Origin of the sequence: Microbacterium salitolerans (genome assembly GCF_019720895.1) — a bacterium.
GTDB lineage: Bacteria > Actinomycetota > Actinomycetes > Actinomycetales > Microbacteriaceae > Microbacterium.
This window is the reverse complement of sequence record NZ_JAHKSH010000003.1, coordinates 169,935-226,245: the sequence shown is the minus strand read 5'-3', so window position 1 is coordinate 226,245 and position 56,311 is coordinate 169,935. Positions and strand designations below refer to the sequence as shown.

Annotated in this window: 52 protein-coding genes (2 of these 52 only partly in view); 30 read left to right on the top strand and 22 right to left on the bottom strand. The window is 70.1% G+C overall.

Annotated features, from left to right (window positions below; translation table 11 throughout):
• The 8 genes from purL to KOL93_RS07575 form a co-directional block, all read left to right on the top strand.
• Window positions 1-1,778: the 3' portion of a phosphoribosylformylglycinamidine synthase subunit PurL gene (gene purL / locus KOL93_RS07610; RefSeq protein ID WP_221584742.1), read on the top strand. 532 nt of this gene lie to the left of the window's left edge; the window shows 1,778 of its 2,310 coding nt (coding positions 533-2,310); its start codon lies off the left edge, out of view; its stop codon occupies window positions 1,776-1,778.
• Between the two features lie 7 nt (window positions 1,779-1,785).
• Window positions 1,786-1,944, top strand: a complete 159-nt coding sequence (locus KOL93_RS07605; protein ID WP_221584741.1) for a hypothetical protein — start codon at window positions 1,786-1,788, stop codon at window positions 1,942-1,944.
• An 87-nt stretch (window positions 1,945-2,031) separates the two neighbouring features.
• Complete coding sequence (locus tag KOL93_RS07600; RefSeq protein WP_221584740.1) at window positions 2,032-2,751, top strand: hypothetical protein; 720 nt, start codon at window positions 2,032-2,034, stop codon at window positions 2,749-2,751.
• Window positions 2,752-2,777: 26 nt separating this feature from the next.
• On the top strand, window positions 2,778-3,281 hold the full coding sequence (locus KOL93_RS07595; RefSeq protein ID WP_221584739.1) for a hypothetical protein: 504 nt from the start codon (window positions 2,778-2,780) through the stop codon (window positions 3,279-3,281).
• 187 nt (window positions 3,282-3,468) lie between these two features.
• On the top strand, window positions 3,469-3,939 hold the full coding sequence (locus tag KOL93_RS07590; protein ID WP_221584738.1) for an ASCH domain-containing protein: 471 nt from the start codon (window positions 3,469-3,471) through the stop codon (window positions 3,937-3,939).
• Between the two features lie 228 nt (window positions 3,940-4,167).
• Entirely contained in the window at window positions 4,168-4,548 is a 381-nt protein-coding gene (locus tag KOL93_RS07585) for a GntR family transcriptional regulator (protein WP_221584737.1), read from the top strand.
• A gap of 23 nt (window positions 4,549-4,571) precedes the next feature.
• Entirely contained in the window at window positions 4,572-5,510 is a 939-nt protein-coding gene (locus KOL93_RS07580) for an ABC transporter ATP-binding protein (RefSeq protein WP_221584736.1), read from the top strand.
• Complete coding sequence (locus tag KOL93_RS07575) at window positions 5,507-6,241, top strand: hypothetical protein (RefSeq protein WP_221584735.1); 735 nt, start codon at window positions 5,507-5,509, stop codon at window positions 6,239-6,241. Before KOL93_RS07580 ends, KOL93_RS07575 begins: the two co-directional genes overlap by 4 nt.
• Window positions 6,242-6,468: 227 nt before the next feature.
• Here the strand turns inward: KOL93_RS07575 and KOL93_RS07570 are convergent, their stop codons facing one another.
• The gene (locus KOL93_RS07570; RefSeq protein WP_221584734.1) at window positions 6,469-6,771 is read right to left on the bottom strand and encodes a chorismate mutase; all 303 of its coding nucleotides are present in this window, start codon (window positions 6,769-6,771) and stop codon (window positions 6,469-6,471) included.
• Window positions 6,772-6,851: 80 nt separating this feature from the next.
• On the opposite strand from KOL93_RS07570, the gene KOL93_RS07565 reads away from it, so the two are divergent.
• The 8 genes from KOL93_RS07565 to KOL93_RS07530 all read left to right on the top strand — a co-directional run bounded on the left by KOL93_RS07565 (window position 6,852) and on the right by KOL93_RS07530 (window position 15,142).
• Complete coding sequence (locus KOL93_RS07565; RefSeq protein WP_221584733.1) at window positions 6,852-7,856, top strand: AAA family ATPase; 1,005 nt, start codon at window positions 6,852-6,854, stop codon at window positions 7,854-7,856.
• A 10-nt stretch (window positions 7,857-7,866) separates the two neighbouring features.
• On the top strand, window positions 7,867-8,754 hold the full coding sequence (locus KOL93_RS07560) for a DUF58 domain-containing protein (protein WP_221584732.1): 888 nt from the start codon (window positions 7,867-7,869) through the stop codon (window positions 8,752-8,754).
• Window positions 8,741-9,226: a hypothetical protein gene (locus KOL93_RS07555; RefSeq protein ID WP_221584731.1), complete on the top strand. Its 486-nt coding sequence runs from the start codon at window positions 8,741-8,743 to the stop codon at window positions 9,224-9,226. The genes KOL93_RS07560 and KOL93_RS07555 overlap by 14 nt, the downstream gene beginning before the upstream one ends.
• Window positions 9,217-10,206 (top strand): vWA domain-containing protein, encoded by a 990-nt coding sequence (locus KOL93_RS07550; protein ID WP_308291577.1) that lies wholly within the window; start codon window positions 9,217-9,219, stop codon window positions 10,204-10,206. Before KOL93_RS07555 ends, KOL93_RS07550 begins: the two co-directional genes overlap by 10 nt.
• Window positions 10,203-11,201 carry a VWA domain-containing protein gene (locus KOL93_RS07545; RefSeq protein ID WP_221584730.1) on the top strand — a complete coding sequence of 333 codons (999 nt, stop codon included), beginning with the start codon at window positions 10,203-10,205 and terminating at the stop codon, window positions 11,199-11,201. The genes KOL93_RS07550 and KOL93_RS07545 overlap by 4 nt, the downstream gene beginning before the upstream one ends.
• Window positions 11,198-11,965, top strand: a complete 768-nt coding sequence (locus KOL93_RS07540; RefSeq protein ID WP_221584729.1) for a hypothetical protein — start codon at window positions 11,198-11,200, stop codon at window positions 11,963-11,965. Before KOL93_RS07545 ends, KOL93_RS07540 begins: the two co-directional genes overlap by 4 nt.
• Complete coding sequence (locus tag KOL93_RS07535; RefSeq protein ID WP_221584728.1) at window positions 11,959-13,119, top strand: hypothetical protein; 1,161 nt, start codon at window positions 11,959-11,961, stop codon at window positions 13,117-13,119. The genes KOL93_RS07540 and KOL93_RS07535 overlap by 7 nt, the downstream gene beginning before the upstream one ends.
• A 115-nt stretch (window positions 13,120-13,234) precedes the next feature.
• Window positions 13,235-15,142 (top strand): CocE/NonD family hydrolase, encoded by a 1,908-nt coding sequence (locus KOL93_RS07530; protein ID WP_221584727.1) that lies wholly within the window; start codon window positions 13,235-13,237, stop codon window positions 15,140-15,142.
• A 51-nt stretch (window positions 15,143-15,193) separates the two neighbouring features.
• Here the strand turns inward: KOL93_RS07530 and KOL93_RS07525 are convergent, their stop codons facing one another.
• The 3 genes from KOL93_RS07525 to KOL93_RS07515 form a co-directional block, all read right to left on the bottom strand.
• Complete coding sequence (locus KOL93_RS07525) at window positions 15,194-18,400, bottom strand: S41 family peptidase (protein WP_221584726.1); 3,207 nt, start codon at window positions 18,398-18,400, stop codon at window positions 15,194-15,196.
• A gap of 87 nt (window positions 18,401-18,487) precedes the next feature.
• Window positions 18,488-19,141 (bottom strand): response regulator, encoded by a 654-nt coding sequence (locus KOL93_RS07520; protein ID WP_221584725.1) that lies wholly within the window; start codon window positions 19,139-19,141, stop codon window positions 18,488-18,490.
• Window positions 19,134-20,354 (bottom strand): sensor histidine kinase, encoded by a 1,221-nt coding sequence (locus KOL93_RS07515; RefSeq protein WP_221584724.1) that lies wholly within the window; start codon window positions 20,352-20,354, stop codon window positions 19,134-19,136. The genes KOL93_RS07520 and KOL93_RS07515 overlap by 8 nt, the downstream gene beginning before the upstream one ends.
• A gap of 130 nt (window positions 20,355-20,484) precedes the next feature.
• Between KOL93_RS07515 and KOL93_RS07510 the strand changes: the two genes are divergently transcribed.
• Together KOL93_RS07510 and KOL93_RS07505 are read left to right on the top strand one after the other, a co-directional pair.
• On the top strand, window positions 20,485-21,204 hold the full coding sequence (locus KOL93_RS07510; protein ID WP_221584723.1) for an ABC transporter ATP-binding protein: 720 nt from the start codon (window positions 20,485-20,487) through the stop codon (window positions 21,202-21,204).
• Window positions 21,201-21,977, top strand: coding sequence for an ABC transporter permease (locus KOL93_RS07505; protein ID WP_221584722.1), 777 nt, complete (start codon window positions 21,201-21,203; stop codon window positions 21,975-21,977). The genes KOL93_RS07510 and KOL93_RS07505 overlap by 4 nt, the downstream gene beginning before the upstream one ends.
• 50 nt (window positions 21,978-22,027) lie before the next feature.
• Here the strand turns inward: KOL93_RS07505 and KOL93_RS07500 are convergent, their stop codons facing one another.
• The 5 genes from KOL93_RS07500 to KOL93_RS07480 form a co-directional block, all read right to left on the bottom strand.
• On the bottom strand, window positions 22,028-22,474 hold the full coding sequence (locus tag KOL93_RS07500) for a nitroreductase family deazaflavin-dependent oxidoreductase (RefSeq protein ID WP_221584721.1): 447 nt from the start codon (window positions 22,472-22,474) through the stop codon (window positions 22,028-22,030).
• A 31-nt stretch (window positions 22,475-22,505) separates the two neighbouring features.
• Entirely contained in the window at window positions 22,506-23,792 is a 1,287-nt protein-coding gene (locus KOL93_RS07495) for an adenylosuccinate synthase (protein ID WP_221584720.1), read from the bottom strand.
• Between the two features lie 84 nt (window positions 23,793-23,876).
• Window positions 23,877-25,073 (bottom strand): ABC transporter permease, encoded by a 1,197-nt coding sequence (locus KOL93_RS07490; protein ID WP_221584719.1) that lies wholly within the window; start codon window positions 25,071-25,073, stop codon window positions 23,877-23,879.
• Entirely contained in the window at window positions 25,070-26,020 is a 951-nt protein-coding gene (locus KOL93_RS07485; protein ID WP_221584718.1) for an ABC transporter ATP-binding protein, read from the bottom strand. Before KOL93_RS07485 ends, KOL93_RS07490 begins: the two co-directional genes overlap by 4 nt.
• 222 nt (window positions 26,021-26,242) lie before the next feature.
• The gene (locus KOL93_RS07480; RefSeq protein ID WP_221584717.1) at window positions 26,243-30,505 is read right to left on the bottom strand and encodes a DUF7927 domain-containing protein; all 4,263 of its coding nucleotides are present in this window, start codon (window positions 30,503-30,505) and stop codon (window positions 26,243-26,245) included.
• Window positions 30,506-30,680: 175 nt separating this feature from the next.
• Here KOL93_RS07480 and KOL93_RS07475 point away from each other — a divergent pair, with 175 nt between their 5' ends.
• The gene (locus KOL93_RS07475; protein WP_221584716.1) at window positions 30,681-33,230 is read left to right on the top strand and encodes a response regulator transcription factor; all 2,550 of its coding nucleotides are present in this window, start codon (window positions 30,681-30,683) and stop codon (window positions 33,228-33,230) included.
• Between the two features lie 53 nt (window positions 33,231-33,283).
• Window positions 33,284-34,717: an argininosuccinate synthase gene (argG, locus tag KOL93_RS07470; protein WP_221584715.1), complete on the top strand. Its 1,434-nt coding sequence runs from the start codon at window positions 33,284-33,286 to the stop codon at window positions 34,715-34,717.
• Window positions 34,718-34,783: 66 nt separating this feature from the next.
• Here the strand turns inward: argG and KOL93_RS07465 are convergent, their stop codons facing one another.
• Entirely contained in the window at window positions 34,784-35,332 is a 549-nt protein-coding gene (locus KOL93_RS07465; protein WP_221584714.1) for an LURP-one-related/scramblase family protein, read from the bottom strand.
• Between the two features lie 156 nt (window positions 35,333-35,488).
• Between KOL93_RS07465 and KOL93_RS07460 the strand changes: the two genes are divergently transcribed.
• Window positions 35,489-35,902 (top strand): VOC family protein, encoded by a 414-nt coding sequence (locus tag KOL93_RS07460; protein ID WP_221584713.1) that lies wholly within the window; start codon window positions 35,489-35,491, stop codon window positions 35,900-35,902.
• Between the two features lie 89 nt (window positions 35,903-35,991).
• Here the strand turns inward: KOL93_RS07460 and KOL93_RS07455 are convergent, their stop codons facing one another.
• Window positions 35,992-37,530 (bottom strand): bifunctional NAD(P)/FAD-dependent oxidoreductase/class I SAM-dependent methyltransferase, encoded by a 1,539-nt coding sequence (locus KOL93_RS07455; protein WP_221584712.1) that lies wholly within the window; start codon window positions 37,528-37,530, stop codon window positions 35,992-35,994.
• A 65-nt stretch (window positions 37,531-37,595) separates the two neighbouring features.
• Here KOL93_RS07455 and KOL93_RS07450 point away from each other — a divergent pair, with 65 nt between their 5' ends.
• A complete protein-coding gene (locus KOL93_RS07450; protein ID WP_221584711.1) occupies window positions 37,596-38,147 on the top strand; it encodes a helix-turn-helix domain-containing protein in 552 nt (183 codons plus the stop codon).
• A 12-nt stretch (window positions 38,148-38,159) separates the two neighbouring features.
• On the opposite strand, the gene KOL93_RS07445 is transcribed toward KOL93_RS07450, so the two are convergent.
• Window positions 38,160-38,351 carry a hypothetical protein gene (locus tag KOL93_RS07445; protein ID WP_221584710.1) on the bottom strand — a complete coding sequence of 64 codons (192 nt, stop codon included), beginning with the start codon at window positions 38,349-38,351 and terminating at the stop codon, window positions 38,160-38,162.
• Window positions 38,352-38,391: 40 nt separating this feature from the next.
• On the opposite strand from KOL93_RS07445, the gene KOL93_RS07440 reads away from it, so the two are divergent.
• Window positions 38,392-39,003: a hypothetical protein gene (locus tag KOL93_RS07440; protein WP_221584709.1), complete on the top strand. Its 612-nt coding sequence runs from the start codon at window positions 38,392-38,394 to the stop codon at window positions 39,001-39,003.
• Between the two features lie 7 nt (window positions 39,004-39,010).
• On the opposite strand, the gene KOL93_RS07435 is transcribed toward KOL93_RS07440, so the two are convergent.
• Complete coding sequence (locus KOL93_RS07435; protein ID WP_221584708.1) at window positions 39,011-39,520, bottom strand: Lrp/AsnC family transcriptional regulator; 510 nt, start codon at window positions 39,518-39,520, stop codon at window positions 39,011-39,013.
• A gap of 115 nt (window positions 39,521-39,635) precedes the next feature.
• Here KOL93_RS07435 and ald point away from each other — a divergent pair, with 115 nt between their 5' ends.
• Window positions 39,636-40,733, top strand: a complete 1,098-nt coding sequence (gene ald, locus KOL93_RS07430) for an alanine dehydrogenase (RefSeq protein ID WP_221584707.1) — start codon at window positions 39,636-39,638, stop codon at window positions 40,731-40,733.
• A gap of 125 nt (window positions 40,734-40,858) precedes the next feature.
• Window positions 40,859-41,977, top strand: coding sequence for a polysaccharide deacetylase family protein (locus KOL93_RS07425; RefSeq protein ID WP_260406058.1), 1,119 nt, complete (start codon window positions 40,859-40,861; stop codon window positions 41,975-41,977).
• Between the two features lie 30 nt (window positions 41,978-42,007).
• On the opposite strand, the gene KOL93_RS07420 is transcribed toward KOL93_RS07425, so the two are convergent.
• From KOL93_RS07420 to KOL93_RS07405, 4 genes are read right to left on the bottom strand one after another with little or no spacing between them, the layout of a single operon-like run.
• The gene (locus KOL93_RS07420) at window positions 42,008-43,768 is read right to left on the bottom strand and encodes a DUF2207 domain-containing protein (RefSeq protein WP_221584706.1); all 1,761 of its coding nucleotides are present in this window, start codon (window positions 43,766-43,768) and stop codon (window positions 42,008-42,010) included.
• Between the two features lie 30 nt (window positions 43,769-43,798).
• On the bottom strand, window positions 43,799-44,524 hold the full coding sequence (locus KOL93_RS07415; RefSeq protein ID WP_221584705.1) for a cupin domain-containing protein: 726 nt from the start codon (window positions 44,522-44,524) through the stop codon (window positions 43,799-43,801).
• A gap of 11 nt (window positions 44,525-44,535) precedes the next feature.
• On the bottom strand, window positions 44,536-45,630 hold the full coding sequence (locus KOL93_RS07410) for a Gfo/Idh/MocA family protein (protein WP_221584704.1): 1,095 nt from the start codon (window positions 45,628-45,630) through the stop codon (window positions 44,536-44,538).
• Window positions 45,627-46,532 (bottom strand): DUF6807 domain-containing protein, encoded by a 906-nt coding sequence (locus KOL93_RS07405; protein ID WP_221584703.1) that lies wholly within the window; start codon window positions 46,530-46,532, stop codon window positions 45,627-45,629. The genes KOL93_RS07410 and KOL93_RS07405 overlap by 4 nt, the downstream gene beginning before the upstream one ends.
• 72 nt (window positions 46,533-46,604) lie before the next feature.
• On the opposite strand from KOL93_RS07405, the gene KOL93_RS07400 reads away from it, so the two are divergent.
• Window positions 46,605-47,618, top strand: a complete 1,014-nt coding sequence (locus KOL93_RS07400) for a LacI family DNA-binding transcriptional regulator (RefSeq protein ID WP_221584702.1) — start codon at window positions 46,605-46,607, stop codon at window positions 47,616-47,618.
• On the opposite strand, the gene KOL93_RS07395 is transcribed toward KOL93_RS07400, so the two are convergent.
• A complete protein-coding gene (locus KOL93_RS07395; protein WP_221584701.1) occupies window positions 47,609-49,165 on the bottom strand; it encodes a DUF5597 domain-containing protein in 1,557 nt (518 codons plus the stop codon). The genes KOL93_RS07400 and KOL93_RS07395 overlap by 10 nt on opposite strands.
• A 210-nt stretch (window positions 49,166-49,375) precedes the next feature.
• Between KOL93_RS07395 and KOL93_RS07390 the strand changes: the two genes are divergently transcribed.
• From KOL93_RS07390 to KOL93_RS07375, 4 genes are all read left to right on the top strand, one after another.
• The gene (locus KOL93_RS07390; protein WP_221584700.1) at window positions 49,376-50,353 is read left to right on the top strand and encodes an ABC transporter permease; all 978 of its coding nucleotides are present in this window, start codon (window positions 49,376-49,378) and stop codon (window positions 50,351-50,353) included.
• A gap of 32 nt (window positions 50,354-50,385) precedes the next feature.
• A complete protein-coding gene (locus KOL93_RS07385) occupies window positions 50,386-51,279 on the top strand; it encodes a carbohydrate ABC transporter permease (protein WP_374107116.1) in 894 nt (297 codons plus the stop codon).
• Between the two features lie 78 nt (window positions 51,280-51,357).
• Window positions 51,358-53,022, top strand: coding sequence for a type 2 periplasmic-binding domain-containing protein (locus KOL93_RS07380; RefSeq protein WP_221584698.1), 1,665 nt, complete (start codon window positions 51,358-51,360; stop codon window positions 53,020-53,022).
• Window positions 53,023-53,036: 14 nt separating this feature from the next.
• Window positions 53,037-53,741: a glycosyltransferase gene (locus KOL93_RS07375; RefSeq protein WP_221584697.1), complete on the top strand. Its 705-nt coding sequence runs from the start codon at window positions 53,037-53,039 to the stop codon at window positions 53,739-53,741.
• A 29-nt stretch (window positions 53,742-53,770) separates the two neighbouring features.
• Here KOL93_RS07375 and mnhG read toward each other — a convergent pair whose 3' ends face one another.
• The 4 genes in view from mnhG to KOL93_RS07355 are tightly spaced (each overlapping or abutting the next) and all read right to left on the bottom strand, a layout consistent with a single transcriptional unit that may run on beyond the window.
• Window positions 53,771-54,118: a monovalent cation/H(+) antiporter subunit G gene (gene mnhG, locus KOL93_RS07370; protein ID WP_221584696.1), complete on the bottom strand. Its 348-nt coding sequence runs from the start codon at window positions 54,116-54,118 to the stop codon at window positions 53,771-53,773.
• Window positions 54,118-54,405: a monovalent cation/H+ antiporter complex subunit F gene (locus KOL93_RS07365; protein WP_221584695.1), complete on the bottom strand. Its 288-nt coding sequence runs from the start codon at window positions 54,403-54,405 to the stop codon at window positions 54,118-54,120. The genes mnhG and KOL93_RS07365 overlap by 1 nt, the downstream gene beginning before the upstream one ends.
• Window positions 54,402-54,971: a Na+/H+ antiporter subunit E gene (locus tag KOL93_RS07360; RefSeq protein ID WP_221584694.1), complete on the bottom strand. Its 570-nt coding sequence runs from the start codon at window positions 54,969-54,971 to the stop codon at window positions 54,402-54,404. Before KOL93_RS07360 ends, KOL93_RS07365 begins: the two co-directional genes overlap by 4 nt.
• Window positions 54,968-56,311: the 3' portion of a Na+/H+ antiporter subunit D gene (locus tag KOL93_RS07355; protein WP_221584693.1), read on the bottom strand. Its footprint extends 213 nt past the window's final position; 1,344 of the gene's 1,557 nt are visible here — the last part of the coding sequence; the start codon falls outside the window, past its right edge — the gene reads right to left on this strand; the stop codon is at window positions 54,968-54,970. The genes KOL93_RS07360 and KOL93_RS07355 overlap by 4 nt, the downstream gene beginning before the upstream one ends.

Below are 56,311 nucleotides of genomic sequence, written 5' to 3'. Positions count from 1 at the left end.
CCAACATCGGCGGCGAGACGGTGTTCGACTCCTGCTACCAGGCCAACCCCCTCGTCAACGCGCTCGCGGTCGGCGTGATGCGCCACGAGGACATCCGCCTCGCCAATGCCACGGGCGCCGGCAACAAGGTCGTCCTCTTCGGCGCGCGCACGGGCGGCGACGGCATCGGCGGCGCATCGATCCTCGCGTCCGACTCGTTCAGCGACGGCGGCCCCACGAAGCGCCCCGCCGTGCAGGTCGGCGACCCGTTCGCCGAGAAGGTGCTCATCGAGTGCTGCCTCGAGCTCTACTCGGGCGAGCTCGTCGAGGCGATCCAGGACCTCGGCGCGGCCGGCATCTCCTGCGCCACGAGCGAGCTCGCGGCCAACGGCGGATCCGGCATGAACGTCGAGCTCACGAGCGTGCTGCTCCGCGACCCCTCGCTCACCGCCGAGGAGATCCTCATGAGCGAGTCGCAGGAGCGCATGATGGCGATCGTCGCTCCCGAGAAGCTCGATGCCTTCCTCGCCGTCACCGGCAAGTGGGACGTCGAGACCAGCGTCCTCGGCGAGGTCACCGGAGACGGCCGCCTCATCATCACCTGGGATGGCGAGACGATCGTCGACGTCGACCCGTCGACCGTCGCCGTCGACGGCCCCGTCTACGACCGCCCCGTGGCCCGCCCGACGTGGATCGATGCGCTGCAGGACGACTCGGCCGGCGCGCTTCCCCGATCGAACGACCCCGAGGTGCTGAAGAAGCAGCTCGCGCAACTCGTCGCGAGCCCCAACCTCGCCGACACGAGCTGGATCACGAACCAGTACGACTACTACGTGCTCGGAAACACCGCCCTCTCGTTCCCCGACGACGCCGGCATGATCCGCGTCGACGAGCAGTCCGGTCTCGGCGTCTCGCTCGCGACCGACTGCAACGGCCGCTTCTGCCAGCTCGACCCCTATCAGGGCGCGCAGATCGCCCTCGCCGAGGCGTACCGCAACGTGGCCGTCACGGGCGCCGTGCCGACCGCGGTCACCGACTGCCTCAACTTCGGATCCCCCGAGAACCCCGAGGTCATGTGGCAGTTCTCGCAGACAGTGGACGGCCTGTCCGACGCCTGCCAGGAGCTCGCGGTCCCGGTCACGGGCGGCAACGTCTCGTTCTACAACCAGACGGGCGACACCCCCATCCACCCGACGCCCGTCGTCGGCGTGATGGGCATCATCGACGACGTCTCCCGCCGCATCCCCAGCGGCTGGCAGGACGCGGGCGAGAACATCTACCTGCTCGGCATCACCGCGGGCGAGCTCAGCGGCTCCGCCTGGGCCGACGTGATCCACGGTCACCTCGGCGGCACGCCCCCCGTCGTCGACCTCCCGGCGCACAAGCGCCTCGGCGGCCTTCTCCAGGCGGCGCGCGACGAGTGGCTCATCTCGAGCGCGCACGACCTCTCCGAGGGCGGCCTCGCCCTCGCCCTTGCCGAGGGCGTCATGCGCTTCGGCGTCGGCGCCCGGGTCTGGCTGAGCGAGCTCATGACGCGCGACGGCGTCGACCTCTCGAACGCCCTCTTCTCCGAGTCGACGGGCCGCGTTCTCGTCACGGTCCCGCGCGAAGAGGACGTCAAGTTCCGCGGCTTGTGCGAGGGGCGCGGCTACCCCGTCATGCGCATCGGCGTCACCGACACCGAGAGCGACCTCGAGATCCAGGACGTGTGCACGTTCTCCGCCGCCGAGCTCCGCGAGCTGTCCGCCTCGACGCTACCGAAGCACTTCGGCCCGACCATCGCCGAGCAGAAGGGCTGATCGCACGATGAGCAACGTCCCTCCCGAGCTCGAAGAGAGCGACGACGACAAGCCGTCGTACCTCTACGAGCGCAACCAGCGCATCCGCACGGTCGCGTGGATCGTGATCGGCTCGCTGATCCTCACGGGCGGCGGAGCGACCGTCCTTCTGCTCCTGTTCGGGTAGGGCGCGGCGCTCCGACCGGCATGACAGACGTCACGGATCCACTCGGATCCCGTGTCGGAGTGCGGCCCGCCTCGTACGATGACGACCATGGATGCCCTGCTGAACTTCATTGGCAGCTACTGGTGGCTGGGGTTCGTCGTCGCCGGGCCGATCGTCGGCATCGTCGGATCCGCGAAGGGCTGGTGGCGCGAGCAGGAGGAGCTCTCGCACAAGCGCAAGCTCGAAATCATCGAGGCGAAGGCCCGCGCGCAGGCGATCTCGTCGGGGGCGCAGCTGACGCCGGAGGCCGTCGAAGAGGCGGACGTGCAGAGCCGATCCGACCGCATCCAGCGCCTCATGGACACCCACGACGAGGTGTCGCGTCGCTGGCTCGAGTACGAGCTCGACGCGGCGAAGCTCATCGCCTTTCCGACGATGAGCGACGGCAGGGATCCGCACACTGCCGCGTTCCTCCGCGCGAAGAAGGTCGCCGACGCCCTGCGGCCCCACGCCGCCGAGGCGCGCATCGACGCCGAGGCGTACGGAGAGTACCGCGACGCCGTGCACGACTACGAGGTCGCGTTCGACGTCGCCGAGCAGGAGGCCCGGCGCGTCCGCGACACCGGCTTCACCGAATCGGAGCGGCAGCGCCTCGCCCGTGCGCAGCAGGTGCTCAACGTCGCCGTCGACCAGTCGGCGACGGCCGCCGAGCGGCAGACCGCCTACCGCCGCGTGCGCGACGAACTCGACGGGCTCATCGTGCTGTCGGACAAGAGCGTTCAGAACCTCGAGCAGAAGGTCGCCGGCCAGCTCGAGCGCGGGTCCTGACGCCGGCGGAGAGTACCCTGGGAGGAATGAACGAGACTCCCGAGACGGCCGACCGCGCGCGCACGCAGAAGAGCCGGGAGCGCCCGACGTCGCTCGCCTCGCTGGAGGAGGCGTTCCAGCGATACCGCACCCCCTCGGCCAATCAGGCGCTCATCCGCCGCATCGTCGAGAGCACCGACGTGGCCGAGCTCATCGGCTTCGGCTCCTGGTTCCGGGTGACGCGCCGCGGCGGCGGCCCGGGTCTCGAGGTGCACGCGGGATACACGACCGGCTTCCGGTCCGAGAGCGACGCCGTGCGGCGCGCAGGCGACGTCGAGCGCTGGCCGAGCCGCCGCTTCCAGGGCGCATGGGGCGTCACCCATCCCGATTCGGGTCCGATCGTCGAGCAGAAGCCGGCCCGGCGCGGCACGCGCCAGGGCACGACGCGACCGCCCGCGCGCCCGTCCGTGCCCGAGAAGCCCGAGGCGATCTGCCCCACCTGCTTCATGGTGCTGCCGTCGACGGGCATCTGCGACACCTGCGACGCCTGAGGCGCTGTTCTCCGGGCTCGCCACGCGGCGCCCGACGCCTGATGCCGAGCCCGCGACACGAGCTCCCGACCCGCGCCCAACACAATGCAGTCATTCTGCGCCGAAACACCCCCAGAAGCGCCCCCACGGCGCTCCAGCGGGCGAATCGACTGCGTTGTGCTGGTGGCCACCGTGCGAGGATGACGAGGTGACCGCCTCCCCCGACATCGCCGAGTTCTGGCGCGCCGCCCGCGCCGCCGTCCCGGCGCTTCCCGCGGACCCGCCTCCCGCCGACCGTGTGTGGGGCTTCGGCGCGACGCCCGAGCACGCCGACGAGCTGCTCGCCCTCGTGCTCGCCGGGACGAAGACGGGCACGGCCGGATCGCTCTGGGACTACGAGGCGGACGGCGAGCCGGTCACACGAGTAGGCGAGCACGACGTGATCCTCGACGGGGCTGGCGCCCCCCGCGCCGTCCTCGAGAACACGTCGGTCGAGGTCGCGCCGTTCCGCGACGTCACCGAGGAGCACGCCTTCTCCGAGGGCGAGGACGACCGCACGCTCGCGTCGTGGCGGCGGATCCATCAGGACTTCTTCACGCGCTACGCGAGCCACGATCGCGGCTTCCGCGACGACATGCCGATCGTGTGCGAACGCTTCCGCGTGGTCTATTCGATCTGACCGCCGGCTCCCGGCCCCCAACACAACGCAGTCGATCCACCACCAAGCGCCCCCGACACGCCGGCCGTCGCAGCGTCGGCGCTGAGAACGACTGCGTTGTGTTGCCGCCGCTCCACGCCCTGGCCTGCCGTGCGCCCGCACTGCGGGAATCGGCGCGGGGCTTGACGCCGCTCACGTTCCATGGTTCATTAGTCCAGTAAGTAACCAACACAGCAACCGGAGGCGTGCATGTTCGACGAGGGCAAGCCGCTGTTCGTGCAGATCGCCGAACAGGTGGAAGACCAGATCGTCGACGGCACCCTGCCGGAGGAGACGAAGGCGCCCTCGACCAACGAACTCGCCGCCTTCTACCGCATCAATCCGGCCACCGCAGCGAAGGGAGTGAATATGCTCGTCGACAAGGACGTGCTGTACAAGCGCCGAGGCATCGGCATGTTCGTCTCCGACGGCGCGCGCGAGCGAGTTCTCGCCGAGCGCCGCACCGCCTTCGCCGAGCGGTACATCGCCCCACTCATCGACGAGGCTCGCAAGCTCGACCTCGGTCCCGATGACGTCGCGACCCTCATCGCGCAGTACGCGACCCCCTCCACGTCCTCACCGCGGCCGTAGCGCCGCACACCGAAAGGGATCACATGGACCCCGTCATCCAGGTCCGCGACCTCACGAAGAGATACAAGGACACCCTCGCACTCGACGGCGTCAGCTTCGACATCGAGCGCAATGCCATCTACGGGTTCCTCGGCCGCAACGGCGCCGGCAAGACGACCGCCATGTCGATCCTGACCGCGCAGAACTTCGCGACCAGCGGATCCGTGAAGGTGTTCGGCGAGGATCCGTACGAGAACAGCAGGGTGCTGCGGCGCATCTGCTTCGTGCGCGAGAGCCAGAAGTACCCCGACGACGCGAAGGCGAAGCACGCATTCCGTGCGGCGCGGCTGTTCTTCCCGAACTGGGATCAGGCGATCTGCGACGAGCTGATCGACGAGTTCCAGCTGCCGATGAAGCAGACCATCAAGAAGCTCTCGCGCGGCCAGCTGTCGGCGGTGGGCGTCATCATCGGACTCGCCTCCCGCGCCGAGATCACGTTCTTCGACGAGCCGTACCTCGGCCTCGACGCGGTCGCGCGCCAGATCTTCTACGACCGGCTGCTCGCCGACTATGCGGAGCACCCGCGCACGATCCTGCTGTCGAGCCACCTGATCGACGAGATCTCGAACCTCATCGAGCGCGTCCTCGTGATCGACAAGGGGCAGATCATCATGGATCAGTCGACCGAGGAAGCGCGCGAGCGCGCCACGAACCTCGTCGGAGACGCGCAGGTCGTCGAGCGCTTCATCGGCCGACGCGAGGTGATCCACCGCGAGTCGCTCGGCCGGGTCGCCTCCGTCACCTTCCTCGGCCAGCTGTCGCCGTCCGAGTTCGACGAGGCACGCGCCGCGGGCCTCGACCTCGCTCCCGTCTCGCTGCAGGAGCTCATCGTGCGCTCGACGCGCCACGCGGCGAGCGCGAGCACCGACGCGAACGATCTCAACGCGATCGACACGTCCGAGCAGGAAGGAGCCCTGCGATGACCACCGCACACCCCCTCACCGATCTGCCGACGCGCACGTCCTCCGGCAACCGGATCCTCAACGTGATCCGCATGCAGTTCATCAACACGCAGACCTTCGTCTGGGTGCCGCTGAGCGTGCTGGGCGGCACGATCGTCATCTCGCTCGCGATCTTCGCGATGATCCCCACCGACGAGCCGATGTGGGGCGGCGGGGCGCAGGCGCCCATGTGGTATTTCGCCGTCATCGGCGTGCAAGCGCTGACGCTCACCTTCCCGTTCTCGCAGGCGATGAGCGTGACCAGGCGCGAGTTCTACCTCGGCACGCTCGCGGCGGCGGCGGTCAGCGCGGCCGGACTCGCGACGGCGTTCGTGCTCATCGGGCTGTTCGAGCTCGCGACCGACGGCTACGGCATCAACGGGTACGTCGCGCATCTGCCGTGGCTGTGGGAGCCGGGCATCTGGGCCGCGTGGCTCACCTACTTCACCGTCATGATGTTCGTGTTCGTCGTCGGGTTCTGGGCCGCCACGATCTACAAGCGCTGGGGCACGATGGTGCTGACGATCGTGCTGATGGCGATCGGGCTCGCGCTCGTCGGCCTGGGATTCCTCATCACGCGCATGGAATGGTGGGGCTCCGTGTTCCAGTGGTTCGGCGAGTCCGGTCCCGTCCTGCTCACGCTCTATGGGCTCGCGCTGACCGTGATCCTCGCGGGCGGATCCTCGCTCACGCTGCGGAGGGCGGTCGCGTAGCGCACGGAGAGACGGCCGGGGAGCGCGCATCGCGTTCCCCGGCGTTCTTCTGTGCGGCGCGCCTGAGAAGCTGATGCGCACTGCCCGAGGAGCGGAGCGGCCGCGTCCCCGGCGCCGCTGGCATCGGGCTTGGCGGGAGATCCGCGCGGAGCGCCGATCGGGGGACTGCGGTGCCGGGGACGCGACCGCGCAGCGGCCCCACAGCGAACCACGGCGGACCCGCGGGACTAGTTCCCGCCCGCGGCCTGCTGGTGGTGCTGGATGACCTCGGCGACGACGAAGCGGAACCACTTCTGCGCGAACTCGGGATCGAGCTCCGCCTGCTCGGCGAGCTCGCGCAGGCGTGCGATCTGGAGCTCCTCGCGGGCCGGGTCGCTCGGCGGCAGGTCGTTGGCGGCCTTCAGCTCGCCGACCTGCTTCGTGCACCGGAAGCGCTCGGCGAGCATGTAGACGAGGGCGGCGTCGATGTTGTCGATGCTGGCGCGCAGGCGCAGCAGTGTTGCCAGGGGATCCTCGTGCGTCTCGCTCATGCTCCGAGCGTATCGGGGCACTCCTGCCCGCTCCGCATGTCGGAGGTCCGCGCTACCGTGGATCCGTCGATGGGGGACACATGACGGATCAGCAGAAGACCGCGCCGAACGAGGCCGAGCTGGCGCGCGCACGCGAGGTGCTCGACCACATCTCGACCTCGTACGCCGCGAAGATGGTGGGGCAGGCGGAGCTCCGCACGAGTCTGCTCGTCGCCCTGATCGCCGGTGGGCACATCCTGCTCGAGAGCGTGCCCGGCCTCGCGAAGACGACCGCGGCGATGACGCTGGCCGACACCGTGCAGGCGTCGTTCAAGCGCATCCAGTGCACACCCGACCTCATGCCGAGCGACATCACGGGCAACCAGATCTACGACGCGTCGACGGGATCCTTCCGCACGGTGCTCGGCCCCGTCCACGCCAACTTCGTGCTGCTCGACGAGATCAACCGGTCGAGCGCCAAGACCCAGTCGGCGATGCTCGAGGCGATGCAGGAGCGCCAGACGACGATCGGCGGCGAGGTGCACCGCCTGCCGCGCCCCTTCCTCGTCATCGCGACGCAGAACCCGATCGAGCAGGAGGGCACGTACGAGCTCCCCGAGGCGCAGCTCGACCGCTTCCTGCTCAAGGAGATCGTCAGCTACCCGAGTCCGCAGGACGAGTTCGAGATCCTCACGCGGATCGACTCGGGCGCGCTCGACCCCGACAATCACGTCGCCTCGAGCGCCTCGCTCGACGATGTCGCGCTGCTCCACGACGTCGCCGCACGCATCCACGTGAGCGAGGCGATCCGGAACTACATCGTCGGCCTCACGTACGTCACCCGCAATCCCGGGCCATACATCGGCGAGGAGCGCGCCCGCTACATCAAGTACGGCGCGAGCCCCCGCGGATCCATCGCGTTCCTGCAGGCGGCGCGGGCGCTCGCGCTCATCCAGGGACGCACGCATGTGATCCCCGAAGACGTCCGCGAGCTGCGATACCTCGTCCTGCGCCACCGTGTGCTGCTCACCTTCGAGGCCGAGGCCGACGGCGTGCGCAGCGAAGAGCTGATCGACGCCATCTTCGCCGCCGTCCCGACACCGTAGGAGCCGGCAGATGACGGCCCTGCTCACCGCGGTGAAGAGCAGACTCTTCATCCAGACGCGACTCGCCTCGTCGCATCCGCTCGACGGCGCGTACGCGTCGCTGCAGCGCGGCCGCAGCCTCGACTTCGAGGATCTGCGGGAGTACGAGCACGGCGACGACGTGCGCGATGTCGACTGGCGGGCGACGGCGCGGGCGGGCGAGCTGCTCATCAAGCGGTCGCGCGCGACGCGCATGCACACGGTCGTCTTCGCGGTCGACACGGGACACGGCATGGCGGCGCTGTCTCCGGACGAGCGTCCCAAGAGCGAGCTCGCGGTGCTCGCCGTCGGATCCCTCGGACTGCTGGCGACGCGCCACGGCGACGACGTGTCGGTCATCCACGGCGACGCGAGCGGCGTGACGCGAACGCCGCCGCGGCGCTCCGAGGCCGGTCTCGAGCACGCCCTTCGGGCGATCTCGGCGGCGACGTCGCTCGATTCGCCCGCGAGCTCGCGGGACACGCTGCTCGGCTCGGTCGCGCGCACGGTCCAGAAGCGCACGATCCTCGTCGTCGTCACCGACGAGCAGCCGATCTCGCCCGCGCACGAGAGCCTGCTGCGGCGCCTCCAGGTGCAGCACGACGTGCTCTGGGTCACGGTGCGCGACGCGGATCCCGTCCTCGATCATCGCGTCGAGATCGCCCGCCGCGACGTCGACAGCGGGTGGCTCGTCCCCGAGTTCCTCCACGGCGACGCGCAGGTCGTGGCCGACCTCGCCGCCGAGCGCGCCGAGGCCGGCCGCCGGCGCGCGGCGACCCTCGACCGACTCGAGGTGAGCCACGCCGAGCTGTCGCATGCCGAGACGGCCGTGCCGCGCATCCTCGCCATGCTCGCGAGGAGGTCGCATGTCCGGTCCTGAGGACCTCTACCCTCCCGTGCAGTACGGCGCGCTCTGGCTGCTGATCGCGCTCGCGGTGCTCGTCGCGATCGCGGCGGGCGCATGGATCGTGTGGGCGCTGACGCGTCCGCCGAGGATCGACGCGTTCCTCTCGCCCGAGCCCGCCCCGCCGACCGGCACCGATCTCGACCGGCTGCGCTCGCACTATCTCGACCGCATCGGCCAGATCGAGGCGGCCTATCAGGCGCAGGCCATCACGGCGCAGCACGCGAACGCCGAGCTCAGCGCGCTCACGCGCGCGTTCGTCAACGAGTACACCGGTCTCGAGACCCCCGTGCTCGCACTCGACGACCTCGCCGAGCGCGGCGTGCACCCGGCGCTCATCGACGCGCTGCGACGCCATTACTACCCGAGCCTGTTCCGCCGCGGCATGGTCGTCGATCCTGTCGCCGGCGCCGAGGCCGCCCGCAGGGTGGTGACCGCGTGGCACTGACCGTCTGGTGGATCCCGCTGGCGGCGCTCGCCGCCGTGATCGTCGTCCTCGCGATCGGCCTCGTGTGGGGCGGACGAAGGCAGCGGCCCCGCACGCAGACCGGCGCGCTCGTCTCGCGCGCCGAACGCATCCGGCGGCTGCCGGCGGTGCGCAGAGCCACGCGCCTGCGCCTCATCGCGCTGAGCGCGATCGTGGTGCTCGCCGGTGGCGCGGCCGTCGTGGGCGGCGTCGTGACGGCGCGCCCGGTGCAGTTGCAGACGATCATCCCCGAGAACCACAGCCGCGACATCATGCTCTGCCTCGACGTCTCGGGATCCATGAGCGATGTCGACGTCGAGATCCTCGACGTCTTCACCGAACTGCTCGACGGGTTCGAAGGAGAGCGGATCGGGCTGACGATCTTCAACGCCTCGCCCGTGCAGGTCTTCCCCCTCACCGACGACTACGCCTTCATCGAGCAGCGCGTCACGTCGCTGCGCGACAGCATCGAGAACCGCACGAGCGAGGAGCTCCCCGAGCAGTGGACGGGCACGCTCGACGGCCCGGGATCCTCCCTCATCGGCGACGGGCTCGCCGCGTGCGCGCTGCGCTTCGACCACGCCGGCGAGGAGCGCTCACGGTCGATCATCCTCGCGACCGACAACGAGCTCGTCGGCCAGAGCATCGTCTCGCTCGAGGAGGCCGCCGCCTACTCGGCGTCCCACGAGATCCGCGTGTTCGCCCTCAACCCCATCCAGGACGATCGGTCGGAGGTCAGCCGGCAGCTCGTTCAGGCCGCCGAGGCGACCGACGGCGAGGCGTACGGCCTGCGGGGTGCGACGACGGTCGGCGACATCATCGCCGACGTGCAGGAGCAGGAGGCGCGCGCCCTCATGGGCACCGCCGAGACGGTCGAGACCGATGCCCCGGCGCCGTGGATCATCGTGCTGATCGTCACGGTGTTCGCCGGCATCGTCGTCGCCTGGAGGGCCCGCGTATGAGCCTCCTCCCCGTCCTCCACCCCGCGCTGCTCGCACTCATCGTGCTGCCGGTGCTCGCTCTCGCGATCTGGGCGCTCGTACGCGCGCGATCCGTCGCCGCCCGCACCACGTGGGCGCTGCGCGTGCTCCTGGTCCTCGCCTGCGGGGTGCTCGCTCTGCGCCCCGGCATCCCCGACGGATCCGCCGCGACCGTCACGACCAACGTCGACGTCTTCCTCGTCGTCGACAGCACGACGAGCATGACCGCGGAGGACTGGGCCGGCGACGCGGCGCGACTCGAGGGCGTCCGTCAGGACGCACGCGCGATCGTCGACGCGTACCCCGGCGCGCGGTTCTCCCTGATCACGTTCGACAACTCGGCCCAGCAGAGGCTGCCGCTGACGACCGACCAGAACGCGGTCCTGTCGGCTCTCGAGGTCCTGACCCCGCCCGCGACCGCGTACGCGGCCGGATCCTCGATCGCGCTCGCCGCTCCCCTGCTCGCCGAGACGGTGCAGGCCGCCGCCGAGGGGCCCGACGCCGACGGTCGTGCGCGCATGGCGTTCTACCTCGGCGACGGCGAGCAGACGACGGCCCGCGAGCCCGAGTCGTTCGCACCGGCCGCCGAGTGGATCGACGGGGGCGCCGTGCTCGGATACGGCACGGCGGAGGGCGGCCCGATGCCCGAGTTCGGCGACGGCACGGAGGATCCGCCGTACATCCAGCACGAGGGTGAGACCGCACTGTCGACGATCGACGAGGCGTCGCTCGAGACCATCGCGGATCAGCTCGGTGTCCCCTACGCGCACCGCACGGCGGACTCGGACATCGCGCTCCCCGCCGCCCCCGAGGAGACGACCGCCGTGACGGGCGATGAGACGCTCGGTGCGCGCACCGAGCTGTCGTGGGCCGTCGCGATCGTCGTCTCAGCGCTGCTGCTGTCGGAGGTCGCGCTCGGCGCCGCCCGCCTGCGCGCGACCCTCCGCAGCACGCGCCCCGCGAAGGAGACCCGATGACGACTCCCGACCCGATGGCAGCCCTCCGCGACGCCACGAGGAAGCGGCAGCGGGCACGCCTGTGGATCGCTCTCGTGAGCGCTCCCGTCGTGCTGCTCGCCCTCGCGCTCGTCGTGAAGATCCTCGCCATGTACGCCTTCGCGCACCAGTCGATCGAGGCGTATGTGCGCGGCGACGCTCCGCAGACGGTCGCCGCCGCGCAGCACCTGCAGCCCCTCAACTGGTTCGAGCCGTGGAAGGCGCCCTACGACCTCGGTGTCGGATACGGCCTCGACGAGCAGCTGCCCGAGGCGCGCGCCGAGTTCGAGCGCGCGCTGCCGCTCGCGTCAGGTCTCGACGTCTGCCCGGTCCGCACGAACCTGGCGATCACGATCGAGCGCATGGGCGACGCGGCCCGCGCCGCCGACCCCGCGGGTGCCGCCGCGCTCTACGGCGAGGCGCTGCAGATCACGCTCGACACTCCGAAGGAGTGCCGCAGCGAGGAGGCGCGGGAGCAGTCGCCGGATCCGCAGCGCGACCCCGAGGAGACGCTCGACCAGCTCGAGGAGCGTCTGACGCAGAAGCAGCAGGGGCAGCCGGAAGAGGAGCAGCAGGACGAGGGCGAGGAGCAGCCGTCTCCCGAGGAGCAGGACGAGCAGAAGGGCCCGAGCGAGGGCGACCTCGAGGACATCGAGGAGAAGCTGCAGAATGGCCAGCGCGAGCGGGACGAGCGCGACGAGAGCCAGGAGGGCGGCGCAGAGCCCGGGGTGGACAGGCCATGGTGACCGAACCGCAGCCCCCGGCGCACGATCCGCGCGCCCATGCGAACCGCCGGATGTCTCGCGACTACATCGCCGCCGACGCCGGCGCCCCTCCCCTGCCTCCGCCGGGCGGGTACCGCGGCGAGCGCCGCTTCCCCGACGATCCGACGCGGATCCCGCTCGCGCCGTCGGCGCCGCAGCCCTCCCGCCCGCGTCGATCCGCGCCGTCCCATCCGCTCGGCTGGGGTGCCCTCGGGGCGGTCATCGTGTTCGCGCTGGTCATGACGGGCTTGCTCGTCAGCGGCGAGGGGCATCAGCTCGTCAGCGCGACGATGCTCGTCGTGCAGCTGATCATCCTGGCGCTCGTGATCGGATCCCTCTTCGTCCCACGCGCGCGGCTGCTCGCCGGGGCAGCCCTGACCATCGCCCTCGTCTGCAACATCGGCACGATGGGGGCGACGAGCGCCCTCGTCTCGACGGTGACGGGCGACTACGACGGGACGATGACGCCGGAGGAGCGCGAGCGCGTCGCCTACCCCGGCATCAAGGACATGAACCCCGACGCGATCCTGTCGCACGGCTCCCTCGAGCAGACGCAGCAGAGCATCGACGAGCTGTCGCAGGAGATCCGCGACCGCCTGTCGGCCGAGTACGGCGTGACGTGGGTGCAGATCTCCGAGGCGCAAGCGCGCCCCGAGCGCAACGGCTACGGCGGCGAATCGATGCTGCAGCGGTACATCGCGCCGACGTGGCGCACGGAGCAGGCCGTGCAGGATCCGACAGAGAAGGCCGCGATGATGCGCACGATCGACGAGGTGCTCTACGCGGACGGCGCCTACTACTCGCTGTATCCGCTCAACGAGGGCGGCAACATGGACGAGGCGTCGCTCGAGGCGCTCTACGGCAGCGCGGACCCCGCGACGCAGGCCGTCTGGGAGTACGGCACCTCCGAGATCGACGGCGACGGCGCGTACGGCCCGTCGCCGACCCTGATGTGGGCGATCATCACCGACCTCTCGAACGACCCGACAGGCGACTTCCGCGCCGCCGAGGAGGCCACGGTCGACCCCGGCGAGCCGATCGAAGGACTGGATCTGGTGTTCCAGGCGCCCGAACGACTCAGCGAGAACGACGTCGACGAGTTCGAGCGCCGCATCGCCGACAGCCCGGTGAACTGACGCGGCTGCTGTCGGCCCGACGGAAGATCGAAACCACCCGGCAACGCCGAACCGATATGTTCCGAATCGGGGGCAGTGCGCCGTCCGGCGTCCTGAAGCTCGACAAGGAGACACTGTGACAACGCTGTTCACGAAGAGATCGGCGCGCGTCGGCGCGCTGTCGATCGTCGCCGCAGGAGCACTCGTCGCGACGACCGTCGTTCCGGCCATCGCGGCGGAGGAGCCGGATCCGTACGTCCTCGGCGACGACGGCACGACCGCCGTCGCATACGACTACGACTCGGCGGTCAAGGAGTCGGTGTGGGTCGACGCGCCCGATCTCGACGGAGACGGGGACGGCGAGAAGATCGCCCTCGACATCGTGCGTCCTGCCGAGCTCGACGGCGCGGCCGACGTGCCCGTCATCATGGATGCGAGCCCGTACTACTCGACGAGCGGCCGCGGCAACGAGGCCGAGCGCAAGACGTACGACGAGAACGGCGTCATCGAGAAGTCCCCGCTGTACTACGACAACTACTTCGTGCCGCGCGGCTACGCGTACGTCTCCGTCGACATGGCGGGCACGTCGCGCTCGACGGGGTGCGTCGACCAGGGAGGCCCAAGTGACATCCTCTCGGCGAAGGCGGCCGTCGACTGGCTCAACGGGAACGCGACGGCGACCTACGCCGACGGATCCGCGGCCGTCGCCGACTGGTCGAACGGGAAGACGGGCATGATCGGCAAGTCGTACGACGGCACGATCGCCAACGGGGTCGCCGCGATGGCGCCCGACGGCCTCGAGACCATCGTGCCGATCAGCGCGATCTCGTCGTGGTACGACTACGACCGCGCGCAGAACATCCCGTACTCGTACGGATACCCGCGGTGGCTCTCGTCGTATGTCGGCGGGAACCGCACGATGCCGCAGGACTGCACCGCGATCTGGGACCAGATGGACATCGACGCGGCAGACGACACCGGCCTGTACACCGACTGGTGGGCCGAGCGCGACTATCGCGAGGGCACCCTCGGCGACGCCTCGCAGATCGAGGCGTCGGTCTTCATCATGCACGGCCTGCAGGACACCAACGTCGACATGCACCACGTCAGCCGCTTCTGGGAGCTCCTCGTCGAGAACGACGTCGACCGCAAGATGCTGCTGACGAGGCTGGGCCACGTCGACGCCTTCGACAGCGACCGCGACATGTGGGTCGACACGCTGCACCGCTGGTTCGACCAGGAGCTCATGGGGATCGAGAACGGCATGTCCGACGAGCCCGCGGTGGACGTCGAGGTCGCGCCGAACGAGTGGGCCGAGTCCGATTCCTGGCCGATCGTCGACCGCGTCGCGAAGCTGCGGCCGAAGGCGAACGGATCCCTCTCGCTCGGAGCGGGCGGGCGGCAGGGATCCGCCGCCTGGGTGAACGACCGGCAGCAGCGGTTCGGGACGGCCCTCGCCGACGGCGAGAACCCGCACCGCCTGCTGTTCACGACCGGGGTGCTGCGAGATGACCTGCGCCTGTCCGGCACGGCATCGGTCTCGACGACCGTCACGACCTCCGCCGACGTGGGGCAGATCACGGTGGGGCTCGTCGACTACGGCCCGGCCGATCGCGTCCTGACGCAGAACGACGGCGCGGTGACGCTCGACACCGAGAGCTGCTGGGGCGAGTCGAGCGACGTCGACGACGCCTGCTACTTCGACGTCGAGCGGAGCATCGGAGAGACCGACTATCAAGTGCTCGGACGCGGCTGGGCGCGACTCGACGGCGGCACGCAGCGCGTCACCGTCGAGATGCTGCCGAACGACCTCGTCGTGCCGGCCGGACACCAGCTCGGACTCGTCGTCATGGGCGTCGACCGCGGAGCGACCGTCACGCTCGACGGCGCCGCCTCCGAGTACGAGATCGACCTGAAGCAGACGTCGCTCGACCTCCCGGTGGTCGGCCCGATGTCGAGCTTCGCGCCCGGTCAGTCGCTGGTCCCGTCGCCGGACGAGATCGACGACTCGATCGTGACGAACGACATCCAGCTCCTGCCCTGACGCGGAGCGGAGGGCGGGGGATTCCGTGCGGAATCTCCCGCCCTCCGGGCGTCAGCGCACCTTCGGCGCGGGGACCGGCGGGGCCGTCGCCGCCGGGGCGGACTCGAGCCGCGACAGGGCCTCGTCGATCGCGCGGTCGAGCTGCGGATCCGCCGCGCTGAACAGCGCGGACGGGTCGTGGATCACCTCGATGTCGGGGTCGACGCCGTGGTTCTCGACCCCCCATTCCTTGTCGCCGAGCCAGTACGCGTAGCGCGGCTGCGTGACCTTCGTCCCGTCGACGAGATCGAAGCGGCCGTCGATGCCGACGACGCCTCCCCACGTGCGGGCGCCGACCACCGGGCCGAGGCCCAGCTCCTGCGCGCGGGCGTTGACGATGTCGCCGTCGGATCCCGAGAACTCGTTCGCGACGAACACGACGGGGCCGCGGCGCGCGCGATCCGGGTCGGCCGTCATGTCGTCGTAGTGGCGCGCCAGGTTCCAGGCGATGACGCGTGAGGACAGGCGCTCGATGACGAGCTGGCTCGTGTGGCCGCCGCGGTTGTAGCGCACGTCGGCGATGACCCCTTCGGCCTGCGACGCCGTGCGCAGGTCGCGGTGCAGCTGCGCCCACCCGAGGCTCTGCATGTCGGGCACGTGCAGGTAGCCGAGGCGCCCGCCGGAGTGCTGAGCGACGTACTCGCGCCGCGAGCGCACCCAGTCCTGGTAGCGCAGGTCGGACTCGTCCGGCAGCGGGACGACGACGACGCGGCGGTCGTCGCCCCCGCGCCGCAGCGTGATCTCGACGGGCTTGCCGGCGGCGCCGGCCAGGGAGGCGCCGGGGCCGAAGGCCGGGTCGACGGGACCGCCGTCGACCTCGACGATGACGTCGCCCTCGATCGCCCCGACGCCCGCCTGGCGCAGCGGCGAGCGCGCGCCGGGATCGCTCGACTCGCCGGGGAGGATCCGGTCGATGCGCCAGCCGTCTTCCGCCGGCGACAGGTCGGCTCCGAGGAAGCCGAGCATGCGCGACGCATCACCGAGCGGCGCGGCCGGCATAACGTAGGCGTGCGACGTGTTGAGCTCGCCCACGTGCTCCCACATGATGTCGACGAGGTCGTCGTGTGTGCGCGCCTGACCGACGACTTCGCGCCAGCGGGCCGTCGCCGCGTCCCAGTCGACGCCGTCCATGTCGGCTCGCCAGAAGTGGTCGCGCATGAGGCGCGCGTTCTCGTCGAACATCTGTCGCCACTCCGCGGCAGGGTCCAGCTCGAAGCGCAGGCGCGACAGGTCGACCTTCACGGGCTCGTCCTCGCCGGAGGCCTTGCGGGTGACCCGCGTGACCGTGACGTCCGCCCCGTCGCGCGCGACGACACGGTCGCCGTCTCCGGACACCTCGTACTCGTCGAGCCCGTCGATGACGGTCCACGCCTCGCGCTCCTCGAAGGACCAGCGCTCGAGGCGGTTGGCCTGCTTCTCGCCGGGGACGCCGGCGCGCCGCGACCCGAGCACGCCCACGTCGCTGCCTTCGGCGATCCAGGCGACGCCGCCCGTCGTCGCCTGCAGATCGCGGTAGTCGGCCGACGGCACGGGGAAGGCGACGACGCGCTGCTCGGCGCCCTCGACGTCGAGGTCGGGGCACTCCACGGGCTTCTTCCGCGACGTCCCGTTCTTCTTCTCCTGCGACAGGCGCCAGCCGCCGGAGGACGGCCCGAAGGGCGCCGGATCGGTCGCCGACAGCGGCAGCAGCCACGGACGCGTCGACCCGGCGAACGACAGGTCGAACGCCTGCGCGTTGTACTGCGGGTCGAACGTGCGGTTGGAGAGGAAGACGAGGTGCCTGCCGTCGCGCGTGAAGTCGGGCGAGTGGTCGTGGAACTGCCCGGTCGTGACGCGCACGGGCTCGTCGTCGTGCGCGATGTCGAGGATCCACAGCGCGTGCAGCTCGCCCTCGCCGTCGGTCGGCTGCGACCACACGAGATATCGGCCGTCGGGCGAGAAGCGCGGCGCGAGCGCCTCGCCCTGCATCGAACGTGCGATGTCGCGCGCGGAGCCGGCCTCGACGTCGATGAGACGCACCCAGCCGTCGTGCGAGATCGCCGCAAGCGTCTGGCCCTTCGGATCGGACGCAAGGTGCAGGACCCGGCCGAGCTGGCCCGTGAGGATCGGCAGCGCGTCGTCGGACCCGTCGAGCGCGACGATCTCGATCGCGTCCTCGCCCTCGACGTCGGTGACGTAGGCGGCTCTGCCCGTGGTGCCGAGCACGACGGGCTCGCGCACGCGGACGCCGGAGTCGGCGGAGAGCGCGCGGGCGGGGCCGTCGCGGTGCGTGAGCCAGAACGCCTTGCCGCGCCAGGCGACGACGCTGCCGTCGGCGCCGTGGTCTGGCGCGATGTCGGTGAGGTTCTCGGACGGATCCATCGCGATCGGCTCGGGCCGCACGCCCGGCAGCACGACGTCGAGCGTGCGCGGCTCGGCGTCGAGAGCGTCGAGCACGCGGATGCGCCCACGGCTGTGCCAGGAGATGCGCGTGCCGTCGGTCGTCGCGTCGCGGACGTATCCGTCGGCCTCGGTCTGGAAGGTCAGCTGGCGCGGCTCGCCCTCGCCCGGTGTCTCCCAGAGCCACAGGTTGGCCTGCTCGCCGGCGGAATCGGGGAACCGCGCGGCGCGATCGGAAACGAAGACCAACGCGTCGCCGACCCACATCGGGTCGACGAGCGACGCCTCGTCGTGGCCGAGGAGGCGGGACCACGCGGCGTCGCCGTCGCGCAGCCACAGGCGCGAGGCGGTGCCGCCGCGATAGCGCTTCCACCACGCCGGCGGGCGGCTGTACGGCGTCGAGAGGGCCGTGCGTCCATCGGAGCGGACCGCGAGTCCGGACGCCATGCCGTGGTCGAGGCGCTCGGATCGCCCGTCGAGGGCGACGGACTTCACGACCGTGTGGCGGCCGTTCTCCTCGCCGGCGTTCGATGCGACGAGCACGTCGCCCGACGACGTCCACCCGAGCAGCAGCATCGCCTGCCCGCCCCAGTAGGTGAGCCGGCGCACGTCGCCCGACGCGACGCCCGCGACCATGAGCTCGGGGTGGCCGTCCCGGTGCGAGACGAACGCGATCTGGGATCCATCGGGAGAGAAGCGGGGCTGACGCACGGGAGCGCGGTCGCTGGTGAGGCGCCAGGCACGGCCCCCCTCGAGCGGCGCGATCCAGATGTCGTCTGCTGCGGTGAAGGTGACGAGATCGTCGTGGATGTGCGGGTATCGAAGATACGCGGATGCCATGCGCTCAACGTATCCCGGACCCCCGACACGGGAACAGACCACCCGCGTGCGAGACCGGATCCGCGCCTCAGCCGGCCGGCGCGGACATCACCGCAGGCCGGCGTCGTGGACCCGGCGGGCGAGCTGCACCCGGTTGGCGGCGTCCAGCTTCATGAAGAGGTGCCCGACGTGGGTCTTCACCGTCGCGACGCCCATGAACAGCTCGCTCGCGATCTCGGCGTTGCTCATCCCCCGTGCCACCGCGACCGCCACCTCGCGCTCCCGCTCCGTCAAAGATGCCTCAAGCTCCCGCGCGTCCGAATCGGCGCCGTGGCCGCGCACCGCGGCATGGATGAGCTGCGTCGTCACGCTCGGCGACAGCATCGGCTCGCCCCGCGCGACACGGTGCACGGCATCGACGAGGTCGGCGGGCGGGGTGTCCTTGAGCAGGAAGCCGGCTGCCCCATCGCGCAGCGCCGCGAGCACCATGTCGTCGGTGTCGAACGTCGTCAGCACGATCACGCGCGTCGCGGATCCGCTCGCCGCCACCTCGCGCACTGCCTCCAGACCGTCCATGACCGGCATGCGGATGTCCATGAGCGCGACGTCGGGACGCTCGCGCCGGATCAGGTCGACGCCCTCGCGCCCGTTCGCCGCCTCGCCCACCAGGTGCGTACCCGCGTCGCCGCCGAGGATCATGGTGAGCCCCGCGCGCACGAGCGCGTCGTCGTCGACGAGGACGACCCGTGTCGCCTCAGTCATCTGCGTCCTCCTCCGCATCCCACGGCAGCCAGGCCCGCACGGCGAACCCTCCCCTGCCGTCCGGTCCGTGCTCCAGTGTGCCGCCCGCGAGCTCGACCCGCTCGGCGAGGCCCGTCAGTCCGAACCCCGCGCCGGGTGCGTCCGCCCCGCGAACGGCCGGCACCGGGGATCCGTTCGTCACCTCCACGGCGAGCAGACCGCCGGGTCGTCCCTCGAGGCGCACACGGATCGCAGCACCGGGCGCGTGCTTCCGCGCATTCGTCAGCGCCTCCTGCACGATGCGGAAGGCGGTGCGCGACACGAGCGGAGGCGGCGGGGACGCCAGCTCGCCGCCCTCCAGATCCACGATCGCCCCCGCCGCACGCGCATCGTCGAGCAGCGCCGGAATCGCGTCGAGCGTCGGCTGCGGCGGCTCGACGTTCGGCGTATCGGTCCGGAGCACCCCCAGCACCTGACGGAGCTCCGTGAGCGCGCGGCGCGCGTTGTCCTGCACGAGGGTCGCCGCGCGCCTCGTCTCCGCGCGATCGAGATCCTCGCGATACGCGAGCGCACCCGCGTGCATCGCGACGAGCGAGATGCGGTGCGCGAGCACGTCGTGCATCTCGCGCGCGATGCGCGTGCGCTCCCCTGCCTGGGCCGCAGACACCTGGAGCTCGCGCTCGCGCTCCGCCTCGAGCGCGCGTTCATGCAGCGACGCCACGAGCGCGCGGCGCGCGCCGATGTACAGGCCGAAGGCGACGGGGATCAGGAAGGCGATCCCCGTGGTCGCGAGCGTCCCCCACCACGGCAGCGGTGCGAACGTGCCGACGGGGATCATCCGCTCATACGTCCACAGCGCGGCCACGTACACGATGCCGTTCGCGATGATCGGCACCGCGCGTCGATGCGTCGCATTCGAGGCCGCGGCGAGCATCGCGGGGCCGCCGGCGGTCGTGGTCGACACCGAGGACAGCACCGCCGTGACGATGGCGATCGTCGCCGGGGCCCGCCGCCTCAGAGTCAGCAGGCCGAGCGCGACGAGACCCACGATCGGGTCGATGAGAGCGAGGACGGCGAACAGCGTCGAGCCGGGCGCCTCGCCGTCGAACGCGCCGTAGATCAGCAGGTACGACAGCGCCCCGAGCGACGCCACGAGGAGGTATCGCCATCCACTCGACCACCAGCTCAGACGCGCACCCGTCGCGTACTCGATCCTCGCATCCGCGGCTGTCATCCCCTCGAGCCTAGTGAGCGCGGGCTCCGGCGACCTCCGCCTTCGGGCTCGCCCGGGTCCCCCGGAAGGCGGATCCGACCGAGCCGTCCGCGCGATGCGGCCGCACGCCCCGCGCGGCGACGCTGGGTTCATGATCGAAGCACGAGAACTCACCAAGCGATACGGATCCACGACCGCCGTCGACGACGTCTCCTTCACCGCGAAGCCCTACCGCGTGACGGGCTTCCTCGGGCCGAACGGCGCCGGGAAGTCGACCACGATGCGCATGCTCGTCGGCCTCGCGCGGCCCGACTCCGGCACCGCCCGGATCCTCGGCGCCCCGTTTGCGGACGTCCCCAACCCGGGCCGTCACGTCGGCGTGCTGCTCGACGCGTCGGCCACTCACAAGGGCCGGACGGGTCGCGAGACGCTGACCCTCGCGGCGATGACGATGGGGCTCGGAGAGGGCGCCGTCAACCGCGCGCTGGACCGCGTCGCCCTGTCGCAGCGCGAGGCGAACCGCCGCACGGGCGGCTACTCGCTGGGCATGCAGCAGCGGCTCGGCATCGCGCACGCGCTGCTCGCGGATCCCGCCGTCCTCATCCTCGACGAGCCGGTCAACGGCCTCGACCCGTCCGGGATCCGATGGATGCGCACGCTCGTGCGCGAGTTCGCGGACAGCGGCGGCACCGTGCTGCTGTCCTCGCACCTGCTGCCGGAGATCGACGCCGTCGCCGACGACATCATCATCATGGGCGGCGGGCGCGTGCACGCGCACGGATCGCGCGACGAGCTCGTCGGCGAGGGATCCCTCGAGGATCTGTTCTTCGCGACCACGGCAGACGTCTCGCGTGAGGAGGTCGGCGCATGACCTCTCTCGCAACAGCGCCCGCGCCTGTCCTCGTCGGCGTCCGCACGCCGTTCCTGCGCCTCGTGCGCGTCGAGATCCGCAAGCAGCTCGACACCCGCGCGAGCCTCTGGCTGCTGATCGCGATCGCCCTGATCACGCTCGGCGCCGCCGCCCTCGCGATGTGGGTGCTCCCGGCATCGGAGCTCACGTGGCGCTCGCTCACCGACTTCGCCTCGGCCGGCTGGTCGATGCTGCTGCCCATCATCGGCGTCCTCGCCGCGACGAGCGAGGGGACGCAGCGGACGGGCCTGCAGACCTTCGTCCTGGAGCCCCGGCGATCGCTCGTGAACCTCGCGAAGCTCACCGCGTCGCTGCTCGTCGGCGTCGTCATGGTCGTCACGACGTTCGCCGCGTCGGCCGCCGCGAACCTCATCGCCGCGTCCGCCCTCGACGGCGACGGCTCGTGGGCGCTCGAGCCCGACTACCTCGTCGGATCCCTCGCGAGCATGGTGATCTACGTCGCGATGGGCGTCGGTCTCGGTCTGACGCTCCTGAACACGCCGCTCGCCATCGTGACGTTCGTCGTGCTGCCGACCGTCTTCGGCGCGATCGCCCTCGTTCCGTGGCTCGCCGATCTGATCCCCTGGATCGACATCGTCGGCGCGATGACGACGCTGGTCGGCGGGGCTCCGTCCGGCGAGGAATGGGCGCAGCTCGCCACCGCGTCTGCGGTGTGGTGCGTCGTGCCGCTCGCGATCGGGTTCTGGCGCACGGCCCGCCGCGACGTGAACTGACGACAGAGATCGGGCCCGGGGCCGCGGATGACGCGACCCGGGCCCGCGCCTCAGTCGACCGGCGTGAACTCGACGATCGGGATCCGCGCGTCGCCGTGCTGCGCGACGTCCATCGCGCCCTTCAGCCGGCGCCACGCGTCGGGATGGGCGCTCGCGTAGCGGCCGAGGACCGCGCGCGAGGCCCCCTCGTCGAGGAGGCGCACACCGACCCGCTCGCGCCGCACGCGCCCTGTGCTGAGGAAGGCGACGCCGTTCGCGCGCAGGTTGCGGTACCACTGCGCGCGCGTGCCGAAGCCGGACGCGACGCGGAGGGCGCGCACCTCGCGCTCGACGACCTCGACGACGACGAACCGGGGCTCGCCGGACGTCCGACCGAGATGCTCGATCATCACGAGCCGCGGCCCGAGCATCCATCCGAGCCCCGCGCGGAACATCGGGATCGGCAGGCGCATCAGCCAGGGCGTACCGAGGAGCCGTGCGATCAGACGTTCGAGCATGTGCGCCTCCCGTGCGGCTGTTCGCGCGGCGTCAGTCGATGAGGTCGTGGCGCACGATGACCTCGTCGCGGCCGGGGCCGACGCCGATGACCGAGATGCGCGTGCCGCTCATCTTCTCGAGGGCGAGCACGTAGTCCTGCGCGTTCTTCGGCAGGTCGTCGAACGTGCGGGCTCCCGTGATGTCCTCGGCCCAGCCGGGGAAGTCCTCGAGCACGGGCCTCGCGTGGTGGAAGTCGGTCTGATTGACCGGCACCTCGTCGAAGCGCTCGCCGTTCACCTCGTAGGCGACGCACACGGGGATCGTCTCGCGGCCCGTCAGGACGTCGAGCTTCGTGAGCACGAGGTCGGTGATGCCGTTGATGCGGGTCGCGTAGCGCGTCATCGGGGCGTCGTACCAGCCGACGCGGCGCGGTCGCCCGGTGGTGGTGCCGAACTCGTGGCCCCGCTGGGCCAGCCATTCGCCGTCCTCGTCGAAGAGTTCCGTCGGGAACGGGCCCGCGCCGACGCGCGTCGTGTACGCCTTGACGATGCCGACGATGCGGTCGAGGCGGTTCGGCCCGACACCGGATCCGGTGGCCGCACCGCCCGCCGTCGCCGACGACGACGTCACGAACGGGTAGGTGCCGTGGTCGACGTCGAGCATCGTCGCCTGGCCCCCCTCGAAGACGACGACCTCGCCGCGATCGAGCGCCTCGTTGAGGAGCAGCCCCGTGTCGCAGACCATCGGACGCACGCGCTCGGCGTACGACAGCAGGTCCTCGACGATCTCGTCGACCGTGATATCGCGGCGGTTGAACACCTTCACGAGCAGGTGGTTCTTCTGGTCGAGGGCGCCCTCGACCTTCTGCCGCAGGATCGACTCGTCGAAGAGGTCCTGCACGCGGATGCCGACGCGGTTGATCTTGTCGGCGTAGGCCGGGCCGATGCCGCGGCCGGTCGTGCCGATCTGGCGCTTGCCCAGGAAGCGCTCCTGCACCTTGTCGAGCGTGCGGTGGTAGTGCGTGATGATGTGCGCGTTCGAGCTGAGCTTGAGCTTCGACGTGTCGATGCCGCGCGCCTCGAGGCCCTCGAGCTCCTCGAACAGCACGCCGAGGTCGACGACCACGCCGTTGCCGATGACGGGCGTCACGCCCGACGACAGGATCCCGGATGGCAGCAGATGCAGCGCGTACTTCTCGTCGCCGATCACGACCGTGTGACCGGCGTTGTTGCCGCCGTTGAACTTGACGACCCACTCGGTGCGCTCACCGAGCAGATCCGTCGCCTTGCCCTTGCCCTCGTCGCCCCACTGGACGCCGACGATCACGATTCCCGGCATGGGTCATCCCCTTGAATGTTCGGGTGGTGTACACCTCATCCTATCGAGGCCCGTGGTCATCGCCGCGAGCGGCGCCTCGCCGCGCTACGCGATGCGGCTGCCCGGGGGCGTGCGGCGCGACGGGGTGCGGGTGCGCGCCGCGCCCCACAGCATGAGGCCGACGGCGAGGACGATCTGCAGCGCGAGGCCCGCGAACCAGCTCGGCACAGTGCTCTGCTCGACCTCGGCGGCCGTCGGCGGATCGCCCACGACGCGCCCGCCGCACGGGCTGTCCCAGGCGTCCTGCTCCGTCTCGGGCGCGATCTGGGCCGAGCGCACGGCCGACTTGATGCCGCCGAACGCGTCGACGGGCGATCCGTACGAGTCGTACACCGTCGGCGTCGCGTCGGCGACGATGACGAACGGGTTGGCCGCGAGGACCCACCACACGCGATCGGTGCGGAATCCCTCGCTCCAGCCGCGGATCTCGACGCACGTCGGCGACAGGTCGTCGCGGTCGACGACGCAGTAGTCGCCGGTGGGTGGCGTCTCGCCCTCGTCGCACGCGCGGATCGGCTGCGGCTCGTCGTCGATCCACTCGGCCGAGTACGTCTCGGGCTCCTCGGTCAGGAGCGACGTGTCGACACGCGTGGCGAGCGTGCTGAGGCCGAACGCGATGAGGGTGCCCACCGTGAGGAGCATGACGAGGAGATACGTCGCGGCGACCGAGAAGAGCGGCCGGGCGATGACCGCGCTCAGCCCCACGCCGATCGCCGCGATGATGCCGATCTCGACGGCGAGAACGAGGACCGAGACGAGCAGCGTGAGCGCGACGGGCGACGACTCGGGCTCGGAGGCGAGCGCGACGTCGGCGAACGAGCCGAACAGGGACGTGGGCGGAGCAAGCGAGCCCTGCACCGCCGCGTAGATGAGCGCCGGAAGAGCGACCGCCAGGTAGGCGAGGCCTGTGATCCACCCCGCGAGGAGCTTGGCGACGAGGATCTCGGCGGTGGTCGACAGGGTGACCTGCACGGGCGCGAGCGTCGCCTGATCGCGTTCGCCGTTGATCGCGTTTCCCGTGAAGGTCGGCGTCACGAGCACGACCATGAGGAGCACGCCGTAGATCGCGATCGAGAACATGCCGAGGCCCGCACCCCGCATCGAGGCGAAGATCAGCGATCCGAGCCACGTGATGGCGCACACGATGACGAAGAAGATGCCGGCGAGCACGTAGAAGCCGGGGCGGCGCACGCGCTGCCGCAGGTCGAGTCCTATGAGGACGCCGAGGCGGGAGAGGTTCATTCCGTGCCCTCCTTCATGTCGAGGAAGGCCCGCTCGAGGTCGCCCGAGGCGGGAGCGAATGCCGCGACCGGAACGCCTGCGGCGACGAGCGCCTGCAGGGCACGGGCGGCGTCGGCGTCGTCAGCGAACGCCGCGACGAGGTCGCGCCGCTCGACGCGCACGTCGCGACCCTCGAGGGCGCCCGCCACCGCATCGCGCACCGCCCAGGGATCCGGTGCGCCCGCCACGCGGATGCGCCACTCGCGCTGGCGCGCGGCGCCGTCGCCCGAGGTGCCGGCGACCGTGGCCCCCTGCGACATGAAGACCGCGTCGTCGACCATCTCTTCGAGCTCGGCGAGGACGTGGCTCGAGACGAGGATCGCGGCGCCGTCGTCGGCGATCCGGCGGAGGTGGTGCCGCAGCGCGATGCGCGCCGACGGGTCGAGACCCGACGCGGGCTCGTCGAGCAGGAGCACGCGCGGCTCGTGGACGAGGGCGCGCGCGAGGCCGAGGAGCTGCTTCTGCCCGCGCGACAGGACGCGCGCCGGCGCCGTCGCGAGCTCGGCGAGCCCCACCTCGGCGATGAGGTGCTCGGCCCGCTCGCCGGCCTCGGCCTTCGACCTGCCGTAGAGGCGGCCCGCGACGACGAGCGTCTCACGCGCTGTGAGGCTCTCCCACGCGCCCAGCGCGTCAGGCATCCACCCCAGGCGCTCCCGCGCCGCCGACGGGTCGTCGACCGGGTTCGCCCCACCCACCCGGATCTCACCGGCGTCGGGCGCGAGGAGCGAGGCGAGCATGAGGAACAGTGTCGTCTTGCCGGCCCCGTTCGGGCCGACGAGCCCCGTGATGCGCCCCGGAGGGGCTTCGAACGTGACGTCGCGCACGGCGTGCACGACACCGAACGAGCGGGCGACGCCGCGCACGGAGATGCCGTCGTGCGCGGGCGGAGCGGGCGGCGAAATGCTCATGAGGAGACGCTAGGGGGAACGTCCGACATCCGAGCGGTCGGGAATGGGTCCGTCACCGATTCGATAACCGACATCCCGGTTTCCCGCACACGACCGCGAGGGCCCTGCGCGCAGTGCGCGGGACCCTCGCGGCCTGGGGCGGATGAGAAATGGGGTTCTCATCCGCCCCGTCTGCCGATGCACTCGGTCATCGGCAGGCTCTCTGCGAGACGGGCGTCATCCTCAGGACGACGTGCTCTCCGTTCGCTGGTCTCGGAAGCGGCGCGTCAGGAGCAGCGCGGCCCCCGTCAGCAGCGCCAGCAGCGCGGCTCCGATGGCGACGCCGCTGATCTCGCCGCCCGTTGCGGGGAGGTCCTCCCCGGGAGCCGGCGGCGCGGCCGGGTCGGACGGGTCGGAGGGCTCGGACGGATCTGAGGGGTCCGGCGACGGGGCGCTCGGCGGCTCCGTCGGCTCGGGCTCGGGATCCGGCGTCGGATCCGGGTCCGGTGTCGGATCCGGCGTCTGCTCAGGATCCGGGGACGGACCCGGCGTCTGCTCAGGATCCGGGGACGGACCCGGCGTGGGCTCAGGATCCGGCGTCAGTTCCGGCGTCGGCTCCGGATCCGGCGTCGGATCCGGCGTCGGCTCGGGATCCGGCGTCAGCTCAGGATCCGGTGTGGGATCCGGACCCGGTGTCGGATCGGGCGTCGGCTCAGGATCCGGCGTCAGCTCCGGGGTCGGCTCCGGCTCCGGCGTCGGCTCAGGGTCCGGCGTCGGCTCAGGGTCCGGAGTCGGCTCCGGCGTCGGCTCAGGATCCGGAGTCGGCTCCGGCGTCGGCTCCTCGATCGGGTTCTCGGTGCACAGCGGGTCGCCCATCTCGCAGGACGCGGGAGGCTCCTCCCCCGGTGCCCGCAGGAAGTTCTCGAGAAGGAGGTCTCCCTGCGCGGCGGACTCGGCGACGAGCACGCGGTACGTCACCGTCGCGATCTGCCCCGGTTCCACCGCGCCGGTGATCGTGAGCGCTCCGTCCTCGGGGCCGGTGACCTCGAGGCCGTCGTCGGCCGCGATCTCGCCCACGAGCGCTGCGTCGTCGAGGACGCCGCCGAGGTGGTCGACGACGTCGACGGCCATCGGCGCCTGTCCGATGTTCTCGAACGCCAGCGTGTAGGTCAGCTCGTCGCCCGCAGCGACCGTCGTCCCGGACTCCGGGTCCACCGTCTTCGACGGGAGGATCTCGCCGACCGCGTGCGTAGTGCAGTCCGGCCTCTCACCGTCGGCGGGAGTGCACTCGGGCTCCGTGGGCGGGTCGCCGACGCCCGGTTCCATCAGGAAGTTCGCGAGAACACTGTCTCCGCGATCCGCCGCCGGGCGCACCTTCACCGTGTAGTCGACCGTCGCTTCCGCGCCCGGCTCCAGCGATCCTGAGATCGAGAGCCGCGCTCCGTCGCGGGCGACCGTGAGCGCCTCGTCCGTTGCCTCGGGTTCGACGACGATCTCGGCATCGTCGAGGACATGCGACAGGTCGTCGACGCGGTCGACGCTCCCCGCCGCCGCACCGGTGTTCCGGAACGTGAGCGTGTAGGTGATCTCCTCGCCCGAGGCCACGGCGCTGCCGGACTCCGGGTCGGAGGTCTTCTCCGCGGTCACGTCTGAGATCCGCGTGACGGTGCAGTCGAGCTGCTCGCGCCCCGCGCTCAGGGAGCCGATCGCCGCGGCGGGAGCCGGCGGCTCGCACACGGGCTGCTCGGGCGGCTCGGGCGGACCCTGCGGGACATTCGGGACGAGGAAGTTCGCCGCGATGCCGTCGCCGCGCTGGCCGTCGTCTCGGATGGTCGCCCGGTAGGTGACCTCGGAGATCTCTCCAGCGGGAACCTCTCCTCTGACCGAGATCACGTCGCCGTCTCGCGACACCTCGAGGCCGTCCTCGGAGACCGGCTCCGATGTCACGTCAGCGTCGTCCAGCACGTGGACCAGCTGATCGAGGTGATCGACGCGCGCCGCGGCCGCGCCGCTGTTCTCGAAGAACAGTGTGTAGACGAGGTCGGTTCCGGCGGACACCGGATCCGCCTCGGCCTCGACGGCCTTCCACTCGGTCAGCTCGGGCACGACGTGCTCGGTGCAGCGCGGATCGCCATCGGCGCACTCGGCAGGAGGAGCCGTGTTCGGCGAGGTCACGACGTTGGTGATCGCGTGGTCGCCGCGCTCGCCGTCGGGGAGCACCCGCACCGTGTAGGTGATGTCGACGCTGTCGCCGGCAGCCACGGACCCCGAGACGGAGAACGCCCCGTCCTCGATGTCCGTCACCGTCAGGTCGCGTGCCGACGTCGGCGCCACCGTGACCTCGGCGTCGTCGAGGACGCCGTCGAGGTGGTCGGTCCAGCCGTCGACCGTCGCCGCCGCGGTGCCGCGGTTCGCGAACGTGAGTACGTAGGTGATCTCCTCACCGGCGCGAACGGTCGACCCGTCCGGCGGAAGGGACGTCTTCTCGACCACGAGGTCGGGCGACGTCGAGAACGTCACCGCGTAGTCCTCGACCTCGCCGCCCTCGACCGGCATGCTTCCGGGCGTCGGTGCGGCGACCTCGCCCGGGAAGAGTCGGAAGCGCGCGTAGGTGGGGTCCGTCGACGTCGCCTCGGGGAAGTCCAGCTCGGTCTCGGTCATTCCGGATCCTGCCGGCACGGTCTGCGTGACTCGCTCCGCCTCCTCGAAGGACCCGTCCGCGTCGAGATCGATCCAGCCCGCGAGCGTGGCGGGCTGATCGGTGTCGTTCGTCACAGCGACCTCCGCCACCGGTGCGGCGGGGTCGAGCTCGGTCGCGCCGAGCCCGTCCTCGTCGGCGCCGTCGCCGTCGGCGGCGCCCGTGGGCGCACCATCCGCCTCGCCGTCGACCGTGTCTCCGATCATCAGCGGCGCCGTGCGCGCGTCAGGGTCGAAGCCCACGACCGCGTGGCGCGGGCCGTCCTCGGCGAGCATCGTGTCGTAGGAGTCGGGATCGTCGCCGAAGTCGAGAGGCAGCATCGCGGACGCGCAGCGGGCGCCGTCGTTCGCGCTGGCGGCCGGCCCGTCGGCGAAGTGCGTGGCCGTCTTCGCGGCGACATCGATCCGCCAGATCTCGCCGGTGCCGTTCTCGGAGGCGTAGAGACGCCCGTCGCCGTCGACGTAGACAGCGCCGAAGGTGTTGCCGCCGACGTCGAGGATCGGGCCGTGATCGATGTAGGCGCTGCCGCCGCGCGGGAACTCGAGCAGCCGTGCGTCGCTGCCGGCGCCGGTCTGCCCGACCGACCACAGGGAGTCCGTACCGGGGATGTAGCCCCAGTCGAAGCCGCCCGTCTTCAGCCCGGCAGGAAGCGCCGCGCCGCCGGAGTCGATCAGCTCGCCGTACGTGCCGGAGCTCGGGTCGACGTCGATCGCATACCAGGTGCTGGGGTTCGCCGTCAGCGTGTCCTCGACGAGCCACAGGACGCCCTCGTCGTCGACGTCGCCCACCACGATGTGCTCGGACAGCCCCTCGGTGCCGAGCGGCATGACCGTGCCATCGCGCGCGACGGACACCGCCTGCTCGGACTCCGTGTCGAACCCGTAGATGAGGCCGTCGAGGGCGTTGTAGCCGACGCCGTTCACCATGTGCGGGCGGAGGTCGAGGATCTCGCGGGTCTCGCCGGACGCGAGATCCACCTCGGCCACCTCGGAGTGCTGGAACAGGATGCCGTTCGCCGTGCACACCCAGGCGGGACCCGGGTTCACGGGAACGTCGGGCTCCTCGGTCTCTGTGGGGCACTCGTAGTTCGCGAGGTTCATGAGGCGCCCGTCACGCGTCGGGTCGGCCCCGACGTTGTGGAAGTACAGGGTGCCGTCCTCGGGGTAGGTGACCGTCACGGAGAACTGCTCCCCGTGGCGGACGTTCCACGTGTCCTTCCACCCTCCCGAGCTGCCCTGCACCGCGCCGCCGGCGGACTCGAACCAGAACCAGTTGAAGTCCTGGTAGCCCGCACTCGAGATCGACAGCGTCTCGGTCTCACCGGGAGTGCCGTCGACGCGCGTGATGCTGTGGAAGATGTCCGATTGGGCGGCGCGATCGGCCGTTCCGGGGTCGACGGCGCTCTGCGTCTGCGCCGCGTACTCGGACATGTTCGCGAGCGTGCGGTCGGCGACCGCGACGGGTGCGCCGATGGACGCCAGCACGTCGACCTTCTGCCCGGGAAGCGGGCTCGAGTACTGGAAGATCGACGTGGACTTGTACAGGTTGTTCGTCAGATTGCCGACGGCGCCGGTGGAGTTGGTGATGTCGCTCTCGTGCACCCACAGGTTCTTCGTCGTCCAGCGCGCCTGCGTCCCCTCCCCGCAGGCGGCCGGCAGCGCAGGCTCATAGGCGGCCGCGGCGTGCGCGGGCGACGCAGACACGAGATTCGTCGCCACCGCGCCCATCCCGGCGACCAGCGACAGCGTCGCCAGCAGCGCCACCGAGCGTTTCGTGCGCTTTCGGGAGCGCACAGGTCCAGATGTCATGCAGAGTTCCCCCATCCGATACGCGTGGCGGCGACGATCGGCGTCGCTCGCAGCATTCGCGTAGGACGACCCTCACTGATACGCATACGCACTCGACATACGCACTGATACGTACTTTTCGTCGTACCGCGCCGGATCGCACCAGTTCGCCCCCGTCGTGCCGCACAATGACGTCATGAACGGCAGCGGGCTCTCGCAGGCAGGACCGCTTCCCACGGAGCGCGTGAGGAAGCTCGCCCGTTCCTGGGCGAAGCAGGGGGCGCTGGTCCTCGCGGGCGCGGCCGGATCCGGGCGCCGAACGACCGCCGACGAACTCGTCGCCGCCCGAGTGCCGACAGTCGAGACCTGGCACCTCGAGTGCGGCGCAGAGACGAAGACTCCCTACGCCGTCGTCGACCTGCTCGGCCTGCTCGACGATGTCGCCTCCGACGCCCCCCTCGATGCCGTAGCCGAGGCCATCGCCTCGCGGCACCCCTCCGCCACGATCCTCGTCGAGCACGCCGAGCACGCGGACCCCTCGAGCCTCCGCACGCTCTCGCTGCTCGCGCGACGCACGCGCGGGATCCGGGTGCTGCTGACGATCGACGCCGAGCATGTGCGTCTGCGGAGCCTGCGCCAGGTGCACGGGATGCCGGTCGAGAGCATCGAGCCGCTCGATCGCGAACAGACCCTCGACGTCGTCGAGCGCATGGTGGGAGCCCGCCCGACCTACGTCGACGCGCACCTGCTGCAGGAGCTCTCGACCGGCTCCTTTCGGGGGATCCGCTGGCTCGTCGAGCTGGCGCAGCTCCATCACCGCATCACGCTCGATCACGGCCGAGCACGCGTGCTCCTGCCGCACCTGACGGAGGCCGAGCCCGTGCCGGAATGGTCGCTGCGCCCCGACCTGATCCAGGATCCCGCCCTGCAGCGGATCTCGCTCGTCAGCGAGCTCCCCGTCGCGCATCTCGACGAGCTCGGCATCGCGGACCGGTGCGCCGAACTGGAGCGCGAAGGCCTCGTCCGTCTCTCCGGATCGAGGGTCGTCTGCTCCATGCCGGCGATGGCATATGACATCTCTGCACGCATCGGCCCCCTCACCAGGCGCTCCCTGCTGCACGAGCTCCTCGAGGTCCTCCCCCCGCACTCCCTGACCGATGCGGCCGCCACCGTTCTGTGCCGACACGCGGCCGCGGCGGGCATCGAGCATGCCGACTGGCTCATGTCACGGGCGCTCGCGGATGCGAGCAGGCGCGGACTCCACGATGACGCGATCGTGATCGGCGACAAACTGACGCAGATCGACGACGACGTCCTCCCCGACCTCGTGTTCTCGAGCGTGATCGCCGACGACGCCGTGGCATTCGAGAAGCGGAGGCCGCACATCGCCGCGGCCTCCGACACGGCGACGGAGGCCGTCGGCATCGCCCTCGCGATCGGCGAGCTGCGCCGCGGCCCCGCGTCCCTGCACGCCCAGGCGCTCGACGACCTCGTGCTCGCTGCGAGCGGGCGTCCGGCGACGGCCGCGGTGCTGACTGGATACCGCGCCCTGGTGCGCCCCGGTATCGAGCTCGACGAGGAGGAGATGACCCAGCTCGTGGGCGATGACGAGGTCGATCTCGGCACCCGCGCGCGTGCGCTGCGTGCGTTGGCCATGCGCGCGTGGATGGACGGGCGCCCGGTGGCGGCGCGGGAGATGATCGACCGCGCGGATGCGCTCGACCGCGGCTACGCGGTCGACGGCGCCGTCAGCCTGTTCCTTCGCGTCGCCTCCGAGCTCCTCCGCCCCGACGCCGATGCGTGCGCCGACGAGCTGTTCCGCGACGTCGCGCCCGGAGACGCCTCGCGGCTGCGCGCGCTGCTCGGTGCCGCGCTCGGCTTCTATACGGCGGCGGTGCCCGTCTCCCGGATGCACCTCCGGCGGCTCCTGCCGAATGGGGACCTGCACGATCCCGCGCTCGAGCCGCTGACTCTCGCGATGATGGCGATCGCGCACTCCATGCTCGCGGACGAACCCGGCGCCCTCGCCGCTCTCGACGCGGCGGCCGACGCCGAGAGCGCCAGCGGATTCGTCTCGGCCGGCGCGCACCACCTGCACGGCGTCGCCGTCACGCACCTGCCGACCAATCCGCAGCGCGACGAGGGGCTCGCCTGCTACGCCGCGGCCGCGGAGGCCGCCGACGAGCTGGACTTCCGGTTCCTCGCGGCGGTCGCCACCTATCGACGGGCACTGGAGTCGGCGGAGAGCCGTCGGGCGTCGATCCTGAAGAGCCTGTCGAAGATGCGGCACGGCGACCGCCCTCTCGACGGCCTCCCCGGCCTGTTCGCCGACATGGCCGATGCCCTCGACAGCCACGACGTCCGGGCCCTCGTCGGCATGGCCGAGCGCCTGCGGAGTGCCGGCCTGCTCCACGAAGCGCGCGTCCACGCGATCCATCTGGCCTCGAGCGCCGTCCTCGACCTTCCGGATCGCGTCCGGCGGGGAGTCTCCCGCATCGCCCGACATCGGCTTCACGAACCCGCAGCGGCGGATCCGTCGCTGCTCACTCCGCGCGAGAAGGACGTCGCACGCCTCGTTCTCGACGAGCTCACCGACCGTGAGATCGCCGACCGGCTCCACCTGTCCCCGCGCACCGTGAACGTGCACGTCGGCCGGATCCTCCGCAAGCTCGACATCACGGGCCGCCGCGCCCTCACCCCCGAGCTCGCGCGGCGCAGCGGCGTCGTGATCGACGATCCGAGCTGACCGGGGGATCCCGGATTCGGGCGGATCCGCGCCCCCGCCGTAGGATTGGCGGCATGTCGAATGTCCTTGAGAACCTGCCCGTCGGCGAGCGCGTCGGCATCGCCTTCTCCGGAGGTCTCGACACCTCCTGCGCTGTCGCGTGGATGCGCGACGCCGGAGCCGTCCCCTTCACGTACACGGGCGATCTCGGCCAGTACGACGAAGACGACATCGCATCGATTCCGAGCCGCGCGCTCGAGTACGGCGCCGAGAAGTCGCGCCTGATCGACTGCAAGCCCCTCATGGTCGAGGAGGGCCTCTCCGCGCTCGCGTGCGGTGCCTTCCACATCCGCAGCGCCGGACGCACCTACTTCAACACGACGCCGATCGGCCGTGCCGTCACCGGCACGCTGCTCGTGCGCGCCATGAAGGAGGACGGCGTCGACATCTGGGGCGACGGATCCACCTACAAGGGCAACGACATCGAGCGCTTCTACCGCTACGGGCTGCTCGCCAACCCGCGCCTGCGCATCTACAAGCCCTGGCTCGACGCCGACTTCGTCCAGCAGCTCGGCGGTCGCCAGGGCATGAGCGAGTGGCTCGTGGAGCACGGCTACCCGTACCGCGATTCGGCCGAGAAGGCGTACTCGACCGACGCGAACATCTGGGGCGCGACCCACGAGGCGAAGACGCTCGAGGATCTGAACGTGTCGCTCGAGACGGTCGAGCCGATCATGGGCGTGAAGTTCTGGGATCCGTCCGTCGAGATCGCGACCGAGGATGTCACGATCACCTTCGATCAGGGCCGTCCGGTCGCGATCAACGGCGACGAGTTCTCCGACGCCGTGCAGCTCGTCATGAAGGCGAACGAGATCGGCGGACGACACGGGCTCGGCATGAGCGATCAGATCGAGAACCGCATCATCGAGGCGAAGAGCCGTGGCATCTACGAGGCCCCAGGCATGGCGCTGCTCTACATCGCGTACGAGCGCCTCGCGAACGCGATCCTCAACGACGACACCCTCGCGACGTACCACGAGCAGGGCCGCCGCCTCGGTCGCCTCATGTACGAGGGCCGCTGGATCGAGCCGCAGTCGCTCATGCTCCGCGAGTCGATTCAGAAGTGGGTCGGATCCGAGATCTCCGGCACCGTCACACTGCGCCTGCGCCGCGGCGAGGACTACACGATCCTCGACACGACCGGCCCCGCCCTGTCGTATGCGGGCGAGAAGCTGTCGATGGAGCGCGTCGAGGACGCCGCCTTCGGCCCCGGCGACCGCATCGGACAGCTCACGATGCGCAACCTCGACATCGCCGACTCGCGCGCCCGCCTGGAGGGGTACGTCTCACGGGGCATGATCGGCGGCACGACCGCCGAGCTCATCGGCACCCTCGAGCAGGGCGAGGCGAAGCAGATCACGAAGAGCGCGACCCCGGTCGACTCCGCGGCGGCCGACGCGATCGACAGCGCGGGTGAGGGCGCCGCGTTCGACACCGGCACCGACTGACGCGCGAGGCGCGACAGGGGCCCCGAGAGATCCTCGGGGCCCCTGTCGCGTGCCGGAACGGCGGTGTCAGCCCCTGCTCTGCTTCTCGCGGATGAGATCGAGCGCGAGCGTCGCGCCGATGATCGCCTTGCGCTGCGTCTCCGTGAGATTCGGCGCCAGCTGCACGCCGTAGGTCGACATGCCCATGAGCGCGGCGCCCATGCCGGACCACTGGCGGGAGGCGGATGCCATGACGCCGTACTGGCCGACGATCTGGAAGTCGAAGCCGAAGATGTTGCCCTCGAGGTGGATCTCCTCGCCCTGCACGTCGAGCGTGACGTGGGTCTTGAAGAAGGCGATGCGCTTGACGAGGTTCGCGAGCAGCGTGCCGTCGGCGTCGAGGATCTCCATGCGGTCGCGGCCGAACGTCACGGTGTCCCTGATGTGGATGAGCGGATTGCCGGGGCCGTCGAACACGGTGAGCTCACGCGCCCCCATGAACATCCGGCCCATCGTGCTGCCGCCGGTCTCGACGTGCGCGATCTGCTGACCCTGGCCGTCCATGATCGCGAAGTCGTTCTTCGAGAAGTTCCTCGTCTGCTGGAAGACGAGCACGTCGTGGGTGAGGATCGACATGCGTTCGATCCTTCCACGCTGCCCCTTCAGCGCGCACGCACCTCGCGCCTGACCCTTCCGTGACGGATTCGTGAACCCTCTTTCGTTTGTCAGGGGTTCACGTGAGGATCCTCTCGGGCGCCGGGCACACGGTCCGGCCGGACGGAGGGGTTCACCATGCCTGTCAAGATCACGTCGTACATCGGCTTCAGCGGAGATGCCGAGGAGGCGATGACGCTGTACCAGAGCGTGCTCGGCGGCACGCTCGATCTCACGCGCTACAAGGACATGCCGATGGCGGAGATGGAGGGCGACCCCGAGTGGGTCATGCACAGCCAGCTCGAGCTGCCGGGCGGCGCCACGATCATGGCCGCCGACACCCCCGAGGGATCGGACGGCGGATCGCGCATCGACGTCATCCTCTACGGCGACGACGCCGACGAGCTCGCCGGGGCCTTCGAGGGCCTGTCCGCGGGTGGCAGCGTCACGATGCCCTGGGCGAAGGCGCCGTGGGGCAGCTGGTTCGGGCAGCTCACCGACCGCTTCGGCGTCAGCTGGATGATCGAGGGCGGCGGCGAGCAACAGAGTTGAATCGCGCGGGTGGCGGCCGGACTCGCGTTCCGCCGCCACCCGCACAGTCGTATTGGTGCGCACCTCTGCCAGCCTCAGACGTCAGCGCCTCACTCGAGCCGCCGAAGAAGCAGCACCCCGTCGTCGAGGTGCGCGGCAGTGCCGTCGGGCGCCGTCACCTCTCGCGCGCGTGTCTCGACCAGCGCGGGGTGCCAGACCTGAGGGTCCAGCCCCAGCAGGGCGAGCTCCTCATCCGGTGCACGCATGACCGGCGCGTGCGCGGGCATCTCCGACACCCAGGGCGGCGGTGCGGCGTGCGAGACCGCCAGCAGGTGTCCGCCGGGCGCGACGCGCGACGCGGCCTCGCGCAGCAGCCGGATCCGCGGGAAGTCGGGTTCCCAGGAGTGCAGGAACGTGGTGAGCACGAGGTCGAACGTGCCGTCGACCGACGCCGCGCCGTCGCCGACGCGGAAGTCGACGTCGACGCCGCGCTCCTGCGCGAACACCGACGCCCGACGAACCGCCGTGGCCGAGACGTCGACTCCCTGCACGCGCCAGCCGTTTCCCGCGAGCCACACGGCGTCGCCGCCCTCGCCGGCTCCGACGTCGAGGGCGGTGCCCGGCGGAAGCGCGCGCACGACATCGGCGACGGTGGCGTTCACTCGGCCCGTCCAGAATCGATCCTCCGCGGCGTATCGCTCCTCCCACGCCGCATTCCGCTCGGCGGCGCGCGCGGCGACAGCGGCGTCGGCATCCTGCGCCACCAGGGCGGCGTTCACCCCGGCCCCGGCCATCGATCCTGCACCCATCGCGACCGGCACGTTCGCGAACGGCGCCGTGACGTTGCCGGCCGCGAAGATGCGCGGGTGGCTCGTGCGGCCGAGCATGTCGACGGCGAGCGGATCCCCGGGCGCCTCCGTGCGCGCCAGCTCGAACGACGCCGCGAAGGCCAGGTCGAGCTCGGGGGCTCCGCCCGTGAAGATGGCATCGACGCCGTACTCGGCGCCGCCGTTCGTCGTGACCACGAGGCCGGATTCCGCGCGACGAACCTGCGCGACGGGGGCCCGTTCGATGCGGACCCCGCGCGCGGCGAGCCGCACGGCCGCCTCCTCGTCGAGCGGCTCCGCGGCGGCGGTGAACACCGTGACGTCGTCCGAGAGCTGCCGCACCAGATCCGCCTGATGCAGGCTCATCGGCGACGTCGCCAGCACGGCGAGCCGCGTATCCGCGACCTCCCATCCGTGGCAGTACGGGCAGTGCAGCACGGTGCGACCCCACTCCTCGGCCAGACCGGGCACGTCGGGCAGGTCGTCGCGCACGCCCGTCGTGATGATGACCGCGCGCGCCGTGTCGACCGCTCCGTCGGCGCGCACCACGCGGATCCGCGGCCCCTCGTCGACGAGCTCGGCGACGGAACCCGCCGCGAACTCGACGCCGTAGCCGCGCGCCTCGGCACGTCCGACCTCGAGCAGCTCTGCCGGATCCTTTCCGTCGTGGCCGAGCACGCCGTGCATGTGCGCGGCGAATCGGTTGCGGGGCTCGCCCGCGTCGATCACGAGCGTGCGCCGGCGCGACCGCCCGAGCATCTGCGCGGCACTCAGCCCCGCGATGCCTCCGCCGATGATCACGGCATCCCATTCGTTCGTCATGGAACCATGATCAGCCCGTCAGGCGATACTGGCAAAGGTTCTTGCGGAAATGGCAAGATGGAATCATGGACGCCCTCGATCAGATCGGCCCCCGACTCCGCGCCGCCCGTCGCGCACGCGACTGGACGCTCGACGAGCTCGCTCGGCGAGCCGGCATGTCGCCGAGCACGCTGTCCCGCCTCGAGTCCGGAAAACGGCAGGCGTCGCTCGAGCTGCTCCTGCCCCTCACCCGGCAGCTCGGCCTGCGCATCGACGACCTGCTGCCCGCGCCCGCGACGGATCCGCGCGTGCGCCGCTCCGTCGAGCGGCGCGACGGCATGACCATCGCCCCGCTCACCCTCGAGCAGTCGCCGATGAAGACCTTCAAGGTGACGTATCCGCCCACCGATGAGGCGCCCGCGCCGCGCGTGCACAACGGGTACGAGTGGCTCTACGTCCTGAGCGGCCGGCTGCGCCTCGCTCTCGACGGACACGAGCACATCCTCACCCCGGGAGAGGCGGCGGAGTTCGAGACCCAGACCCCGCACAGCCTCAGCGCAACAGCCGACGGCCCCGCCGAGGTTCTCAGCATCTTCAGCATCGACGGGGAGCGGATCCACACCCACCGCGCCGAGTGACCACGCGGCCCGTCATCCTCCGGGGATGTCGAGGTGCGCTTTCTTCGCCTGCTTGCGGTTGCGGGCCTTCGCGAAGATCTCCTTCGCGTCCTCCGGGGCGAGTCGACCTTCCGCGAGCATGCGGATCGGGCAGCGCTTGCAGCGAGGCGTCGACTTGCAGCACTTCTTCTTGGGCTTCGTCTTGCCCTTCTTCCCACCCGACATGACGTCAGCGTAGACCGGTGCACCCTCATACGATGTCGGCATGAGCGCGAGAGGAACGAGGACCACCGGCGGCCGACGACTCCTCGGCGCACTCGCCCTGACGGGTGCCCTGACAGCGGTCGCCGGGTGCAGTGCCGACGACACAACACTCGAGACGATCGGCGAGACCACGGCCGACGCGATCCGCGACGCCGGATCCGTGCAGTTCCGCATGACGACGCCCGACGAGTCCTTCGAGGGCGCCGCCGTCTACGAAGAGGGCGATGTCGCAGCGATCCACGTCGCGACGACGACGACGGGTGAGGAGAAGGAGGAGTGGGTCATCGATGGCGAGTACTGGCTCGAGCAGCCTCCGACCGGCCCCGCACAGAGCGACAGCATCGACCCCGCAGAGTTCGCGATGATCTGGGATTGGGCGCAGGTTCAGGAGGACTTCGCCGACGCGGCGACCGACGTCGAGAAGGTCGACGCGCGCGAGATCGACGGCGTCATGGCGCGCGGTTACGAACTGACCTCTGACGACCGCACCGAGACGTGGTGGATCGACGACGACGGGAAGATGCTCGAGTTCGAGTACGTGTTCGAGGACGGCCAGACCGGCGGCGGCTCCCTGTTCGCGTACGGCGACGACATCGAGATCACGGTGCCGTAGGCGGCCCCTACCGGAACCCCGCCGCCACGCCGCGGCGGTGGTACTCGAAGATGATGCTCGTGCGCGTGGAGGCCACGAACGGCTCCGTCGAGAGGTTCTCGACGACGAACTGCCGCACCTCGCTCGAGTCGGCCACAGCGATGTGCACCATGAAGTCGTCGGGACCGCCGAGGAAAAACAGCTGCAGCACCTGCGGGAGCTGCTTCACCTCGTCGATGAACGTGATGATGCTGTCGTGGCGCGTGCCGCCGCGCAGAGTCACGCCGATCATCGCCTGCAGCCCCCGCCCGAGGCGCTGGTGGTCGATGCTCGCGTGGAATCCGCGAATCACGCCCCGGTCGACGAGCGACCGGGTGCGGGCATGCGCGGTCGACGGCGCGATGTCGAGAGCCGCGGCGAGATCGGCGTTCGTCGTGCGGCCGTCGCGACTGAGGATCCGCACGATTCGGCGATCGAGATCGTCGAGTTCGACGGGCTGAAGATTCTTCGCGGGAAGGTCGGATCCGGCACTCTTCATACCGTGAATCGTAGGCGAATCGCGCCTCGTACAGAAGGATCTGCCGCTGGTGGTGAAACCTCACGAATCTTCTGCGAACCTCCTTGTGTCGTCCGCCACAACGCGAGGAGCAGCCATGAGGATCTCGATCCCGACCGAGGTGAAGAACAGCGAAGATCGCGTCGCCGTGACGCCCGCGGGCGTCGATGCGCTCGTGCACGGCGGTCACGAGGTGTTCGTGCAGGCGGGCGCCGGCGACGGCTCCCGCATCTCCGACCACGACTACGAGACGGCAGGTGCGACGATCCTGCCCGACGCCGCCGCGACGTGGGGCGCCGCCGATCTCGTGCTCAAGGTGAAGGAGCCGATCGAACGCGAGTACGGCTTCCTGCGAGACGATCTCACCCTGTTCACATACCTGCACCTCGCGGCGAACCAGCCCCTGACGGACGCGCTCGTGCGCGCCGGCACCACGGCCGTCGCGTACGAGACCGTGCAGCTCGACGACCGCTCGCTGCCCCTCCTCACGCCGATGAGCGAGGTCGCCGGTCGCCTCTCGATCACCGTCGGCGCCTACCACCTGATGCGGGCGCACGGCGGGCGCGGCGCCCTCCTCGGCGGCGTCGCGGGCGTTCCGCGGGCGAACGTCGTCGTCATCGGCGGCGGCGTCGCCGGCGAGCACGCGATCGCCAACGCACTCGGGCTCGGCGCGCGGGTCACGGTGCTCGACGTCGACCTGCCGCGTCTGCGCGAGCTCGAGGCGCGCTACGGCAACGGCCTCGTCACACGCCACTCGACGCGCTACGCGATCGCCGAGGCGCTGGCGGATGCCGACCTCGTCGTGGGGTCCGTCCTCATCCCCGGCGCCGCCGCGCCGAAGCTCGTGACCGACGACATGGTCGCGGGAATGCGGGCCGGATCCGTTCTCGTCGACATCGCGATCGACCAGGGCGGCTGCTTCGAGGGGTCGCACCCGACGACGCACGACGCCCCGACCTTCGACGTGCACGACAGCGTGTTCTACTGCGTCGCGAACATGCCGGGCGCCGTGCCCGCCACGTCGACGCACGCCCTCACGAACGCGACGCTCCCCTACGTGCAGAAGGTGGCGAACCTCGGCTGGGACGCGGCGGCCGCCGCGGATCCCGCCCTCGCGAAGGGCCTGAACGTGCGCGGCGGCAAGATCATGAACGCGGGGGTCGCGAGCGCCTTCGGCTACGCCCTCGCCAGCTGAACCCCGGTGCGAGGACATCATCTTCGACGTCGGACACCGAGTTCGATGTCCTTTCTCGGAGATGATGTCCTCGCTCTCAGCCGAACCTCTCGCGCACGCTCGCGTGCCGACCTACCGTGGACGCGATGCCCCGCCCCCTGGAGCCCGGACGGCGCGCGATGCCCGCGCGCCCCGTCGTCGTGCTCGCCGCGGTCGTCCTCGTCGTCACCGGACTGATCCTCGCCCTGGCGCTGACGCGCGGCACCGCTCCTCCGGAGCCGTCCGCGGCACCGCCGCCGGCCGAGCAGTCCGAGGAACCGGACACGGCCGCGCAGCTGCTCGCCGCTTCCGAGGATCCGCAGGCGTGCGCCGTGACGTTCGCGGGAGAGGCCGTCGAAGAGCGTCCGATGCTCGTCTCCGCCGACGAGCCGTACCCCGAGCTGCCCATCCCGGTGCGCGATGGCCGGGTGTTCGCGGGCTGGTACACGTCGGCGGAGGCGGCCGGGACGCTCGCGACGCGCGAGCGCGTCAACATCGCCGACGCCGCGCGATGCGACGAGCGACGGCGACCGCTGCACGGCGCCTGGCGCACCCCCGCGGAGGTCGCGCGCGCCGATGTCGGCGTGCCCGTGCTGATGTACCACCTGTTCACGGAGCGCCCCGAGGGGATCGAGGGTCCGCTGCAGCGCCTCGCGACCGACATCGACGACTTCGACGCACAGATGGGCCATCTGGCCGACCGCGGCTTCTACCACCCCAGCTGGCGCGAGCTGTCGGCATTCATCGACGGCGATCTTCAGCTGCCGGAGCGATCCGTCGTCGTCACGGACGACGACGTGCATCCCAGCTGGTCGGACCTCGCGATCCCGGTGCTGGAGAGGCACGGGATCCTCGCGACGAGCTTCGTGATCACGGGGTCCGGCCGCGAGCAGACGCCGTCACAGCTCGTGCTGCAGCGCTCGCACACGCACGACATGCACACGCGCGCCGACGATGGCCGGGGGCGCATGCTCAGCTGGTCGTCGGAGCAGATCATCTCGGATCTCGAGACCTCGACCGACCTCCTCCACGCGAAGGAGGTCGTCGCCTACCCGTTCGGGCACTACGACGACGCGGCGTTGCAGGCGGTCCGCGCGGCAGGCTTCGAGCTGGGGCTCACGACCGAGACGGGCCGGGTGCACGCCGGATCCGACAAGCTCACCCTGCCCCGCATCGCGATCGACTACGGCCTGCCGCTCGAGGACTTCATCGACCTGGTCGGCTGAGCGACGGCGGCGCTCCCGGAGCCAGTGGGATCACACCCCGCCTCCGCCGCCTCCGCCACCGCCGCCGCCGGCCGACCCGCCGCCGCTGGATCCACCGGAGGTCGAGCTGCTGCTCGAGGCGCTCGACGACAGCGAGGACATCCCCGACGAGAAGGCCGCGGCGCTGAAGGCGCCGGATCCCGCGTACCAGCCGGGCGAGCCGTCGCCGTACCGCACGGCGAGCTCCTCCGACCACTTCTTCTCCATGCCGAAGATGACGGCGTACGGGAGGAGACGCTCGTAGAGGTGCAGCACCTGCGCCGGGTCGTTCGCATCGATCGCGCTGCGCTCGGCGCCCTCGGGCGACTGGAGCATGCGGATCCGGTCGGCTTCCGCCCACGCCATGAACATCTCGAGCCCGCGCAGGTGGTCGCGCGCCTCGGCGCCCGCCTCGGTCAGCGGGTCACGCGAGACGAGGAAGAGGGAAGCGAAGAACGCCACGACGCCGACGAAGCAGAGCGCAACCGGCAGCGCCGGAGAGACGTAGTTGACGCCGGCGATGACGCCGAAGAGGAAGGTCGCGCCCCCGAAGACGACCGCTGCCACGACGGGCGGCGCGATCAACGCCGGAGACACCTTTCGCCGCAGGTGCTTCGTGTTCTTCTTCGCAAGGCTGATCGCGGCCTGTGCCCGCTTCGCGAACTGCGAGTTCGACTTCCCGAATGTGAACACGTCACCCGCCACGAGCCCGGGGAACAGCCCCTCGAGGATCTCCCTCCCGTTCGCGTCGGCGAGGCGCGGATCGAGCAGCTGGGCCTCCATCTTCTTCGAGCCGAAGAGCCCCTTCTCGTTCTCGAGGATCCGCAGGGATCCCCCGACCGCCTGCTCGAGGATCTCGGCGGGCACCGCCTTCGTCGACCTCTTCAGCAGCACGCTCGCGCGCATCGCGTCCATGCCGGCAGGCGGGGCGTACTCAGGGATGATCGTCGGCCGCCCCGGCGCATCGCGCAGGTGGCGGACGCGCACCGCGATCGACCAGACGACGGCTCCGAGGGCGAGCAGGGCCGTGCCGATCTGCGCGATCGCCCATCCGGACGCGAACGGCGAGGAATCGAACTCGGCGAAGGTGCCGGGCTCGAAGCCGACCGCGACCGTCATCACCTGGTAGGGGCCGAGCGAGACGGGTCCGGCACCGACGTCCGCCCCGTTCACCCGGGCGTCGCACTGTGCGTCGGACCCCGTGGATCCGGAGTAGCACGCGGCGTCGCCGGTCATCTCGGCGGCAAGCTCGGGATCCACGTGGACCTCGGCCGTCACCGTGCCGAACGACTGCGGCCACTCCTCGCCGTTGACATCCCAGTAGAACTCGTCGACGCCGTTGTCCATCGTGCGCCCGACGTTCTCGAGCGTGTAGGTGAAGACGAACGTCTGCCGGCCGTGCAGGTAGTCATCCGCGCGCGACGTGACGTAGTAGTACCCGTCCTCGGTCTCGGTCTCGACCGGCCGCGGATCCCCGTTCTCGTCCGTCACGCGGATGAGCGTGGGGTGGAGCGGAGCGCCGAGGTACGCGTCGGGGATCGCGCGCCGCATGCCGCGGTTCTGGTCGGCGGAGGGGAACTCGGCGACGAATGTCTCGGTCACCGTCACGACCCCGGCGCCCTCGTCGTCGCGCGACAGCTCGTAGACGACGTCGAGACTCGCGAAGTCGAAGTCGTCGACGTCGGCGCTGGCGGGCGCCGCTCCGAGCAGAACCAGCACGCCTGCGGCGAGCGCGATGAGCGCGCGCCTGATCCATCCCCCGGTGTTCCTCATGCACCCAGCCTAGGGAAGAGCTCGCGGGAACTACTCCGGGACCAGGTCTGGCCAGACCGTCAGCCTCCCGCACATCCCCCATGCCTCTTCGGGCGCAGCCGTCGCGGATCCGAGGGTCGCCTCGAACAGGTGCGACACGTCGCCGCAGGCGAGGGCGTCGAGCTGCGCGCCCGTGCGATCGGCCTGCGCACGCGGCCCGTCCGACCACACGGCGCGCCACCGCTCGAGACGGTCGGCGACAAGCACTGCGGCGCGCTCGTAGTACGGGCGCAGCGCGGCCTCGCCGCCGCGCGCATCGACCTCGCGACGCAAGGCGTCGAACCCCTCGAACGCGCGATCGCGGCGCGCTCGGGCGGCGTCCGCTCGTGCGGCGGGCTCCTCGGGGAGGGCGGCTGCAGCACGGTACGTCTCGGCGCTGGCGAGGGCGTCGAGCGGGAACGTCATGACCGCGTCGCCCGACTCGGGGAGCCCCGCGTTCTGCATGATCGTCACGATCTCGAGCCCGCCATCGTTGACGAGACGGTGCACCGTCCCCGGGTCGAATGCGACCGCCGCGCCGCGCGCCAGCGGCGTCTCGACGAAGCCGCCCGCCGTGAGCGTCTGCACGCGACCGGTCCCGCCGACGACGACGTACCCCTCGCGGGACAGCGTGTGGAAGTGCGGGCTTCCGCCATGCTCGGAGTCGGCGGCCTCCCAGTCGTACACGCGCAGGATCGACGACGACACGCCACCGGGCAGTTCGACGTTCGATGTCATGGGCATCCTCCTCAGGCGGTGCGGGCGGGCGACGCCCAGGGCGCGCCGGAGCCTCGCATCGAACCGTAGAACGGCGAGTCCTCACCGATCTCGCCGCGGGTGACGGGGCGGTGCTCGAACGCAGACGCGTAGATGGCCGCCAAGAGCTCGAGCGTGTCGCGAGCGTCGGCGGACGTCACGGGGAGCGGCCGCCCTTCGTCGAGCGCGCGATACACCTCGGCGAACTGTGCTCCGTGGCCGGAGCTGATCCCCATCTCGCTGGCTTCCCAGTCGGCGGCGAGAGACTCGGCGGCGTCGGGCGCGGGTGTGAGCCGCCACGAATCGTCCCCGTAGCCGTAGAGGTGCTCGAGCTCGACCGTGGCATGCGTGTAGTCGAACCGCAGGTAGCTCGTCTCGCGCGGAGAGAGCAGGCTGTTGACGACGCTCACCACCGCGCCCGACTCGAGTGTCACGAGCGCCGCCGACAGGTCCTCCGTCTCGACAGGACGTGCCCGACGGGCGGCGACCGCCGTGACCTCGCGCCACGGCCCGAGGATCGACAGCATCGTGTCGATCTGGTGGATGCCGTGCCCCATGGTCGGCCCTCCCCCCTCGCTGTCCCACGTGCCTCGCCACGGCAGGTCGAAGTAGCTGTCGGGGCGGTACCACAGCGTGTGGCACACGGCCGTCATCGCCTCCCCGAGCCCGCCGTCGCGCGTGCGCTCGGCGAGCCATCGCGCGCGACCACCGAAGCGGTGCTGCGACACCGTGGCGAAGCTCGCCCCGGTGCGACGCTCGGCGGCGCGGATCCTGTCGAGCTCTGCCAGCGACAGCGCGGGCGGCTTCTCGCTCAGGACCGAGACGCCCGCAGCGAGAGCGGCTTCGCCCTGCGCGACGTGGAGCCCTGGCGGCGAGCACAGGTGCACGATGTCGATGCCGCCCCGCTCCAGCATCTCGTCGAGCGACGCGTCGACGCGCCCGCCCCATTTCGCCGCGAAGTCGCGCGAACGCGCCTCGTCGATGTCGGCGACCGCCGCGATCTCCGCTGCCCCATTGAGGCGCGACAGGCTCTCGGCATGCACGTTCGCGATGCCGCCCGTTCCGATGATCCCCACGCGCGTCGTCATCGGAGGTCCCCCGCCGTACGCGCGGACGCCACGAGCGCGGCCGCCCGGTCGGCGTCGCTCGCACCGTCGGCGATCACGACGTCGTACCGCATGGCGTACGTCTCGCCGACGCCGACAGGAACCTCTTCGTCGAAGAACGGTGCGGGCCCGAGACAGGCGAAGATGTTCGATCGCACGAACCACTTCGGCGTCTGGTCGAGATCGGCCATGATGACGGTCGACGTCGCTCCGTCGCCGTCATGCTGCCCGACGAAGCCCATCCACGCGTGCCGTGTCCCGCGCAGGTCCTCGGCATCGCCCGCGCCGTCCGCCGTGAGGACGTCGCCGCCGCTGAACGACCGCGGCCCACGCCAGAACACACCCCCGTAGCCCGCGTTCTCACGCCCCTCGGTCGTCGGAGACCCCATGCGGATCGCCTCTCCCGACACGTTGCGCAGCGCCGTCTCCCAGCGCAGGGACCACGCGTCGTCGTCGAGGAGCGAGACCGTGAGGCGGCGCTCCTCCGAGAAGACGAGGGATCCGTTCTCCGCGCGCCAATCGAGGGCGTGGGCATAGACTCCGTCAGTCGCGGGGAGACGCGAGGCGTGCTCCTGCGCACCGTTGTTGGGGAGCTGCTCGTACCAGCCCGCCCGTCGCGTGTAGGTCGGCCCTCCCCAGAAGTTGTGCGGCCCCACGTTCGGCAGCGCGAGAGAGATGCCCTTGTGCCACACGTGATCGTGCGGGCGGAAGAGACTCACAAGCCGGCCGGAACGGGTGCGTAGCGGGTGCACGTACGGCTTCGGCGACTCGTACTGCACGGTGTCTGGCCGGAGCTCGTAGTGGGCGAGTTCGACGTCGTCGGCGAGAATGCGGACGACGTCGTCCTGCTCTTCGATCAGAGTTTGCGAAAATGTTTCGATCATGGCACGCTCGAGCGTAGAGGCCGTGACGTTCTCGCGTCAATACCCACGGTCAGAAGAACCCGAGGAGAAGTCATGGCCGGCTCGCGCCCCACCCTCGCCGACATCGCCGAGGCCGCCGGCGTCTCGGTCCCCACTGTCTCGAAGGCCATCGCCGGGCGATCCGACGTCGCCCAGAAGACGCGACAGCGCGTCCTCGAGGCCATGCACGATCTCGGCTACCTCGCTCGGCCGACGTGGGGCGGAGGCGACCGCCACGGAGTCATCGAGCTGCTGATCGGCGGCATCGGATCGCTGTGGGCGATCGAGATCGTGCGCGGCGCCGAAGACGCGGCCGCGCGCTACGGCAAGTCGCTCGTCCTCACGAATGCGAACCGCGAGGGGTTCTCGATCGACGACTGGATCGATGCGACGCTCTCCCACAAGGCTGCGGGCGCGATCATCGCCACAACGCAGGCGTCTGACGGATTCGCCCGGCTCGTCGCCGCCGGCATCCCCATCGTCCGCCTCGACTCGCTGGGCGTCGCCGGCACAGGCGAGGCACAGGTCGGCGCGACCAACTGGGCCGGCATGCGCAGCGCGACCCAGCACCTGCTCGACCTCGGCCATACGCGCATCGGGCTGATCGGAGGCAAGCCCGGCACACCCGTGGCCCACGACCGCTTCGAGGGGTACAGCGCGGCACTGCGCCGAGCGGGGATCCCGGTCGATCCCGCACTCACGTTCGACGGCGACTTCATGGTGGCGGGCGGCGAAGCCGGCGCACAGGCGCTGCTCGACCTGGAGGATCCGCCGACCGCGATCGCCGCGGCAAGCGACCTCGAGGCGATGGGCGTCTACCACGTCGCGCAGGCCCGTGGGCTCCGCATCCCCGACGACCTCTCCGTCGTCGGCTTCGACGACACGCTCCTGTGCGAATACCTGTCCCCGCCGCTCACGACAGTGCGTCAGCCGCTCGCGCAGATGGCGGAGCAGACGGTGCGCCTGCTCATGGATCACATCCATGATGGTCCGCCCGCACACTCGCGCATCGAGCTGTCGACCGTGCTCGTGGAGCGCAGCAGCACGGGGGTGCCCGCTCAGCGATAGCGATGCAGCGCGACACGCTGGATCGAGAAGGATCCCGGCGGCAGCCGCACGTGCCGACCCTGATGCGTCTCGTCTCCGTTCAGCCGGCGAATCGAGCGCCACGAGCCTCGCTCATCGATCCCGCCCTCATCGCACCGCAGGATGCCGATCGTCTCGACCGACGCTTCGGCCGCGGCGAAGGTCAGGGTGACGCCCATCCCCGCGACGACGAGCTCGTCGTCGCCCGTCTGGATGACGATGGCGCCGGCGGGCAGGTGCGTCTGGTCGCTCGGCCGGTCGTCGGCCTCGTTGATGACGCCGTCGGCGAGACCGGGCGAGACCGCGTGCTCGTAGACCGCGCTCAGAACGAGCCCGCCCAGCCGCACGCGATGCGGCGGGCGGTGGCCTCCGGTCGGCGGCAGCAGCCCGCGCATCGTGTCGCCTCCGACGTGCGCGGAGATGAGCGGAGAGAGCTGGCGGATCACGTCGTAGCTCTCGCGGAGCAGCTGCTCCGCGAGCCCGGTGATCTGCTCGACCCCGAATACGGAGAACCCGATGGCGCCGTGCGCCCCGAACGCGTAGAGCGCATTGACGGATGCCTCGACGCTGCGCAGCGCCTCCGGGACGAACAGCGGGTTGCCGCTGTCGGCGTACCGCCCCGCCCATTCCGCGAACTCGGGAAAGTAGATGTCGGGCGCGAGGAAGTCGAGCGACGGCGCACCGAGCCGCCAGACGTCGGCCAGATGCGGAAGCGGGCCCGCACTCGGGTACTGCCCGGGCTCTGCGCCCGGCCGGATCAGAGCGGCGTTCGTGTACATCGGCAGATCCAGCTCGCTCCGACCCGCAGCCGTCACGTGCTCGACATACCTCGCGAAGGCCCACGCCATGAAGACCTCGGCGCCGAGAGGGCCCTCCAGGGATCCTTCCGCCCAGGTGCCGCTCGCACCCCGCGCGCGTGCCAGCTCCGGCGGGATCTCCGACCGGAATGCCTGCTCCGCGAGATCGCCATGATCACGTGCCTCCGGGATCATGCCGATCTCGTTCTCGACCTGCACCATGATCACGGTGCGGTCCACATCGTGCACGCGCAGGTGCGCCATGAGCTGCGCGAACGCGCGCGCATCGGCGTCGCGGTTCTCGTCACTGAACGGCGTGAGGATGTCGAGCGCGCGCCCAAGGCTGTCACGACATCGCGGGAATCGCTCGGAATCCGTCTTCACCCATTCCGGCACGTAGCAGGAGACGCTGTTCTTCCAGCTCCCGAACCACAGGAGCACGACGCGCATCCCGTGCGATCGGGCATCCTCGAGGAGCTCGTCCACGCTCGTCCAGTCGAACTCGCCCTCCCGCGGCTCGATCAGCTCCCAGTACGCGGGAGCGACGACCGTGTTGAGGCCGAGACGCACGAGCTCGTCCCACCGCCCCGCGAGGTATTCGCGGTGGGCGGCTGAGTTTCCGAGCTCGCCGCCCCGGATGAGGAACGGCTCGCCATCCACGAGAACTCGGGCGGCGGATCCGACCCGCTCCCATCGCGGCAGCGGCACGTCAGCGGTGTCGCGGGTCGTCATGTGTGCTCCACTCTCGCTCGGGCCGGCACATCGACCGCATGCCCGAAATAGACTTTCGTAATTCTTGCGCAATATGGCTTCCGGAATTGCTTGACTATCGCGCCACTTCCCCCCTACTGTCAAGGCACTGCCGCTCGATATCGATGTCGAAAGTTTCGACCGGTTTCCCGTTGACGTTCGCACGATGACGTGCGATCACCAGGAGGTTCGATGTCCCTCAGGACGGCCACCGCGACCGAGACGATGCGAACGGTCGAGCACCGCGCGCGTCGTGTGCGGCGCCAACGCACGAGCTGGCGCCGCTCGTTCCGTCGCGACTGGCGTCTGTACTCGCTCGCGATCCTCCCGATCGCATTCCTGCTCCTGTTCAAGTACGTGCCGATGCTCGGCAACGTGATCGCGTTCCGCCGCTACATCCCGGGCGGATCCATCTTCGGCGAGCAGTGGGTGGGCTTTGCGTACTTCGAACGGCTGCTCTCCGACGCGAAGTTCTGGGAGACGCTGTCGAACACGGTCATCATCGGCTCACTTGCCCTGATCATCGTGTTTCCGCTGCCGATCATCCTCGCGCTCCTCCTCAACGAGGTGCGGGTGAGGTGGTTCAAGAAGCTCGTCCAGACGGTCAGCTACCTGCCGCACTTCATGTCGATCGTGATCGTCGCGAGCTTCGTGTTCGAGCTCACGTCGCTCGACGGCAGCATCAATGCGATGATTCGGGCGATGGGCGGGGATCCCATCGCGTTCATGCAGGAGGCGGACTGGTTCCGCACCGTCTACGTCGTCTCGGAGGCGTGGCAGACCGTCGGCTGGGGAACGATCCTCTACCTCGCGGCGCTCACGACGATCGACGACCAGCTGTACGAGGCGGCCCGCATCGACGGCGCCAACCGCTGGCAGCAGACGTGGCACGTCACACTGCCGGGAATCCAGCACACCATGATGGTGCTCCTGATCCTCAACATCGGCCAGTTCATGGCCGTCGGGTTCGAGAAGATCTTCCTCCTCTACAACCCGCTCACGTATCCGACGGCCGATGTGCTCTCGACGTACGTGTACCGCATCGGGTTGACCTCCGGGCAGCCCAGCTACGCCACTGCCATCGGCCTGTTCGAGGCGCTCGTCGGCCTCGTTCTCGTCCTGACCGCCAACTTCGCCTCGCGCCGACTGACTGGGAGCTCACTGTGGTGACCACACCCGAGACCTCATCCGCACCGCCGGACATCGCCGGAGTTCGGGCGTCGACCCGGCAGATCAGGCCAACTCGCGGCTACCGCATCTTCACCGTCGTGAACGCGGTCGTGCTGGTGCTCATCGGCCTCGTCACCCTCTACCCCTTCGTCAACCTCGCCGCGCGAGCCTTCAGCTCGGAGGCCGCGATCAACGCCGGCGAAGTCTTTCTCTGGCCGATCGGATTCAACCTCACGACGCTCGAGAGCGTCGTGTCCCAGGAGCTGTTCTGGGTCAACTACCGCAACACGATCCTGTACACGATCGTCGCGACGATCATCGCGATGGCCCTCACGACGACCTTCGCCTATGTGCTCTCCAAGCATCATCTCAAGGGACGCACGTTCCTCATCGGGCTCGCGCTCTTCACGATGTTCTTCACCGGCGGCCTGATCCCGAACTACATCCTCATCTCGGAGCTCGGCTTCAAGAACACACTCTGGGCGATCGTGCTCCCGCAGGCGATCAACGTGTTCAACCTGCTCGTGATGAAGGCGTTCTTCGAGGCCTTCCCGACCGAGCTCGAGGAGGCCGCGGCGATCGACGGGCTGTCCACCTACGGCATCTTCTTCCGGGTCGTGCTCCCCCTCAGCAAGGCGGTGATCGCGACGATGGTGCTGTTCTATGCCGTCGCGTTCTGGAACTCGTGGTTCCAGGCCTTCCTCTACATGGACGATCCGAGCCTCTATCCCGTCACCGTCTTCCTCAGGAACATCATCGCGGGTGCGACGGGTACCGGCGAGGGCCTGAGCGACAACGCCGTTCAGATCGGCGCGAACGTCAAAGCCGTCACGACGATCCTGACGGTCCTGCCGATCGTCTGCCTCTACCCCTTCATCCAGAAGTACTTCGTGTCCGGCGTGATGCTCGGCTCCGTCAAGGGCTGAGCCGTGCGCCGGATCCGTGACCACCACAGAGCAGTCGCAGGCGACGATGCGTGCGACGCACACAGCACCGGAGGAAAGATGAGAACCCGACACACGGCGCTCGCGATCAGCGGTACCGCCATTCTCGCTCTCGGCCTGAGCGCCTGCTCAGGCAGCACGGGAGATCCAGACGGATCCGACGGCGATGCCACCATCGGCGATGACCAGTCGGTCGGCGCGATGGAGGACTTCGGGGTCGGCGACACCTTCGAGGCGACCGAACCCGTCACGTTCGGGCTCATGTATCGCGACCACCCGAACTACCCCGTGCAGGACGACTGGTCGATCCTCACGCACCTCGACGAGGACCACGGTGTCACCTTCGACATGCAGACGATCCCGCTGTCCGACTGGGAGCAGAAGCGCGCCCTGCTGATCAGCTCGGGCGACGCCGCCGACATCATCCCCTCCACATACGTCGCCGACGTCCAGGCCCTGACCGCGGGAGGCGCGCTGCTCCCGGTATCGGACTATCTCGACTACATGCCGAACTTCCAGGACAAGATCGAGAAGTGGGGCCTCGAAGAGGATCTCGACCGCACCCGCAACGCCGACGGAGACTTCTTCGTCCTCCCCGGGCTGCTCGAACAGGCGAAGCCCGACTACACCATCGCGATCCGATCTGATCTGTGGGAAGAGGCCGGGCTCGAGGATCCCGAGACGTGGGAGGAGTTCGCCGAGCAGCTCGCGATCATCCAACAGGAGAACCCCGACCTCGACTACCCGTACACGGAGCGCTGGAGCATCAACGGCCCGATGGAGGCGACGCTGCAGGCGGCCGCCGGCAACTTCGGCACGGAAGCCGGCTGGGGATTCGGCGACGGCGTGACCTGGAACGGCTCCGAGTTCGAGTACACGGGCGCCCAGGACGGATACAAAGATCTCGTCACCTACTTCCACGGCCTCGTGGAGGACGGACTGCTCGACCCAGCCGGGCTGACGCAGGACGACGACGCGGCACGCGCGAAGCTGACCACGGGCAAGGTCGCGGCCCTCGGGTCCAACTCGCAGGAGATCAACGTCTACCGACAGGGCCTCGAGGAGACGGGCAACGACGAGGCTGAGCTGCGGAACATCATCGTGCCGGGCGGCCCCGCGGGCAACATGATGGACGCGACGACCGGCGGACGGTTCGAGTCCGGAATCGCGATCTCGTCGGCGGCCGCCGACAAGCCGTACTTCGAAGCGCTCCTGCAGTACATCGACTGGCAGTACTTCGGCGACGAAGGGCTCGAGTTCGCCAAGTGGGGCGTCGAGGGCGAGACCTTCACCCGCGACGGCGACGCGCGCACGCTCGAGGCCGGCATCGACTGGAACGGCGTCAACCCGCAGGCCGGTGATGACCCGAAGCAGCTCAACACCGACTTCGGCTACTACAACGGCGTGTGGTCGCTCTCGCACGGATCCACGACAGACCTCCTCCTGTCGATGCTGACGGACGAAGTAGCCGACTTCCAGAACACGATGAACGCCGAGAAGGAGATCGCGGATGCCGGACCGGCGATGCCGCTCTCCGACCTGCAGCGCGAAGAGATCTCGATCACGCAGACGAACCTGCAGGACATCGCCATGACGGCGACCGCGCAGTTCATCAAGGGGGACCGGCCGCTCGATGAGTGGGACGCCTACATCGAGGAGCTTCGCGCGACGGGCATGGACGAGTTCGTCGCGACCGTCAACGAAGCCGCCGGCACGGGTTCCTGAAAGGGGCGACGACGGTGAGCACAGGATCGAACGCGCGGAAGGCCGCGCAGGCGGACGGTTTCGGATCCGGCGTGCTCTCTCGGGCGGCGGCCCTCGTGTACACACACCTCGTCATCGGGGTGCTGCTGTGCGCGGGGTCGTCGCCGACCGTCGCACTCCTTCTCCTGCTCGAGCGCAGTGCGTCGAATGTGCCTCTCGTTCCGCTGTGCTTCGTGCTCTCGGCACCTGCGCTGTCGGCCGCGCTGTTCGCATTGCACGAGCGAGAGCCAGGTGACGAACTCGCGCCCGCGCGGAGGTTCCTCCGCGGTCTGAGACTGGGCTGGTCCGATGCGCTGCGAGTGTGGACGCCTGCGATGGCCGCGCTCTCCCTGATCTCGGGTGGGATGGTTTCGCTCGATGATGCGGGCATCCCGGCCGCCTACGCGGGCATCCTCCTCACCCTCGGCGTCCTGTTCCTGCTGTGGGGCGTCAACGCACTCCTGATCGCGACGTTCTTCTCGTTCCGCTGGCGCGACACCGCACGACTCGCCGCCTTCTACATCGGACGGAGGTGGTCCGTGACCCTCGGAGAACTCGCGCTCCTCACCGTGGCGGTCGCCACCGTGTTCTTCACCACGGAAGCCGTCCTGTGGCTGTTCCAGGTCGTGTGGATCTCATTCCTCGTGATCGTCGCGCGCCCTCTGATCGCCGACGTGACGACCCGCTTCACGAAGACCTGAGCCGTCTCGAGCCGGTCCCGCGTCGACGGCTATCCGCGCTCGTCCTGCGCGTCGGCGTCGTCCGCCAGCTCGTCGATCACCAGGTTCGTACGGTCGATCGAGCCGTTGCGATACGCCTGCCGCCCGACCATGTGGGCGGCGAGGGGCGCGGTCGCCATCTGGATGAGGACCACCGGCACCACGAAGGCGACGACCGCCCACGACTGCAGCGACAGGGCGATGCCGATCGCGATGAGCAGGAGTCCGAGCACCTGCGGCTTCGTCGCGGCGTGCAGGCGCGAGGGCACGTCCCGGAATCGCAGCAGGCCGATCGCAGCCGTCAGGCACAGCAGCGCCCCGCACAGCACGAGGACGAGCGAGGCGATCTCGAGGAGCATCAGCCCTCACCCCCTGCCCCGCGGTCGCGACGCGCGACGAAGCGGGCGACGGCGATGGTGCCGAGGATCCCCGTCGCGGCGATCATGAGCATCACCGGCAGCGTGTCGGTGCGCTGATGGATGACCGCCTCTGCGCCCATGACGCACAGCACCTCGGTGAGCAGCACATCGCTCGCGACCGCGCGGTCGAGGATCGATGGGCCGATCGTCATGCGGATGATCGCGAGGATCGCCGCCACCGCGAACACGACGACGATCGCCGCGACGAGCACGCCCTGGATGGTCATGATGCGCTCCTCTCGACGAACGGACGCACCTTCTCGCGCACGAGCGCGAGCTCGGCCCGGGATCCGACGGCACGGACGATCCGCGCCTCCCACTCAAGGGCGCTGCGTCGCACATCCTCGATCTGATCAGGTGTCGTCGGACCGATCGCGTGCAGGTAGAGCACGCGATTCGTGCGATCGGCCTCGAGCACCGTCGTGCCGGGCACGAGCGACAGGGCGACGGAGACGTGCGTCATGATGAGGTCGTCATCGACGCGGAGCGGCGCACGCACGATCGCGGCCGAGGGCGGGTGGGGCTGGACGGTCTGCCACGCCACCTGCAGCGCGCCGGAGACGAGCTCGATGACGAACCAGCCGAGATCCACGATCATCCACCACGGGTTGATGCGGCCCGTCAGCTCGGCGGCCGGCAGGCGGAACACGGTCGTCACGACGATCGCGACCGCAATGCCCGTGATCAGCGCGAGCCAGGTGAATTGGCCCCAGAGCATCATCCAGAGCAGCACGAGCCACCCGAAGAACGGCAGCTGCGTCCACGCGTGACGGATCCACGACCGAAGGCTCATGAGTCCTGCTCCACCCCCTCGAGCTCGACGAGGGAGATGGGCTGCAGCAGGGACTCGCCGACGCGCTCGCAGATGTCGTAGATCGGACCCGCGAAGACCGTGAGCCCCAGCGTGATCGCGACCATGCCGACGGCGGCACCCGACATGATGCGGGGGATCTCGCGCTTCGTGTTCTGCTCGTCGGCGGCGGGTGCCCGCGACAGATAGTCGATCCGCGCCTCGGTCTCCGTCGAGTCGTCCTTCTCGCGCCAGAACGCGAGATTCCACGCGCGCATGAGCGCATAGAGCGTGAGCAGCGACGTCAGGACCCCGGCGCCGATCGCGACCCACATGATGGGCGTTCCCACCTGCGCGGCGGCGTCGAACAGCGCGAACTTTCCGATGAAGCCCGAGAACGGCGGGATGCCGCCCAGGTTCAGCGCGGGAACCAGATAGAGCGCGGAGATGAACGGCGCCGCCACGACGAGGCCCTTGACTCGCAGGATCGAGGTGGACCCCGCGAACCGCTCGATGAGCCCGACCGCGAGGAACAGCGTCGTCTGCACCACGATGTGGTGGACCATGTAGTAGACCGTCGCGCCCACCGCGGCCTCGGTCGCGATCGAGATGCCGAACACCATGTAGCCGACGTGGCTCACGAGCGTGAACGAGAGGATCCGCTTCAGCTCGGCCTGCGCGACGGCGCCGAGGATCCCCACGATCATCGTCGCGATCGCGAGGATCGCGAGGACGAGGTTGAGGTCGCTGTCATGGAAGAGCTGCGTCTCGGTGCGGATGATCGCGTAGACGCCAACCTTCGTCAGGAGTCCCGCGAACACAGCGGTGACGGGTGCGGGCGCCGTCGGATACGAGTCGGGCAGCCAGAACGACAGCGGGAAGATCGCCGCCTTGATCGCGAATCCGAGCAGCAGCAGGATGTGCAGCACCATCTGCACATCGGGCGGGATCTCGGTCATGCGCTCGGCGATCTGCGCCATGTTCACGGTGCCGAGCGCGCCGTAGATGACGGCGATCGCCGACAGGAAGATGATGCTCGACACGAGCGAGACGACGACGTACACCGTGCCGGTGCGGATGCGCGACTCCGTGGATCCGAGCGTGATCAGCACGTATGAGGCGACGAGCAGGATCTCGAAGCCGACGTAGAGGTTGAACAGGTCGCCCGCGATGAACGCGTTGAAGATGCCCGCCGCGAGGATCAGATACGACGGGTGGAAGATCGAGATCGGCGTCTCGGAGTCGCCGTCGGCCGCGCCCTGGGCGACGGAGAAGAGGAGGACGGCGAGCAGCACGATGCTCGAGACCGCCACGAGCAGGGCGGCGAGGCGATCGACGTAGAG

Bases quoted from the DNA above. Each gene is read 5' to 3' on its own strand.
- KOL93_RS07450 (WP_221584711.1), top strand. From the start codon at position 37,596: ATGGACGCCCTCGATCAGATCGGCCCCCGACTCCGCGCCGCCCGTCGC.
- KOL93_RS07485 (WP_221584718.1), bottom strand. From the start codon at position 26,020: ATGAGCATTTCGCCGCCCGCTCCGCCCGCGCACGACGGCATCTCCGTG.
- KOL93_RS07425 (WP_260406058.1), top strand. From the start codon at position 40,859: ATGCCCCGCCCCCTGGAGCCCGGACGGCGCGCGATGCCCGCGCGCCCC.
- KOL93_RS07505 (WP_221584722.1), top strand. From the start codon at position 21,201: ATGACCTCTCTCGCAACAGCGCCCGCGCCTGTCCTCGTCGGCGTCCGC.
- KOL93_RS07440 (WP_221584709.1), top strand. From the start codon at position 38,392: ATGAGCGCGAGAGGAACGAGGACCACCGGCGGCCGACGACTCCTCGGC.
- KOL93_RS07565 (WP_221584733.1), top strand. From the start codon at position 6,852: ATGACGGATCAGCAGAAGACCGCGCCGAACGAGGCCGAGCTGGCGCGC.
- KOL93_RS07415 (WP_221584705.1), bottom strand. From the start codon at position 44,524: ATGACATCGAACGTCGAACTGCCCGGTGGCGTGTCGTCGTCGATCCTG.
- KOL93_RS07535 (WP_221584728.1), top strand. From the start codon at position 11,959: ATGGTGACCGAACCGCAGCCCCCGGCGCACGATCCGCGCGCCCATGCG.
- KOL93_RS07555 (WP_221584731.1), top strand. From the start codon at position 8,741: ATGTCCGGTCCTGAGGACCTCTACCCTCCCGTGCAGTACGGCGCGCTC.
- KOL93_RS07465 (WP_221584714.1), bottom strand. From the start codon at position 35,332: ATGTCGATCCTCACCCACGACGTGCTCGTCTTCCAGCAGACGAGGAAC.
- KOL93_RS07395 (WP_221584701.1), bottom strand. From the start codon at position 49,165: ATGACGACCCGCGACACCGCTGACGTGCCGCTGCCGCGATGGGAGCGG.
- KOL93_RS07475 (WP_221584716.1), top strand. From the start codon at position 30,681: ATGAACGGCAGCGGGCTCTCGCAGGCAGGACCGCTTCCCACGGAGCGC.
- KOL93_RS07360 (WP_221584694.1), bottom strand. From the start codon at position 54,971: ATGAGCCTTCGGTCGTGGATCCGTCACGCGTGGACGCAGCTGCCGTTC.
- KOL93_RS07455 (WP_221584712.1), bottom strand. From the start codon at position 37,530: ATGACGAACGAATGGGATGCCGTGATCATCGGCGGAGGCATCGCGGGG.
- KOL93_RS07575 (WP_221584735.1), top strand. From the start codon at position 5,507: ATGACCACCGCACACCCCCTCACCGATCTGCCGACGCGCACGTCCTCC.
- KOL93_RS07545 (WP_221584730.1), top strand. From the start codon at position 10,203: ATGAGCCTCCTCCCCGTCCTCCACCCCGCGCTGCTCGCACTCATCGTG.
- KOL93_RS07380 (WP_221584698.1), top strand. From the start codon at position 51,358: ATGAGAACCCGACACACGGCGCTCGCGATCAGCGGTACCGCCATTCTC.
- KOL93_RS07435 (WP_221584708.1), bottom strand. From the start codon at position 39,520: ATGAAGAGTGCCGGATCCGACCTTCCCGCGAAGAATCTTCAGCCCGTC.
- KOL93_RS07405 (WP_221584703.1), bottom strand. From the start codon at position 46,532: ATGATCGAAACATTTTCGCAAACTCTGATCGAAGAGCAGGACGACGTC.
- KOL93_RS07510 (WP_221584723.1), top strand. From the start codon at position 20,485: ATGATCGAAGCACGAGAACTCACCAAGCGATACGGATCCACGACCGCC.
- KOL93_RS07495 (WP_221584720.1), bottom strand. From the start codon at position 23,792: ATGCCGGGAATCGTGATCGTCGGCGTCCAGTGGGGCGACGAGGGCAAG.
- KOL93_RS07410 (WP_221584704.1), bottom strand. From the start codon at position 45,630: ATGACGACGCGCGTGGGGATCATCGGAACGGGCGGCATCGCGAACGTG.
- KOL93_RS07580 (WP_221584736.1), top strand. From the start codon at position 4,572: ATGGACCCCGTCATCCAGGTCCGCGACCTCACGAAGAGATACAAGGAC.
- KOL93_RS07400 (WP_221584702.1), top strand. From the start codon at position 46,605: ATGGCCGGCTCGCGCCCCACCCTCGCCGACATCGCCGAGGCCGCCGGC.
- mnhG (WP_221584696.1), bottom strand. From the start codon at position 54,118: ATGCTCCTCGAGATCGCCTCGCTCGTCCTCGTGCTGTGCGGGGCGCTG.
- KOL93_RS07365 (WP_221584695.1), bottom strand. From the start codon at position 54,405: ATGACCATCCAGGGCGTGCTCGTCGCGGCGATCGTCGTCGTGTTCGCG.
- KOL93_RS07540 (WP_221584729.1), top strand. From the start codon at position 11,198: ATGACGACTCCCGACCCGATGGCAGCCCTCCGCGACGCCACGAGGAAG.
- KOL93_RS07570 (WP_221584734.1), bottom strand. From the start codon at position 6,771: ATGAGCGAGACGCACGAGGATCCCCTGGCAACACTGCTGCGCCTGCGC.
- KOL93_RS07500 (WP_221584721.1), bottom strand. From the start codon at position 22,474: ATGCTCGAACGTCTGATCGCACGGCTCCTCGGTACGCCCTGGCTGATG.
- KOL93_RS07420 (WP_221584706.1), bottom strand. From the start codon at position 43,768: ATGAGGAACACCGGGGGATGGATCAGGCGCGCGCTCATCGCGCTCGCC.
- argG (WP_221584715.1), top strand. From the start codon at position 33,284: ATGTCGAATGTCCTTGAGAACCTGCCCGTCGGCGAGCGCGTCGGCATC.
- KOL93_RS07595 (WP_221584739.1), top strand. From the start codon at position 2,778: ATGAACGAGACTCCCGAGACGGCCGACCGCGCGCGCACGCAGAAGAGC.
- KOL93_RS07520 (WP_221584725.1), bottom strand. From the start codon at position 19,141: ATGACTGAGGCGACACGGGTCGTCCTCGTCGACGACGACGCGCTCGTG.
- ald (WP_221584707.1), top strand. From the start codon at position 39,636: ATGAGGATCTCGATCCCGACCGAGGTGAAGAACAGCGAAGATCGCGTC.
- KOL93_RS07390 (WP_221584700.1), top strand. From the start codon at position 49,376: ATGTCCCTCAGGACGGCCACCGCGACCGAGACGATGCGAACGGTCGAG.
- KOL93_RS07490 (WP_221584719.1), bottom strand. From the start codon at position 25,073: ATGAACCTCTCCCGCCTCGGCGTCCTCATAGGACTCGACCTGCGGCAG.
- KOL93_RS07460 (WP_221584713.1), top strand. From the start codon at position 35,489: ATGCCTGTCAAGATCACGTCGTACATCGGCTTCAGCGGAGATGCCGAG.
- KOL93_RS07560 (WP_221584732.1), top strand. From the start codon at position 7,867: ATGACGGCCCTGCTCACCGCGGTGAAGAGCAGACTCTTCATCCAGACG.
- KOL93_RS07605 (WP_221584741.1), top strand. From the start codon at position 1,786: ATGAGCAACGTCCCTCCCGAGCTCGAAGAGAGCGACGACGACAAGCCG.
- KOL93_RS07585 (WP_221584737.1), top strand. From the start codon at position 4,168: ATGTTCGACGAGGGCAAGCCGCTGTTCGTGCAGATCGCCGAACAGGTG.
- KOL93_RS07480 (WP_221584717.1), bottom strand. From the start codon at position 30,505: ATGACATCTGGACCTGTGCGCTCCCGAAAGCGCACGAAACGCTCGGTG.
- KOL93_RS07600 (WP_221584740.1), top strand. From the start codon at position 2,032: ATGGATGCCCTGCTGAACTTCATTGGCAGCTACTGGTGGCTGGGGTTC.
- KOL93_RS07445 (WP_221584710.1), bottom strand. From the start codon at position 38,351: ATGTCGGGTGGGAAGAAGGGCAAGACGAAGCCCAAGAAGAAGTGCTGC.
- KOL93_RS07525 (WP_221584726.1), bottom strand. From the start codon at position 18,400: ATGGCATCCGCGTATCTTCGATACCCGCACATCCACGACGATCTCGTC.
- KOL93_RS07515 (WP_221584724.1), bottom strand. From the start codon at position 20,354: ATGACAGCCGCGGATGCGAGGATCGAGTACGCGACGGGTGCGCGTCTG.